Annotated in this window: 53 protein-coding genes and 2 pseudogenes (1 of these 55 running past the window's edge); 19 read left to right on the plus strand and 36 right to left on the minus strand. The window is 69.0% G+C overall.

Annotated features, from left to right (window positions below; genetic code table 11):
* Positions 1-224: 224 nt before the first annotated feature.
* From aspA to ACFOJE_RS00020, 4 genes are all read left to right on the plus strand, one after another.
* Entirely contained in the window at positions 225-1,649 is a 1,425-nt protein-coding gene (gene aspA, locus ACFOJE_RS00005) for an aspartate ammonia-lyase (RefSeq protein ID WP_377812169.1), read from the plus strand.
* Positions 1,650-2,419: 770 nt separating this feature from the next.
* A complete protein-coding gene (locus ACFOJE_RS00010; RefSeq protein WP_377812170.1) occupies positions 2,420-3,733 on the plus strand; it encodes an OprD family porin in 1,314 nt (437 codons plus the stop codon).
* 135 nt (positions 3,734-3,868) lie between these two features.
* Complete coding sequence (locus tag ACFOJE_RS00015; RefSeq protein WP_377812171.1) at positions 3,869-4,513, plus strand: MBL fold metallo-hydrolase; 645 nt, start codon at positions 3,869-3,871, stop codon at positions 4,511-4,513.
* Positions 4,514-4,597: 84 nt separating this feature from the next.
* Entirely contained in the window at positions 4,598-5,323 is a 726-nt protein-coding gene (locus ACFOJE_RS00020) for an OmpA family protein (protein WP_377812172.1), read from the plus strand.
* A 75-nt stretch (positions 5,324-5,398) separates the two neighbouring features.
* Here the strand turns inward: ACFOJE_RS00020 and pta are convergent, their stop codons facing one another.
* From pta to ACFOJE_RS00035, 3 genes are read right to left on the minus strand one after another with little or no spacing between them, the layout of a single operon-like run.
* Entirely contained in the window at positions 5,399-7,483 is a 2,085-nt protein-coding gene (gene pta, locus ACFOJE_RS00025) for a phosphate acetyltransferase (protein ID WP_377812173.1), read from the minus strand.
* Between the two features lie 13 nt (positions 7,484-7,496).
* On the minus strand, positions 7,497-8,693 hold the full coding sequence (locus ACFOJE_RS00030) for an acetate kinase (RefSeq protein ID WP_377812174.1): 1,197 nt from the start codon (positions 8,691-8,693) through the stop codon (positions 7,497-7,499).
* Positions 8,693-9,004 carry a DUF3565 domain-containing protein gene (locus ACFOJE_RS00035; protein WP_377812175.1) on the minus strand — a complete coding sequence of 104 codons (312 nt, stop codon included), beginning with the start codon at positions 9,002-9,004 and terminating at the stop codon, positions 8,693-8,695. The genes ACFOJE_RS00030 and ACFOJE_RS00035 overlap by 1 nt, the downstream gene beginning before the upstream one ends.
* 23 nt (positions 9,005-9,027) lie before the next feature.
* Here ACFOJE_RS00035 and ACFOJE_RS00040 point away from each other — a divergent pair, with 23 nt between their 5' ends.
* Positions 9,028-9,513, plus strand: coding sequence for an FKBP-type peptidyl-prolyl cis-trans isomerase (locus ACFOJE_RS00040; protein WP_377812176.1), 486 nt, complete (start codon positions 9,028-9,030; stop codon positions 9,511-9,513).
* Between the two features lie 85 nt (positions 9,514-9,598).
* On the plus strand, positions 9,599-10,081 hold the full coding sequence (locus ACFOJE_RS00045) for a glutathione peroxidase (protein WP_377812177.1): 483 nt from the start codon (positions 9,599-9,601) through the stop codon (positions 10,079-10,081).
* Between the two features lie 46 nt (positions 10,082-10,127).
* Here ACFOJE_RS00045 and mscL read toward each other — a convergent pair whose 3' ends face one another.
* Complete coding sequence (gene mscL / locus ACFOJE_RS00050) at positions 10,128-10,538, minus strand: large-conductance mechanosensitive channel protein MscL (RefSeq protein ID WP_377812178.1); 411 nt, start codon at positions 10,536-10,538, stop codon at positions 10,128-10,130.
* 134 nt (positions 10,539-10,672) lie between these two features.
* On the opposite strand from mscL, the gene ACFOJE_RS00055 reads away from it, so the two are divergent.
* The gene (locus tag ACFOJE_RS00055; protein WP_377812179.1) at positions 10,673-10,927 is read left to right on the plus strand and encodes a YdcH family protein; all 255 of its coding nucleotides are present in this window, start codon (positions 10,673-10,675) and stop codon (positions 10,925-10,927) included.
* A gap of 36 nt (positions 10,928-10,963) precedes the next feature.
* On the opposite strand, the gene ACFOJE_RS00060 is transcribed toward ACFOJE_RS00055, so the two are convergent.
* Positions 10,964-11,398 (minus strand): CopD family protein, encoded by a 435-nt coding sequence (locus ACFOJE_RS00060; RefSeq protein WP_377812180.1) that lies wholly within the window; start codon positions 11,396-11,398, stop codon positions 10,964-10,966.
* 148 nt (positions 11,399-11,546) lie between these two features.
* On the opposite strand from ACFOJE_RS00060, the gene radA reads away from it, so the two are divergent.
* Together radA and ACFOJE_RS00070 are read left to right on the plus strand one after the other, a co-directional pair.
* Positions 11,547-12,908, plus strand: coding sequence for a DNA repair protein RadA (gene radA / locus ACFOJE_RS00065; protein ID WP_377812181.1), 1,362 nt, complete (start codon positions 11,547-11,549; stop codon positions 12,906-12,908).
* Positions 12,909-13,011: 103 nt separating this feature from the next.
* Complete coding sequence (locus ACFOJE_RS00070; protein WP_377812182.1) at positions 13,012-13,536, plus strand: DUF3015 domain-containing protein; 525 nt, start codon at positions 13,012-13,014, stop codon at positions 13,534-13,536.
* Positions 13,537-13,549: 13 nt separating this feature from the next.
* Here the strand turns inward: ACFOJE_RS00070 and ACFOJE_RS00075 are convergent, their stop codons facing one another.
* Entirely contained in the window at positions 13,550-14,011 is a 462-nt protein-coding gene (locus ACFOJE_RS00075) for a methyltransferase family protein (protein ID WP_377812183.1), read from the minus strand.
* Positions 14,012-14,129: 118 nt separating this feature from the next.
* Here ACFOJE_RS00075 and ACFOJE_RS00080 point away from each other — a divergent pair, with 118 nt between their 5' ends.
* The 4 genes from ACFOJE_RS00080 to yjiA all read left to right on the plus strand — a co-directional run bounded on the left by ACFOJE_RS00080 (position 14,130) and on the right by yjiA (position 18,478).
* Positions 14,130-14,636, plus strand: a complete 507-nt coding sequence (locus ACFOJE_RS00080; RefSeq protein WP_377812184.1) for a DUF3015 domain-containing protein — start codon at positions 14,130-14,132, stop codon at positions 14,634-14,636.
* A 444-nt stretch (positions 14,637-15,080) separates the two neighbouring features.
* A complete protein-coding gene (locus tag ACFOJE_RS00085; RefSeq protein WP_377812185.1) occupies positions 15,081-17,147 on the plus strand; it encodes a carbon starvation CstA family protein in 2,067 nt (688 codons plus the stop codon).
* Positions 17,148-17,205: 58 nt separating this feature from the next.
* Entirely contained in the window at positions 17,206-17,409 is a 204-nt protein-coding gene (locus tag ACFOJE_RS00090) for a YbdD/YjiX family protein (protein ID WP_377812186.1), read from the plus strand.
* Positions 17,410-17,506: 97 nt separating this feature from the next.
* The gene (yjiA, locus tag ACFOJE_RS00095) at positions 17,507-18,478 is read left to right on the plus strand and encodes a GTPase (protein ID WP_377812187.1); all 972 of its coding nucleotides are present in this window, start codon (positions 17,507-17,509) and stop codon (positions 18,476-18,478) included.
* A gap of 38 nt (positions 18,479-18,516) precedes the next feature.
* On the opposite strand, the gene lnt is transcribed toward yjiA, so the two are convergent.
* The 6 genes and pseudogenes from lnt to ACFOJE_RS00125 all read right to left on the minus strand — a co-directional run.
* A complete protein-coding gene (gene lnt, locus ACFOJE_RS00100) occupies positions 18,517-20,037 on the minus strand; it encodes an apolipoprotein N-acyltransferase (RefSeq protein ID WP_377812188.1) in 1,521 nt (506 codons plus the stop codon).
* Between the two features lie 122 nt (positions 20,038-20,159).
* Entirely contained in the window at positions 20,160-20,993 is an 834-nt protein-coding gene (locus ACFOJE_RS00105) for an HlyC/CorC family transporter (protein WP_377812189.1), read from the minus strand.
* Positions 20,990-21,481: an rRNA maturation RNase YbeY gene (gene ybeY / locus ACFOJE_RS00110; protein WP_377812190.1), complete on the minus strand. Its 492-nt coding sequence runs from the start codon at positions 21,479-21,481 to the stop codon at positions 20,990-20,992. The genes ACFOJE_RS00105 and ybeY overlap by 4 nt, the downstream gene beginning before the upstream one ends.
* Positions 21,474-22,481, minus strand: a complete 1,008-nt coding sequence (locus ACFOJE_RS00115) for a PhoH family protein (RefSeq protein ID WP_377812191.1) — start codon at positions 22,479-22,481, stop codon at positions 21,474-21,476. Before ACFOJE_RS00115 ends, ybeY begins: the two co-directional genes overlap by 8 nt.
* Before the next feature lie 166 nt (positions 22,482-22,647).
* Positions 22,648-23,976 carry a tRNA (N6-isopentenyl adenosine(37)-C2)-methylthiotransferase MiaB gene (gene miaB / locus ACFOJE_RS00120; protein ID WP_377812192.1) on the minus strand — a complete coding sequence of 443 codons (1,329 nt, stop codon included), beginning with the start codon at positions 23,974-23,976 and terminating at the stop codon, positions 22,648-22,650.
* Between the two features lie 82 nt (positions 23,977-24,058).
* A pseudogene (locus ACFOJE_RS00125) lies at positions 24,059-24,367 on the minus strand (amidohydrolase); the annotation flags it as partial.
* Between ACFOJE_RS00125 and ACFOJE_RS00130 the strand changes: the two are divergent.
* Both ACFOJE_RS00130 and ACFOJE_RS00135 read left to right on the plus strand, forming a co-directional pair.
* Positions 24,341-24,634 (plus strand): annotated as a pseudogene (locus ACFOJE_RS00130) (nuclear transport factor 2 family protein); the annotation flags it as partial. The pseudogenes ACFOJE_RS00125 and ACFOJE_RS00130 overlap by 27 nt on opposite strands.
* 85 nt (positions 24,635-24,719) lie before the next feature.
* Positions 24,720-25,049, plus strand: coding sequence for a DUF1820 family protein (locus ACFOJE_RS00135; RefSeq protein WP_377812193.1), 330 nt, complete (start codon positions 24,720-24,722; stop codon positions 25,047-25,049).
* A 30-nt stretch (positions 25,050-25,079) separates the two neighbouring features.
* Here the strand turns inward: ACFOJE_RS00135 and ACFOJE_RS00140 are convergent, their stop codons facing one another.
* From ACFOJE_RS00140 to ACFOJE_RS00155, 4 genes are all read right to left on the minus strand, one after another.
* Entirely contained in the window at positions 25,080-25,628 is a 549-nt protein-coding gene (locus ACFOJE_RS00140; protein ID WP_377812194.1) for a tetratricopeptide repeat protein, read from the minus strand.
* A gap of 174 nt (positions 25,629-25,802) precedes the next feature.
* Positions 25,803-27,092: a glutamate-1-semialdehyde 2,1-aminomutase gene (hemL, locus tag ACFOJE_RS00145; protein WP_377812195.1), complete on the minus strand. Its 1,290-nt coding sequence runs from the start codon at positions 27,090-27,092 to the stop codon at positions 25,803-25,805.
* 59 nt (positions 27,093-27,151) lie between these two features.
* Positions 27,152-27,784: a thiamine phosphate synthase gene (gene thiE / locus ACFOJE_RS00150; protein ID WP_377812196.1), complete on the minus strand. Its 633-nt coding sequence runs from the start codon at positions 27,782-27,784 to the stop codon at positions 27,152-27,154.
* Positions 27,781-28,590, minus strand: coding sequence for a hydroxymethylpyrimidine/phosphomethylpyrimidine kinase (locus ACFOJE_RS00155; RefSeq protein WP_377812197.1), 810 nt, complete (start codon positions 28,588-28,590; stop codon positions 27,781-27,783). The genes thiE and ACFOJE_RS00155 overlap by 4 nt, the downstream gene beginning before the upstream one ends.
* A gap of 123 nt (positions 28,591-28,713) precedes the next feature.
* Between ACFOJE_RS00155 and ACFOJE_RS00160 the strand changes: the two genes are divergently transcribed.
* Complete coding sequence (locus ACFOJE_RS00160; RefSeq protein WP_377812198.1) at positions 28,714-30,363, plus strand: acyl-CoA dehydrogenase family protein; 1,650 nt, start codon at positions 28,714-28,716, stop codon at positions 30,361-30,363.
* Between the two features lie 7 nt (positions 30,364-30,370).
* On the opposite strand, the gene ACFOJE_RS00165 is transcribed toward ACFOJE_RS00160, so the two are convergent.
* From ACFOJE_RS00165 to ACFOJE_RS00195, 7 genes are all read right to left on the minus strand, one after another.
* On the minus strand, positions 30,371-31,555 hold the full coding sequence (locus tag ACFOJE_RS00165) for a type III PLP-dependent enzyme (protein WP_377812199.1): 1,185 nt from the start codon (positions 31,553-31,555) through the stop codon (positions 30,371-30,373).
* On the minus strand, positions 31,552-33,348 hold the full coding sequence (locus ACFOJE_RS00170; protein ID WP_377812200.1) for an IucA/IucC family protein: 1,797 nt from the start codon (positions 33,346-33,348) through the stop codon (positions 31,552-31,554). Before ACFOJE_RS00170 ends, ACFOJE_RS00165 begins: the two co-directional genes overlap by 4 nt.
* A complete protein-coding gene (locus ACFOJE_RS00175) occupies positions 33,345-34,487 on the minus strand; it encodes an MFS transporter (protein WP_377812201.1) in 1,143 nt (380 codons plus the stop codon). The genes ACFOJE_RS00170 and ACFOJE_RS00175 overlap by 4 nt, the downstream gene beginning before the upstream one ends.
* The gene (locus ACFOJE_RS00180; protein ID WP_377812202.1) at positions 34,472-36,253 is read right to left on the minus strand and encodes an IucA/IucC family protein; all 1,782 of its coding nucleotides are present in this window, start codon (positions 36,251-36,253) and stop codon (positions 34,472-34,474) included. The genes ACFOJE_RS00175 and ACFOJE_RS00180 overlap by 16 nt, the downstream gene beginning before the upstream one ends.
* A complete protein-coding gene (locus ACFOJE_RS00185) occupies positions 36,250-37,449 on the minus strand; it encodes an ATP-grasp domain-containing protein (RefSeq protein WP_377812203.1) in 1,200 nt (399 codons plus the stop codon). Before ACFOJE_RS00185 ends, ACFOJE_RS00180 begins: the two co-directional genes overlap by 4 nt.
* A gap of 80 nt (positions 37,450-37,529) precedes the next feature.
* Complete coding sequence (locus ACFOJE_RS00190) at positions 37,530-39,644, minus strand: TonB-dependent receptor family protein (protein WP_377812204.1); 2,115 nt, start codon at positions 39,642-39,644, stop codon at positions 37,530-37,532.
* Positions 39,645-39,657: 13 nt separating this feature from the next.
* Complete coding sequence (locus ACFOJE_RS00195; RefSeq protein ID WP_377812205.1) at positions 39,658-40,428, minus strand: HpcH/HpaI aldolase family protein; 771 nt, start codon at positions 40,426-40,428, stop codon at positions 39,658-39,660.
* Positions 40,429-40,639: 211 nt separating this feature from the next.
* Here ACFOJE_RS00195 and amn point away from each other — a divergent pair, with 211 nt between their 5' ends.
* The gene (gene amn, locus ACFOJE_RS00200) at positions 40,640-42,112 is read left to right on the plus strand and encodes an AMP nucleosidase (RefSeq protein WP_377812206.1); all 1,473 of its coding nucleotides are present in this window, start codon (positions 40,640-40,642) and stop codon (positions 42,110-42,112) included.
* Between the two features lie 30 nt (positions 42,113-42,142).
* On the opposite strand, the gene ACFOJE_RS00205 is transcribed toward amn, so the two are convergent.
* The 5 genes from ACFOJE_RS00205 to ACFOJE_RS00225 form a co-directional block, all read right to left on the minus strand.
* The gene (locus ACFOJE_RS00205; protein ID WP_377812207.1) at positions 42,143-42,715 is read right to left on the minus strand and encodes a HupE/UreJ family protein; all 573 of its coding nucleotides are present in this window, start codon (positions 42,713-42,715) and stop codon (positions 42,143-42,145) included.
* Between the two features lie 31 nt (positions 42,716-42,746).
* Positions 42,747-43,361 carry an urease accessory protein UreG gene (gene ureG, locus ACFOJE_RS00210; RefSeq protein ID WP_377812208.1) on the minus strand — a complete coding sequence of 205 codons (615 nt, stop codon included), beginning with the start codon at positions 43,359-43,361 and terminating at the stop codon, positions 42,747-42,749.
* 13 nt (positions 43,362-43,374) lie between these two features.
* The gene (locus tag ACFOJE_RS00215) at positions 43,375-44,049 is read right to left on the minus strand and encodes an urease accessory protein UreF (RefSeq protein WP_377812209.1); all 675 of its coding nucleotides are present in this window, start codon (positions 44,047-44,049) and stop codon (positions 43,375-43,377) included.
* Entirely contained in the window at positions 44,046-44,546 is a 501-nt protein-coding gene (gene ureE / locus ACFOJE_RS00220) for an urease accessory protein UreE (RefSeq protein WP_377812210.1), read from the minus strand. Before ureE ends, ACFOJE_RS00215 begins: the two co-directional genes overlap by 4 nt.
* Before the next feature lie 175 nt (positions 44,547-44,721).
* A complete protein-coding gene (locus tag ACFOJE_RS00225) occupies positions 44,722-45,441 on the minus strand; it encodes a TorF family putative porin (protein WP_377812211.1) in 720 nt (239 codons plus the stop codon).
* A gap of 224 nt (positions 45,442-45,665) precedes the next feature.
* On the opposite strand from ACFOJE_RS00225, the gene ACFOJE_RS00230 reads away from it, so the two are divergent.
* The gene (locus ACFOJE_RS00230; protein ID WP_377812212.1) at positions 45,666-46,670 is read left to right on the plus strand and encodes a DMT family transporter; all 1,005 of its coding nucleotides are present in this window, start codon (positions 45,666-45,668) and stop codon (positions 46,668-46,670) included.
* Here the strand turns inward: ACFOJE_RS00230 and ACFOJE_RS00235 are convergent.
* The gene (locus tag ACFOJE_RS00235; protein WP_377812213.1) at positions 46,569-48,878 is read right to left on the minus strand and encodes an ELM1/GtrOC1 family putative glycosyltransferase; all 2,310 of its coding nucleotides are present in this window, start codon (positions 48,876-48,878) and stop codon (positions 46,569-46,571) included. The genes ACFOJE_RS00230 and ACFOJE_RS00235 overlap by 102 nt on opposite strands.
* 302 nt (positions 48,879-49,180) lie before the next feature.
* On the opposite strand from ACFOJE_RS00235, the gene ACFOJE_RS00240 reads away from it, so the two are divergent.
* Positions 49,181-49,447 carry a DksA/TraR family C4-type zinc finger protein gene (locus tag ACFOJE_RS00240; RefSeq protein ID WP_377812214.1) on the plus strand — a complete coding sequence of 89 codons (267 nt, stop codon included), beginning with the start codon at positions 49,181-49,183 and terminating at the stop codon, positions 49,445-49,447.
* Between the two features lie 36 nt (positions 49,448-49,483).
* Here the strand turns inward: ACFOJE_RS00240 and ureC are convergent, their stop codons facing one another.
* The 7 genes from ureC to urtD all read right to left on the minus strand — a co-directional run.
* The gene (gene ureC, locus ACFOJE_RS00245; RefSeq protein WP_377812215.1) at positions 49,484-51,184 is read right to left on the minus strand and encodes an urease subunit alpha; all 1,701 of its coding nucleotides are present in this window, start codon (positions 51,182-51,184) and stop codon (positions 49,484-49,486) included.
* 99 nt (positions 51,185-51,283) lie between these two features.
* Positions 51,284-51,589, minus strand: a complete 306-nt coding sequence (locus tag ACFOJE_RS00250) for an urease subunit beta (RefSeq protein WP_377812216.1) — start codon at positions 51,587-51,589, stop codon at positions 51,284-51,286.
* The gene (locus ACFOJE_RS00255; protein ID WP_377812217.1) at positions 51,586-52,098 is read right to left on the minus strand and encodes a GNAT family N-acetyltransferase; all 513 of its coding nucleotides are present in this window, start codon (positions 52,096-52,098) and stop codon (positions 51,586-51,588) included. The genes ACFOJE_RS00250 and ACFOJE_RS00255 overlap by 4 nt, the downstream gene beginning before the upstream one ends.
* A 17-nt stretch (positions 52,099-52,115) precedes the next feature.
* Complete coding sequence (locus ACFOJE_RS00260; RefSeq protein WP_377812218.1) at positions 52,116-52,418, minus strand: urease subunit gamma; 303 nt, start codon at positions 52,416-52,418, stop codon at positions 52,116-52,118.
* On the minus strand, positions 52,418-53,251 hold the full coding sequence (locus ACFOJE_RS00265) for an urease accessory protein UreD (protein ID WP_377812219.1): 834 nt from the start codon (positions 53,249-53,251) through the stop codon (positions 52,418-52,420). The genes ACFOJE_RS00260 and ACFOJE_RS00265 overlap by 1 nt, the downstream gene beginning before the upstream one ends.
* The gene (gene urtE / locus ACFOJE_RS00270) at positions 53,248-53,946 is read right to left on the minus strand and encodes an urea ABC transporter ATP-binding subunit UrtE (protein ID WP_377812220.1); all 699 of its coding nucleotides are present in this window, start codon (positions 53,944-53,946) and stop codon (positions 53,248-53,250) included. Before urtE ends, ACFOJE_RS00265 begins: the two co-directional genes overlap by 4 nt.
* 40 nt (positions 53,947-53,986) lie before the next feature.
* On the minus strand, positions 53,987-54,188 hold the final stretch of the coding sequence (urtD, locus tag ACFOJE_RS00275; protein ID WP_377812221.1) for an urea ABC transporter ATP-binding protein UrtD. Its footprint extends 629 nt past the window's final position; only the last 202 of its 831 coding nucleotides appear in the window; the start codon falls outside the window, past its right edge; its stop codon occupies positions 53,987-53,989.

Here is a 54,188-nt window from a genome sequence, read left to right on the forward strand (position 1 = left end):
CCTACTACAACGTGCTGCGCATCCTGGTGCCGCTGACCGTGCCGGACGAACAGCTCGACCACGGCCTGGCCCTGCTCGCCGAGTGCTTCGACGAGCTGGACTGACGCCGGCCAGCCGGTAAGAGAGGAGGGCGGTCCGTCCCCGGGCGGCCTCCCTCCACCCAACAGCTGCGCGGCCCCGCGGGGCCGCCGGCTTGCCCAGCGTTTTCGGAGTCCGAATCCGTCATGTCGTCCGCAGTACCCTTCCGAATCGAAAAAGACCTGCTCGGCACCCTGGAGGTCCCGGCCAGCGCCTACTACGGCATCCAGACCCTGCGGGCGGTGAACAACTTCCGCCTGTCCGGCGTGCCGCTGGCCCACTACCCGAAACTGGTGATCGCCCTGGCCATGGTCAAGCAGGCCGCTGCCGACGCGAACCGCCAGCTGGGCCACCTGGGCGAGGACAAGCACGTGGCCATCAGCCAGGCCTGTGCGCGCCTCGTCCGCGGCGAGTGCCACGACCAGTTCGTGGTCGACGTGATCCAGGGCGGTGCCGGCACCTCGACCAACATGAACGCCAACGAGGTGATCGCCAACCTGGCGCTGGAAGCCATGGGCCACGCCAAGGGCGAGTACGGCTTCCTGCACCCGAACAACGACGTGAACATGGCGCAGTCGACCAACGACGCCTATCCCACGGCGATCCGCCTCGGTCTGCTGCTCGCCCACGATGCCCTGCTGGCCAGTCTGGACAGCCTGATCCAGGCCTTCGCGGCCAAGGGCGAGAAGTTCGCCGCGGTGCTGAAGATGGGGCGCACCCAGCTGCAGGATGCGGTGCCCATGACCCTCGGCCAGGAGTTCAACGCCTTCGCCAACACCCTCGTCGAGGACCTGGACCGCCTCAAGCGCCTGGTGCCCGAGCTGCTCACCGAGGTCAACCTCGGCGGCACCGCCATCGGCACCGGCATCAACGCCGACCCGCGCTACCAGAAGCTGGCGGTCGAGCGCCTCGCCACCATCAGCGGCCAGCCGCTCAAGCCCGCCGCCGACCTGATCGAGGCCACCAGCGACATGGGCGCCTTCGTTCTGCTCTCCGGCATGCTCAAGCGCACGGCGGTCAAGCTGTCGAAGATCTGCAACGATCTGCGCCTGCTCTCCAGCGGTCCGCGCACCGGTCTCAACGAGATCAACCTGCCGCCGCGCCAGCCGGGCAGCTCGATCATGCCGGGCAAGGTCAACCCGGTGATTCCCGAGGCGGTCAATCAGGTGGCCTTCGAGGTGATCGGCAACGACCTGGCCGTGACCCTGGCGGCCGAGGCCGGCCAGTTGCAGCTCAACGTCATGGAACCCCTGATCGCCTACAAGATGTTCGACTCCATCCGCCTGTTGCAGCGTGCCATCGACATGCTGCGCGAGCACTGCGTGGTGGGTATCACCGCCAACGCCGAGCATTGCAAGGCACTGGTCGAGCACTCCATCGGACTGGTCACCGCACTCAATCCCTATATCGGCTACGAGAATGCCACGCGTATCGCCAAACAGGCATTGGAGAGCGGGCGCGGAGTGCTGGAACTTGTACGGGAAGAGCAACTGCTCGACGAGAAGTTGCTCGCCGATATATTGCGGCCGGAAAACATGATCGCGCCGAGACTGGTGCCTTTGGCCGGCTGAGAGAATGGTTGTTCGAACGTTTCTCGATATGAAGTTGTTGGCTTCGATGTTGTTTGGCTCGAGTGGTTTTTAACTTTGACTGCTGGCTTCTTTTGGTTGGGGGAATTGCTCGTGGTTATGTCTTTCTTGCGTCGATGATAATCGGCTGAAGTTTACCGCTGGTATTTGTTCGCATGGCTTTGGCTTGATGTCGGGTTGTCGTGCTGCATCGGTATTGCCATAAACAATAAAATTGCAGGGGGCATCCTTCCGTTCCGGAAAGGCATGTCCCGAGATATTCGGCGATTGTACGGCGGGGCTGGTGCCAAGTCCCGTGTGGCGGCAGGTTGTGTCGCTGAAATCCTTGTATTTGCTGGGTTTAGTGCCTCTTTGCGTTCGGGTTTCGCCCTGCGGATATTCCCCGTGGAGTGTCCGTCGGTGGTTCCGTGCACGCTATTTTTTCGTCCCTTGATAAGAGCGGTGTGGCCGCCGCCTCATGTCTGACAGTCTAAGGATCGCCAACTTCTCCAAGTGGGCAGCCGGATTGCTTGGCCGCAGCTTCCGCTAAGTTCGCTGTTTATCGAGATGGATGATTAAAGTTTGGTGCATGAAATTGCGTGAGTGCTTTCTTTTAGGGCTGAAAGTTGTGCGTTTCCCTGTTTGGGTGGCTCTTTTTATATGGCATGGAAGATGCTTTTCAGGAAATGCATGAATCGGTGATTCCAAACTCTGTGCTCGTCGTGAATATCCGAAAAGTCTTCGCCAGCATCTCGATAGAAGGAGCGATGTGAATGAAAGCAATTAAGTGGAGTCTTTTTGCTGCGGCAATTGCTGGCGGCGACATACAAATAGCCATGGGGAGCCAACAGTCGGAAGCGAAGGGCTTTCTGGAAGACGGCCAGATCAAGCTGACCAACCGCAACTACTTCTTCAACCACGACAAGAAGGAGGGCCGCCAGGATGCGAGCGACTGGGCCCATGCGTTGATGCTCAACTACCAGTCCGGCTACACCCGCGGCCTGGTCGGCTTCGGCGTGGACGCCTTCGCCTACGGCGTCCTCAAGCTGCACGAGTACGGTCGCGGGGGCGGTAACGTGATGATCGACAACAAGGGCGATAGCCACTCCTTCAGCCACGTGGGCGGCGCCGCCAAGGTGCGCCTGTCCAACACCGTGCTGAAGTACGGCATCATGCAGCCGATCACCCCGGTGTTCGCCGCCGGCGGTCTGCGCATCCTGCCGGAGACGGCGCAGGGTTTCCTGCTGCAGAGCTCGGAACTCTCCGCCCTGTCGCTCCAGGCTGGCCATTTCACCGCCGCCACCGGCTGGCAGGACAACGGCAACCACGATCCGATCAAGACCGCCTACGGCGTGACGGAAGTGGACAGCGTCAGCTTCGTCGGCGGCGACTACACGGTCACCAAGAACCTGAGCGTCTCGCTCTACGCCTCGCGCTTCGAGGATGTCTGGCGCCAGTACTATGGGAGCGCCAGCTATATGCTGCCGATCAGCGGCAACCAGGCGCTGAAGTTCGGCTTCAACCTCTACCGTACCCTGGACGAGGGGCGGGCCAAGGCGGGACAGATCGACACCACCGCCTGGTCGCTGGCGGGCGCCTATACCCTGGGCGCGCACACCTTCAAACTGGCCTATCAGAAGGTCCACGGCGACGAGCCCTTCGACTACGCCGGCTTCGGCGACCATGCCAACTACGGCGACTCGATCTATCTATCGAACTCGGTGCAGTACTCCGACTTCAACGGCCCCGGCGAAAGGTCCCTCCAGGCCCGCTACGACCTGGACATGGGCACCTTCGGCTTCCCCGGTCTGAGCTTCATGGCCCGCTACCTGCACGGTACCGGCATCGACGGCACCCACGCCGACCCGCACGGCGCCTATGCCGGCGCCTACGGCAAGGGCGACCGGGAACGGGAAACCGACGTGGAGATGAAGTACGTGGTGCAGAGCGGCCCGGCCAAGGACCTGGCCTTCCGCGTGCGCCAGGCCTGGCACCGCGGCGACCGCTCCACCGGGGGCACCGTCAACCAGTTCCGTCTGATGGTCGAATACCCGTTCGATCCCTATGCGGCCATGGCGCGCCACTGAGGCGGCGCGCCCTGACATAACGACGTGAGGCGGCCGGCGTCGAAGGCGTCGCCGCTGGCGGGGCTTTCCTCCCGGGCGTTGCCATCTCGAGGGCGGCTGTGCCAACAATGGGCGACCGATTCCATTGGAGCCCTTATGGACGCCGCACGACCCGCCCTCATCCGCGAAACCTTCCCCGTCGGGCCTTTGCAGTGCAACTGCACCATCATCGGCGACCCCGTGAGCAAGAAGGCCATCGTCGTCGATCCGGGCGGCAATCCAGAGACGATCATGGCGCGCCTGGATAAGCACGGGCTGAAGGTGGTGAGCATCATCCACACCCATGCCCATCTCGATCATTTCCTCGCCGCGGGGAAGATGAAGGAGCTGACCGGCGCCACCCTGCACCTGCACCAGGACGACCAGTTCCTCTGGGACGGCCTGGAGATGCAGTGCCAGATGTTCGGCGTGCCCTACACGCCGGTGCCGGCGCCGGACCGCTGGCTGCAGGACGACGAGGAGCTGGCCTGCGGCTGCGGCGTGGCACTGCACACGCCGGGGCATACGCCGGGGTCGATGAGCTTCTGGTTCGCCGACGCCAAGCTGCTGATCGCCGGCGATACCCTGTTCCGCCGCGGCATCGGCCGCACCGATCTGTGGGGCGGCGACTATCCCACCATCGAGCGCTCGATCCGGCAGCGTCTCTACACCCTGGACGAGGAGGCCACCGTAATCACCGGTCACGGGCCGGAAACCCGTCTGGGCGACGAGATGCGGGAGAACCCTTTCGTTCGGGCCTAGAACGGCTCACGGAATCTTTTGGCGTTACCGTGGTCTAACCGACCCTAGCCCAGGGCTGAAGAATATTCCAAGGAGTAGTACCGAATGTTTATTCCCTCTCGCCTGTTGATCGCCGCGGCCGCCATGTCCCTGCTGGCCGGTTGCGCCACCAACAATCCCTATCAGGATCAGTCCGGGCAGACCGGCATGAGCCGTACCGCCAAGTACGGCGGTCTGGGTGCCCTGGCCGGCGCAGCCGTCGGCGCGATGATCCCCGGCGACCACCACGGCCGCAACGCGCTGATCGGCGCTGCGGTGGCGGGGACCGCCGCGGCCGGTTACGGCTACTACGCGGACAAGCAGGAGGCCCAGCTGCGCCAGCAGATGGCCGGCACCGGCGTCGAGGTACAGCGCCAGGGCGACAACATCACTCTGGTCATGCCCGGCAACATCACCTTCGCCACCGATTCGGCGGACATCTCCAGCGACTTCTACGCCCCGCTGAATAACCTGGCGACTTCCTTCAAGCAGTACGACCAGAACAGCATCGAAATCGTCGGTTATACCGACAGCACCGGCTCCCGCGATCACAACATCCTCCTGTCGCAGCGTCGTGCCCAGAGCGTGGCCAACTACCTGCTCTCCCAGGGCGTGAACGGTGCGCGGGTCACCACCCGCGGTGCCGGTCCGGATCAGCCGGTGGCGAGCAACGCCACCGAAGCCGGCCGCGCGCAGAACCGCCGCGTGGAGGTCAATCTGCGTCCGTTGCCGGGCGCCCAGGTCTCCCAGCCGACCACCCAGCCGACCACCCAGCCGCTCACCCCGCGCTGAGTCGCAGGTAGAGCCTGAGAAAAAGCCCGCCGTTCGGCGGGCTTTTTCGTTGGTGCGGGATGCCTGGCGGATCGGTCAGGGGGCGGCGTTTTCGGCAGCCGCGGCCTGGATCGCCGTCAGGGCGATGGTGAAGACGATGTCCTCGACCAGCGCGCCGCGCGACAGATCGTTCACCGGCTTGCGCAGCCCCTGCAGCATGGGGCCGACGCTGACGCAGTTGGCGCTGCGCTGCACCGCCTTGTAGGTGGTGTTGCCGGTGTTCAGGTCGGGGAACACGAACACCGTGGCGCGGCCGGCGACTGGGCTGTTCGGCGCCTTCTGCCGGCCGACGCTGGCGATGGCCGCGGCGTCGTACTGCAACGGGCCGTCGATGCACAGATCCGGCCGCGCTAGCCGGGCCAGGCGGGTGGCCTCGCGGACCTTCTCCACGTCGGCGCCGGTGCCGGAGTCGCCGGTGGAGTAGCTGATCAGGGCCACCCGCGGCGGGATACCGAAGGCTTCCGCCGAGGCGGCGCTCTGCAGGGCGATGTCGGCCAGCTCCTCGGCGCTGGGGTCGGGGTTAACTGCGCAATCGCCGTAGACCAGCACCTGATCCGGCAACAGCATGAAGAACACCGAGGACACCAGCTTGCAGCCCGGCGCGGTCTTGATCAGCTGCAGGGCCGGGCGCACGGTGTTGGCGGTGGTGTGCACGGCGCCGGAAACCAGCCCGTCCACCTCGTCCAGAGCCAGCATCATGGTACCCAGCACCACGTTGTCCTCCAGCTGCGAGCGGGCCATGGGCGCGGCCAGGCCCTTGTTCCGCCGCAGCTCGACCATGGGCTCGACGTAGCGTTCGCGAACCCGCTCCGGATCGAGGATTTCCAGCCCCGCCGGCAGCTCGATGTCTTGCGCGTGGGCCACCGCCTGCACCTCTTCGGGTCTGGCCAGCAGCACGCAGCGGGCGATGCCGCGCTGTGCGCAGATAGCGGCGGCCTGCACGGTGCGCGGTTCGCTGCCTTCCGGCAGGACGATGCGCCGGTTCGCCGCCTGGGCCCGGCTGACCAGTTGGTAGCGGAACGCTGCCGGCGACAGGCTCAGCTCCCGCGGCGTGCCGCAGCGCTGGAGGAGCCAGGTCTGGTCGAGGTGGGCGGCGACGAATTCGCTGATCTGCTCGGCTCGCTCCAGGTCGTCCAGGGGAATCTCGTGATCCAGGCGATCGAGCGCCTGCAGGGCCGCGTAGGGCTCTTCGGCCACGCTGAGCAGCGGCAGGCCGCCGTTCAGGGCCGGACGGCAGGCTTCGAGGACCTGCGGCTCCGGGATCGGGTCGCCGCACAGCAGCAGACCGGCCAGCGGCACGCCGTCGAGACTGACCAGGCCCGCGGCGAGGATCACGTCGTGGCGGTCGCCCGTGGTCACCAGCAGGGTGCCGGGCTTGAGCCTCGGCAGCAGGGCGGGCACGCCGCCGCTGCACAGCAGGCTGCGCTGGACCCGGCGCTGGCGGTAGTCGCCGGCGTTGAGCAGGTGCGCGCCGAGCAGGTCGGCGATGTCGCAGGTGCGCGGCGTGCCCAGTTCGTCGTGCCGGGGGATGCAGCCGAGCAGGCGCAGGGACTTGCCCAGCGCTTCGGCTCGGTTCAGGGATTCGGCCAGCGCTCCTGGCGGCACCTTGTTGAGGATCGCCCCGACCACCGGGGAGTCCGGGCCGGCGCCGAACAGGCGGGCCTGGATCTCCAGGCGGTCGCGCAGTTCCTCCAGGCATTCCTCGGTCGGGGTGGAGACCAGGATCACGTCGGCGTTCAGGCTGCGCGCCAGATGGCCGTTGAGCCGCGTCGCGTAGCCGACCTGGGCGCTCGGCACCAGGCCTTCGACGACCAGCACGTCGTGGTCGCTCTCCATCTGCTGGCGGCGGCTGACGATGTCCTCCAGCAGTTCGTCCAGCTGGCCCTTGCCGAGGCGCCGCTCCACCTGGGCGAGCGGCAGGGGCGAAGGCGGGTTCAGGTGGTGGGTGCGGGCGACCAGGGCGGTGGAGCGTTCCGGGCCCCGGTCGCCGGATTCCTGCTGGGCCACCGGCTTGAAGAAGCCGACCTTCAGGCCGTGGCTCTGTAGTGCATGGACCAGTCCGAGGCTGACGGAGGTGAGGCCGACGCCGTAGCCGCTGGGGGCGATCAGAAAGGTCTGCATGGGAATCCCTCGTTTAGTGGACACCTCGGTCGAGCAGGGCGAGGGTGTCCAGGGCGATCTGCTTTTCCTCGTCGGTGGGGATCACCAGGAGGCGCGGATGGCCGTGGGCGTTGATCGCCCCGCTGACGCCGGAGACGCAGCGGGCGTTGGCGATTTCGTCCACGGCCAGGCCGAGCAGCGGCAGGTAGCCGATGGTCTTGGCCCGCACCAGCGACGAGTTCTCGCCGATGCCGCCGGTGAAGACGATGCCGTCCAGACGGGGCAGGGCGCAGGCCATGCTGGCCAGCGACTTGGCCAGGCGGTAGCAGAACACCTCGATGGCCAGGGTCGCCTCGGGATGGCCGTTGACCCTGGCCTGTTCCAGGCTGCGCATGTCGTTGGACAGGCCGGATAGACCGAGCAGGCCGCTCTCCTTGTTCAGCATGCGGTCGATCCGTTCCAGACTCCAGCCGAGGGAGAGGGCCAGGTGGCTGTGCAGGTTGGGGTCGATGTCGCCGCTGCGGGTGCCCATCACCAGGCCCTCCAGCGGGGTCAGGCCCATGCTGGTGTCGCGGCTCTGGCCGTTGACGATGGCGCAGGTCGAGCAGCCGTTGCCCAGGTGCGCGCTCAGCCAGCTGCTGTCGCCGAGGTCCAGGCCGGTGAATTCCGCCGCACGCTGGCTGACGTAACGGTGGCTGGTGCCGTGGAAGCCGTAGCGGCGCACGCTGTGATCGCGATAGAGATAATGCGGAATGGCGTAGTGGAAGGCGTGCGCCGGCATGCTCTGGTGGAAGGCGGTGTCGAACACCGCGACCTGCGGCAGGCCGGGGAACAGCTGCATGGCCGTCTCGATGCCGAGCAGGTTCGCCGGATTGTGCAGCGGCGCCAGCGGTATGGTGGCGCGGATCGCCTCGATCGCCTGGGTGTCGATCAGGCAGGACTGGGTGAAGTGCTCGCCGCCGTGCACCACGCGGTGGCCGATGCCGTCGAGCTGGCCGCCGCAGGCTTCCTCCACCAGGGGCAACACGGCCTCGAGGGCGGCATGGTGTTCGGCGCCGGGCAGTTCGCGGTGTTGCTGAACGTCGCCATGCCACCAGCGCAGGGCCGCCTCGGGGCTGCCCAGGCGCTCGGCCTTGCCGCTGAGCAGGGGATAGGAATGCGCCTGGCTGATCAGGGCGAATTTGATCGACGAACTGCCACAGTTGATCACCAGGATATTGCGAGTGGCCATCAGTCCTCCTTGGGTTGTTGTTTTGGTGCAGACCGTCGCCGGTCTGCCGTTTCTTCGGCCTTCAGGCACCAGCCGCAGGGGAAGGGCCGGCCCAGCATCTGCCGGCGTCGCTCCGGGTCGAGTACCCAGGCGCGGTTCTGCCAGGGCGGCTGGTGGCGAAGATGCTGAGTATGGCCGCAGGACATGACCGCCACCCAGTTACCTTCTTCGTCTTGACGAAATTCCACCAGGCGGGACGGCCCGGCCCGCTCATCCACGCTTGGTTCGCTTTCCCGCAGCGGCGCGGTTAAACTCGGCTCTTCATTACTCATATTCTCGCAGAAGGTTCGCCCCCATGCTGATCGCCCCGAACAAGGCTGTCTCCATCGACTATACCCTGACCAATGATTCCGGTGAGGTGCTCGACAGCTCTGCCGGCGGTCAGCCGCTGGTCTATCTGCACGGTGCCAACAACATTATCGTCGGTCTGGAGAAGGCTCTGGAAGGCAAGCAGACCGGCGACGAGCTGAACGTCTCCGTCGAGCCGGCGGAAGCCTACGGCGAGTACAGCCCGGAACTGGTCGCCACCCTCAACCGCGCCATGTTCGAAGGCGTCGACGAACTGGCCGTGGGCATGCAGTTCCATGCCTCGGGCCCGGACGGCAGCATGCAGATCGTCACCATCCGCGATCTGGACGGCGACGACGTGATTGTCGACGGCAACCACCCGCTGGCCGGCCAGCGCCTGAACTTCAAGGTCAAGGTGGTCGACGTGCGCGATGCCAATCCGGAAGAGATCGCTCACGGTCACATCCACGGCGCCGGCGGTCATCACCATTGATGGCTAGCTGCTAAGCTGAGCGGGAAAATACGAAGAAAAGGCGCCGGTTGGCGCCTTTTTTGGTCTCAAACAGGGAGAGTCGCCCATGAGTGCTTTTCATGATCAGACGTTGTGCGGCCTGGACGGGCAGGATCTGCCGCTGGCACCGTTGAAGGGCAAGGTGGTTCTGGTGGTCAACGTCGCCTCCAAGTGCGGCCTGACGCCCCAGTACGCCGGACTGGAGAAGCTCTACCAGCAGTACAAGGACCGGGGCTTCAGCGTACTGGGCCTGCCGTGCAACCAGTTCGCCGGCCAGGAGCCGGGCAGCGAGGCGGAGATCCGCGAATTTTGCCGACTCAATTATGGCGTGACCTTCCCGCTCGCCAGCCGGATCGAGGTCAACGGTCCCGGCCGACACCCCCTTTACCGCCTGCTGGCGGGCGAGGGCGCCGAGTTTCCCGGCGACATCACCTGGAACTTCGAGAAGTTCCTGCTGGGCAAGGACGGACGCGTGCTGGCGCGCTTCTCACCGCGCACCGCGCCCGACGATCCGGCCCTGATCCAGGCCATCGAGAAGGCCCTGATCTGAATGGTTGCGGCCGGGCGGGGCGGCTGTCTGGCGCGTCCCCGTTCCCTCAGGGCCTGTTCCGGGCCTTGAGCAGGTCGCGGATCTCCTCCAGCAACTGCTGATCCCGGGTCGGCGCCGGCGGTGCGCTGGGCGCCTCGGCCTCCTTGCGCTTGAGCTGGTTGATCGCCTTGACGCCGATGAAGATCGCGAAGGCGACGATGAGGAAGTCGATCACCGTCTGGATGAACTTGCCATAGGCCAGCACCACCGCCGGCGCGTCGCCCTGGGCGTGCTTGAGGGTGATGGCGAGGTTGGAGAAGTCCACCCCGCCGATCAGCAGGCCGAGCGGCGGCATGATCACGTCGCCGACGAAGGACGAGACGATCTTGCCGAAAGCCGCGCCGATGATGATCCCCACGGCCATATCCACCACGTTGCCCTTCACCGCGAAGGCCTTGAACTCGTTCAGCATCCCCATGGCTGTCTCCTTGCTTCCCAGGTGATCCGTCAAGTGTAAGTCAATGCCGCCGGGCCGGCACTCCGCGGGGTGGGGCAGGGGCCGGCATGGGCTGCTATGGTGAAAGCAATCCGGATCTGAGAGGAGGGCCACCCATGTATGTCGCACCCCATTCCCTGACCAGAGACTTTCCGGAGCTGCAGGAACAGATGAAGCAGCTGCGCCAGACGGACGCCACCTTCGCCCGCCAGGTGGAGCAGTACGAGGACCTGGACAAGCGCATCAGCCGTATCGAGAGCGGCACCGAGAACCTGGACGACCTGGCGCTGCAGACCCTCAAGCACGAACGGGTGGCCCTGAAGGACAGCATTTCCGACAAGCTCAAGGCGGCCAGTGCCGGCGGCCGCTGAGGCCGCTCCCCCGGCGGGCTCATTTGCCCTGACGCCCTACAGCAGCCCCCCGTAGCGGAACCCGGTCCCGGCCCAGGCGAAGGCCACCGCGGTCAGGGTGATCAGCAGGATGTGCAGGCCGAGCCGCGGCAGGCTCTGTGCGTCCAGCCGGGGGATCAGCGCCAGCCGGGCGTGGACGCCGAGGGCGGCGGTGAAGGCCAGGAGCAGCAGCTTGGCCTGGATCACGCGGGCCAGCGGCAGGTCGGAGAACCAGAGGTCGTGGGGCAGCCACAGGCTCGCCAACCACAGTCCGCTGACGACCTGCAGCAGCAGGGCGGGGATGCCGATGCGCTCGAAGATGCCTTCGAAGGCGCGCACCGGTTGCGGATCGCGCTGGCGCAAGGCCTTCGGCAGCACGCCCAGCAGCAGCACCAGATGGCCGCCGACCCAGACGCTGGCGCCGAGCAGGTGCAGGAACAGCAGTATTCGCATGTCGTCTTCCTTCTTGTGGGGAGCGCCAGTGTGCACCGAATGGCGTGCCGCCGGGGCTGATCGGCATCAAGCCGCGGCTGCGCCTCGCGAATGGTGCTGTATATCCAGACAGCGGTTATCATGTGCTTTTCCCTCGAGCGGAGCTCCCATGGCCAAGGCCAAGCGCATGTACGGCTGCACCGAGTGCGGCGCCACTTTCCCTAAATGGGCCGGCCAGTGCGGCGAATGCGGCGCCTGGAACACCCTGGTGGAAACCCTCCTGGAAGGCGCGGCGACGCCGAGCGGTCGCGGCGGCTGGGCCGGACAGCAGGCCCAGGTGAAGACCCTGGCGGAAGTCAGCGTCGAGGAGGTGCCGCGCTTCTCCACCGCCTCCACCGAGCTCGACCGGGTGCTCGGCGGCGGCCTGGTGGACGGCTCCGTGGTGCTGATCGGCGGCGACCCCGGCATCGGCAAGTCGACCATCCTGCTGCAGACCCTGTGCAACATCGCCCAGCGCTTCCCGGCCCTCTACGTCACCGGCGAGGAGTCCCAGCAGCAGGTGGCGATGCGCGCCCGCCGGCTGGACCTGCCCCAGGACCGGCTCAAGGTGATGACCGAGACCTGCATCGAGGCGATCGTCGCCACCGCCCGCCAGGAGAAGCCCAAGGTGATGGTGATCGACTCGATCCAGACCATCTTCACCGAGCAGCTGCAGTCGGCCCCCGGCGGCGTGGCCCAGGTGCGCGAGAGCGCGGCACTGCTGGTGCGCTTCGCCAAGCAGAGCGGCACGGCGGTGTTCCTGGTCGGCCACGTCACCAAGGAAGGCGCCCTGGCCGGCCCCCGGGTGCTGGAGCACATGGTCGACACCGTGCTCTATTTCGAGGGCGAATCGGACGGCCGCCTGCGCCTGCTGCGGGCGGTGAAGAACCGTTTCGGCGCGGTCAACGAACTGGGCGTGTTCGGCATGACCGACAAGGGCCTCAAGGAGGTCTCTAACCCTTCGGCGATCTTCCTCACCCGCGCCCAGGAGTCGGTGCCGGGCAGCGTGGTTATGGCCACCTGGGAGGGTTCGCGGCCGATGCTGGTGGAGGTGCAGGCGCTGGTCGACACCAGCCATCTGGCCAACCCGCGGCGGGTCACCCTGGGGCTGGACCAGAACCGCCTGGCCATGCTGCTGGCCGTGCTGCACCGCCACGGCGGTATTCCCACCTATGATCAGGACGTGTTCCTCAACGTGGTCGGCGGGGTCAAGGTGCTGGAGACGGCCTCGGACCTGGCGCTGATGGCGGCGGTGATCTCCAGTCTGCGCAACCGGCCGCTGCCCCACGATCTGCTGGTATTCGGCGAGATCGGCCTGTCCGGCGAGATCCGTCCGGTGCCGAGCGGCCAGGAGCGCCTGAAGGAAGCCGCCAAGCACGGTTTCAAGCGCGCCATCGTGCCGCGCGGCAACGCGCCCAAGGAGGCGCCGGGGGATCTCCAGGTGATCCCGGTGACGCGCCTGGAGCAGGCGCTCGACGCGCTGTTCGAGTAGCGCAGGGCAGGACCGGACGGAAGGTCGCGAGCGGTTTTGACAGTGTCTGGGGTGGCGCCAATCCTTTACGGGTATCGCCATCCTTCTTTCAAGGAAAGGAAAAATGAACACTTCGATACCTGTCAAAGCGCTGGCCTTGGGCTTGCTCTGCACCACCGGCATGGCGGCGGTCGCCGCGACGCGCGAGGGGGACACGGGAACCGGAGGCGGCGGTTGCGGCTGGGGCAACATGGTCTGGGAAGGCAAGCACGGCCTGCCGCCCTACCTGCTGGCGAGCACCACCAACATGACCTCCGGCAACGCCACCTTCGGCATGACCTCCGGCACCAATGGCTGCGACACCAGCAAGACGATCCGCTACGGCGGCAAGTCCTGGCTCAATCTGGCCGGCATGCTCGACTCCATCGCCGAGGACATGGCCCAGGGGCAGGGCGAGGCTCTGGATGCCTACGCGACCTTGCTGGGCGTCGAACAGGTCGACCGGGCGCATTTCGCCAGAGTCACCCACGACAACTTCGGACGGATCTTCAGCCGGCAGGACGTGACCGGTGAGGAGGTCCTCGACGCCACGCTCCAGGTGATGCGCCAGGATCCCCGGCTGGCCCGCTACGCCGACCGGCCGGCATGACCGCCAGCCGGCCTCAGAGCCAGCGTCGTACCCGGGTCCGGTAGGCCTGGAACTGCTCGCCGAACATCTGGGCGAGCAGCGCTTCCTCGTGGCGGATCACGCAGCGGTTCATGCACAGGATCAGCGCCGGCAGCAGCAGCCAGGGCCAGGCGCTGGCCAGGAGCAGGGCGATGCCGCAGTAGACCAGGCTGTCGGCCAGGTAGATGGGGTTGCGCGACAGGCGGAACGGGCCGCTGACCACCAGTTTCTGCGGTCTGCCATAGGGGTTGACCGTGGTCCGCAGGGCGAACATCTGCAGGGCGGCCCAGAGCATCAGCAGGACGCCGCCGTCGATCAGGCCCCAGCCGGCCCAGCGCGTCCAGTCGTTGTCCGCCAGCGGCAGGGGATGCCAGCGCCCCAGGCCGTAGGCCGTGCCGACGAACAGCAGGTAGATCACCGGCGGGGGCAGGAAGATTCGGGTGGAGCGATCGGACATGGAGGGCCTCCCTTGGCAACGACCCGATTGTAGCGCCGCGGATCGCGGAAATTGACAGCTTCGGTGCCGTCGCTGATCCTTTCCGGCAGCCTTTCCATCATCACAGGGAGTGATTGACATGTACAAACGTCTGTTGGGCAAGGGACTGGTCCTGGGGCTGCTGAGCGCGGGCAGCATGGCGGCGCATGCCGATGCGGCCGGGGGCAAGGGCTGCGGCTGGGGCAACATGATCTGGGAGGGGCAGAACGGCAAGGCCTCCCACGTGCTGGCGATGACCACCAACGGCACCTCCGGCAACGCCACCTTCGGCGTCACCTCCGGAACCAACGGCTGCACCTCCCGCGCCCATCTCTCCTACGACGGGCGCTCGTTGCTGGCGATGAACGGCATGCTCGACTCCATCGCCGAGGACATGGCCCAAGGGCAGGGCGAGGCCCTGGATGCCTACGCCATCCTGCTGGGCGTCGAACAGGCCGACCGGGCCCATTTCGCCAGGGTCGCCCACGACAACTTCGCGCGGATATTCCCGAGCGCCGATGCCAGCGGCGAGCAAGTGCTGGCGGCCACCCTCGAGGTGATGCGCGGCGACGCCCGGCTGGCCCGCTACGTCAGACAGCCTGCCTGATCCCATCTCCTTCCGCTTCGCCGCCACTTCCCGGCCCGGGCCGCCGCCCGAGCCGGTACTTCGGCATTGCGTTCGCCACCGGGGAATACCGCTGGCCGACTGGCAAGCGGTCTGACCATTTCGTCTAGATGCGTTGTCCCGACGCTTGCCTATAATGCGCCGCCCCCGCCAGGCCATCTCCCGATCAATCCCGCCATCGTCCCCAGGCGCCGCTTCCGGCGCGAGGGATCGACAAAGCACGGATATTGGGTTTCCATGGCGAGGCTGAGCTCTATCAGTCTGTTGAGAAACTACCTGCGTTGCCGATGCTGCGTTAAAAACGTCTCGAAATGCTCATTTACGCACGTGAACTGCGCTTTTCGGCCGTTTTTGCCTCGCCTCGGCTGTCTCCCCGGCATTTTTCAACAGTCTGCTACCGTTTTTGCCCATCCGTTCGGAGTCCCTATGGACAATAAGAATAATCCTCTGCGCCATCTGCCCTGGGTAGTGCTGGCGCTGGTCGGCGCCAGCGCCCTGGGCGTCATCGCCCTGCGTCGCGGCGAGGCCGTCAATGCCTTGTGGATAGTCGTTGCGGCGGTAGCCACCTACCTGGTCGCCTACCGCTACTACAGCCTGTTCATCGCTACCAAGGTGATGCAACTGGATCCCCGGCGCGCCACGCCGGCCGTGCTCAACAACGACGGCCTGGATTTCGTGCCGACCAACAAGCACGTGCTGTTCGGGCATCACTTCGCCGCCATCGCCGGCGCCGGGCCATTGGTCGGACCAGTGCTCGCCGCGCAGATGGGCTACCTGCCCGGCACTCTGTGGCTGATCGCCGGTGTGGTGCTGGCCGGTGCGGTGCAGGACTTCATGGTGCTGTTCGTGTCCACCCGCCGCAACGCCCGCTCGCTGGGCGACATGGTGCGCGAGGAGATGGGCTCGGTTCCCGGCACCATTGCGCTGTTCGGCTGCTTCCTGATCATGATCATCATCCTCGCCGTGCTGGCGCTGATCGTGGTCAAGGCCCTGGCCCACAGTCCCTGGGGCATGTTCACGGTGATGGCGACCATCCCGATCGCCGTGTTCATGGGCGTCTACATGCGCTACATCCGTCCGGGCCGGATCGGCGAGATCTCGGTGATCGGCATCGCCCTGCTGCTCGGTTCCATCTGGCTCGGCGGGGCGATCTCCACCGACCCGTACTGGAGCGAGGTGTTCTCCTTCGACGGCGTGCAGATCACCTGGATGCTGATCGGCTACGGCTTCGTCGCCGCGGTGCTGCCGGTGTGGCTGATCCTGGCGCCGCGCGACTACCTGTCGACCTTCCTGAAGATCGGCACCATCGCCGCCCTGGCCCTCGGCATCCTGATCCTCAGCCCCGATCTGAAGATGCCGGCGCTGACCCAGTTCACCGACGGCACCGGCCCAGTGTGGAAGGGCGCGCTGTTCCCCTTCCTCTTCATCACCATCGCCTGCGGCGCGGTGTCCGGCTTCCATGCCCTGATCTCCTCCGGCACCACGCCGAAGCTGTTGGCCAACGAGAGCCACGCCCGCTACATCGGCTACGGCGGCATGCTGATGGAGTCCATGGTGGCGATCATGGCCATGGTCGCCGCCTCGGTGATCGAGCCCGGCGTGTACTTCGCCATGAACAGTCCGGCCGCGATCGTCGGTGCCGACGTCGCCAGCGTGGCCGCCAAGGTCAGCAGCTGGGGCTTCGTCATCACCCCCGAGGCCTTGGAAGGAGTGGCCCGCGACATCGGCGAGACCACCGTGCTGGCCCGCGCCGGCGGTGCGCCGACCCTGGCCGTGGGCATCGCGCAGATCCTCCATCAACTGATGCCGGGCATGAGCAGCATGGCCTTCTGGTATCACTTCGCCATTCTGTTCGAGGCGCTGTTCATCCTCACCGCGGTGGACGCCGGTACCCGCGCCGGCCGCTTCATGCTGCAGGACCTGCTCGGCAACTTCGTCCCGGCCCTGCGCCGCACCGACTCCTGGGCCGCCAACGTGATCGCCACCGCCGGCTGCGTGGCGCTCTGGGGCTACCTGCTGTACCAGGGTGTGATCGACCCGCTGGGCGGCATCAATACCCTGTGGCCGCTGTTCGGCATCTCCAACCAGATGCTCGCCGCCATCGCGCTGATGCTCTGCACCGTGGTGCTGATCAAGATGAAGCGCCAGCAGTATGCCTGGGTCACCCTGATGCCGGCCGTCTGGCTGCTGATCTGCACCACCGTCGCCAGCCTGATCAAGCTGTTCGACGCCGATCCGGCGGTGGGCTTCCTGGCCCTGGCGCACAAGTACGAGGCCGCCCTGGCCGCCGGTCAGGTGCTGGCCCCGGCCAAGGACCTCGGCCAGATGCAGAACGTGATCATGAACGCCTACACCAACGCCGGTCTCAGCGCGCTGTTCCTGCTGGTGGTGTTCAGCATCCTGTTCTATTCGCTGAAGGTCGCGTTCGCCGCCTCGGCCAAGGCCGAGCGGAGCGACCGGGAAACCCCGTTCCAGGCCATTCCCGGCGCCTGATCGGCCCATCCAGCCGGGCCCGTGCGCCGGGTCCGGCTCCAGACGAGGAGACGAGCGCGTGTTCAACGACCTCAGCCGCATGGGCAAATACCTCGGCAAGGCGGCCCGTATGCTGGTGGGCATGCCGGACTACGACACCTATGTCGAACACATGCGCAGCAAGCATCCCGACCAGCCGGTGATGAGCTACGAGGAGTTCTTCCGCGAGCGTCAGGACGCGCGCTACGGCGGCGGGAAGGGGCGGCCGATCCGCTGCTGCTGAGCCTGCCCGCGCCCCTCGGCGGGTAGGCCGCCGATCAATAGCTGTACCCGCGCGCCACGCTTAGCCGTGGCGCGTGTCATTTCGGAGGAAGCAGTCGATGTCCCAAACTCCCATCCCGGTCACCGTGCTGACCGGCTTTCTCGGCGCCGGCAAAACCACCCTGCTGCGTCATCTGCTCAAGGCGGAGCACGGCCTGCGAATCGCGGTGATCGAGAACGAATACAGCGAGACGCCCATCGACGGGCAGCTGCTGGGCGACCAGCCGGTGCAGCTGATGACCCTGGCCAACGGCTGCGTCTGCTGTTCCATCCACGTGGAACTGGAGAAGGCCCTGTTCCTGCTGCTGGAGCGCCTGGACAGCGGCGAGATCGCCTTCGACCGCCTGGTCATCGAGTGCACCGGCCTGGCCGATCCGGCGCCGGTGGCGCAGACCTTCTTCGCCGACGAGGAACTCTGCGACCGCTACGTGCTGGACGGCATCATCACCCTGGTGGATGCGGTCAACGCCGAGCGCCACCTGCAGGAGGCCATCGCCCAGGCCCAGGTGGGCTTCGCCGACCGCATCCTGCTGAGCAAGACCGACCTGGCCGCCGCCGAACAGGTCGAGGCCCTTTCCGAACGACTGCAGCGCATCAACCGCCGGGCGCCGATCCGCGTGGTGGAGCATGGTCGCATCGATCTCGCCGAACTGCTCGACGTGCGCGGCTTCAACCTGAACGCCGACTTCGGCCAGGCCCTGACCCTGCGGCCGGTGCTGCCCAGGAAGGACAAGGATCGCATCTCCACCCTGGTGCTGCGGGCGGACCGGGCGCTGGATCTCGAGCGGCTGAGCGCTTTCATGGAAGGGCTGCTGGAGCGCCACGGCAATTCCCTGTTGCGCTACAAGGGCGTGCTGGAGATCGCCGGGGAGCCGCGGCGCCTGGTGTTCCAGGGCGTGCTACGGCTCTACGGCTTCGACTGGGACGGCGAGTGGGGCGCGGACGAGGCGCGCGAGAGCGTGCTGGTGTTCATCGGCGACGACCTGCCGGAAGAGGAGATCCGCGCGGGATTCGCCGAGATTTGCGGGTAGGGGCGAAGGCTCGCCCCTGCCTCGGCGCGTGCCGGCGGTCAGGCCCTCTCGGCTTTCCTGCGCAGCGCGGCCCAGCCCAGCAGCAGGGCACAGAGCGTCGCCAGCGGCCAGGAGCGCCAGCGCAGATAGGGCGTCAGGCCCTGCATCGGCGTCACCTCGCCATGCAGGACGGCCTGCTCGAACGCCGGCACCCGTTCGGCGATGCGCCCCTGCGGGTCGATCAGCACGGTGACGCCGTTGTTGGTCGCGCGGATCATCCAGCGACCGGCCTCGAGGGCGCGCATCTGGGCCATCTGCAGGTGCTGCAGGGGGCCGATGGAAGTGCCGAACCAGGCGTCGTTGCTGATGGTCAGGAGGATCTCGCTCTGCGCGGCCAGTTCGGCGGCGAACTCGGGATAGACCACCTCGTAGCAGACGTAGGGCGCGATCCGGTAGCCCTTGGCCTGCAGCGGCGCCTGGTCGGCCGGGCCGCGGGCGAAGTCGGACATCGGCAGGTCGAAGAAGGCGATCAGACCGCGCAGCACTTCCTGCAGGGGCACGTACTCGCCGAACGGCACCAGCTTCTGCTTGAGGTAGTCGCCGTGGCCCTGGCCGACGACGGTGATGCCGTTGTAATAGCGCACCTCGCCCTGGGCGTTGCGCTGGCGGATCGGCACCCCGGTGATCAGCGCGGCGTCGCGTCTGACGCTGTAGCGATCAAGCCCGGCGAGGTAGTCCCGGGCGAACTCCTGGAGGATGGGGACGGCGGTTTCCGGCCAGACCACCAGGTCGGCGCCCTCGGTCCGCTCCAGGGTCAGATCGCGGTACAGCTCCAGCTGGGCGCTGAGCTGCTCCGGGTCCCACTTCATGTTCTGTTCCACGTTGCCCTGCACCGCGGCGACCCGCAGAGGGGCGCCGGCCGGCGTGGTCCAGGCGTGCCCCGCGAGCAGCGCGCCGAGCGCCCAGGGGGCGAGCAGCAGCGCCAGCGCCGCGGCCAGGGCCGGCTTGCGCGGCAACAGCCGCGGCAGGTTGACCAGCAGGGCGGCCGACAGGGCCAGCACCAGGGAGATCAGCCAGACTCCGCCCAGCGGCGCCAGCCCGGCGAGCGGCCCGGTCAGCTGGCTGTAGCCGGCGTAGAGCCAGGGGAAGCCGGTGAGGAACCAGCCGCGGAACGCCTCCATGGCCAGCCACAGGGCGGCGAACGCCAGGGCATCGGCGAGCGGCGAGTCGGCGCGGCGCAGCCAGCGGCTCCACAGCCAGCCGGGCAGGGCGAAGAAGAAGGCCAGTCCGGCGACCAGGCCGAAGGTGAGCAGGCCGGCCAGGGGCACCGAGGCCGCGCCGTAGTCGTGGATGCTGACATAGACCCAGCTGGTGCCGGCGGCGAACAGGCCGAAGCCGTAGCACCAGCTGCGCCACAGCGCCGGGCGCGGCGCCAGTTCGCGCAGGCTGAGGTAGAGCAGGGCGATGGACAGCAGGGCCAGGGGCCAGAGATCGAAGGGGGCCTGCGCCAGTGGAGTCAGGGCACCGGCGGCCAGGGCCAGCAGGTTGCCCGGCCAGCCGGGGCGGGTGATCCAGCGCATCGAGAAAGTCCTTGCTTGGGAGGGGGCGGCAAGCTTAACGGAGCGGGCGGCGGGCTGTCATGGCCGGCCGGCGAGGCGGCCGGGCGCCCGCGGTGCGGCCCGGCCGGTGCGAGCGCCGAAGGCTAGCGCGGCGGGGTCAGGCGCAGGAGATGGACGCGTCGGCTGTCGGCGTTGAGCACGCGGAAGCGGAAGTCGCCGATCTCGATGGTCTCGTTGCGCTTGGGCAGGTGGCCGAAGGCGTTGGTCACCAGGCCAGCCATGGTGTCGAACTCGTCGTCGGAGAGTTCGCAGTGGAAGAACTCGTTGAAATCCTCGACCGGCATCAGCGCCTTGATCACGAAGTCGCCGCTGGGCAGCGGCTTGACCCAGCTGTCCTCCTCGACGTCGTGCTCGTCCTCGATGTCGCCGACGATCTGTTCGAGCACGTCCTCGATGGTCACGAGGCCGGCGACGCCGCCGTACTCGTCGATGACGATGGCCATGTGGTTGTGGGTGCTGCGGAACTCCCGCAGCAGCACGTTGAGGCGCTTGGATTCCGGCACGAAGGTGGCCGGGCGCAGCATGTCCCTGAGGTTGAAGTCGTGAGTGCCTTCCTGCAGCAGCAGCGACAGCAGGTCCTTGGCCAGCAGGATGCCGACGATGTCGTCGAGGCTCTCGCCGATCACCGGATAACGCGAATGGGCCGCCTCGATGACCGTGGGCAGGAATTCCCGTACCGACTGGCAGGCCTTGACGGTGATCATCTGCGAGCGCGGCACCATGATGTCGCGGACCTGCAGATCGGCGACCTGGATGGCGCCTTCGACGATGGTCAGGGCTTCGCTGTCGAGCAGCTTGTTCAGGTGCGCTTCGTGGAGGACGTCCAGCAGTTCCTGACGGTTGCGGGGTTCGTGGGCAAAGGCCTGGGTGAGTCTGCTCAGCCAGGATTGCCCGTTGCTCAATCGATCTTCGCTCATGATTCCTTGCTCATAACGCCTGGGGACTCAGGCAGGTCATCGCCGGCATAGGGGTCCGGGTACCCCAGCTCAGCCAGCAATATACGTTCCAGGGCTTCCATTTCCTCGGCCTCGGCATCCTCGATGTGGTCGTAGCCCAGCAGATGCAGGCAGCCATGGATTACCAGGTGGGCCCAGTGGGCATCCAGTGCCTTGCCTTGTTCGGCCGCTTCGCGTTCGACCACCGGCACGCAGATCACCAGATCGCCGAGCAGCGGGATGTCCAGCAAGCCGTCCGGGATCTCGGCGGGGAAGGACAGCACGTTGGTGGCGTAGTCCTTGTGCCGGTAAGTCCGGTTCAGCTCGCGGCCTTCCGGCTCGTCGACCAGACGGATGGTCAGCTCGGAGTCGGCGCTCCGCTGGCGCAGGGCGAGCTCGCACCAGCGGCGAAAGTCGGTCTCGGCCGGTACCGGGGCGGTGCTGGCCTGCTGCAGATCCAGTTCAAGCATCGTGGTGACGTCCGTTCTCGTCCCGGGGGCGGGTCGGCTGGCGCTCCTCGAAGCGCTCGTAGGCTTCGACGATGCGCTGTACCAGCGGGTGGCGCACCACGTCCTTGGGCTGGAAGCGGGTGAAGCTGATGCCCGGGATGTCCTTGAGGACCTCCATCACGTGGGCCAGGCCGGACTTGGTGCCGCGCGGCAGGTCGACCTGGGTGATGTCGCCGGTGATCACCGCGGTGGAGCCGAAGCCGATGCGGGTGAGGAACATCTTCATCTGTTCCAGGGTGGTGTTCTGGCTCTCGTCGAGGATGATGAAGCTGTTGTTCAGCGTCCTGCCGCGCATGTAGGCCAGCGGCGCGATCTCGATCACCTGCTTCTCGATCAGCTTGGCCACCTGCTCGAAGCCGAGCATCTCGTAGAGGGCGTCGTACAGCGGGCGCAGGTAGGGGTCGATCTTCTGCGCCAGGTCGCCGGGCAGGAAGCCGAGCTTCTCGCCGGCCTCCACCGCCGGGCGGACCAGCAGGATGCGGCGCACCTGCTCGCGCTCCAGGGCGTCCACCGCGCAGGCCACCGCCAGGTAGGTCTTGCCGGTGCCGGCCGGGCCGATGCCGAAGTTGATGTCGTTGTCGAGGATCGCCTTGACGTACTTCTGCTGGTTGGCGCCGCGCGGGCGGATGGTGCCCTTGCGCGTGCGCAGGGAGACGCTCGGGGGGGCGCTCGGGTCTTCCAGCTCCTCCATGCCCGACTCCTGCAGGAACAGGTGGACCAGATCCGGCGTCAGGTCGACGCCGTGGGTCTCCTTGTACAGGCGCCGCAGCAGGCGTTCGGCAGAGCGGGTGTGGCGGGCGTCGCCGAGCAGTTCGAACTGGTTGCCGCGGTTGCGGATCTCCAGGCCGAGACGCTGTTCGATCAGCCGCAGGTGCTCGTCGAACTGTCCGCAGAGGTTGGCGAAGCGGCGAGCTTCGAAGGGTTCGAGGGTGAAACGATGGGGTTCTGTGGGTGCGTTCAAGGGCTTCTGTGGGTGGCCGTCGTTCGGCAGGATGATGGGATGAAGGATAGCGTCGTCATCGGCGGGGTGGAAGTCGACTCAGGTCGATGGCGACGGATGATGGTTGCGTGCCGGACGCGCTGGGTGGCAGGCGGCGGCGAACCGCCTGCGCGCCCCGCGCCGCCGCTCAGTCCAGCAGGGTGCCGCGCAGGGAGTGGGGTAGGGCGTCGTCGATGCGCACCAGGGCGAACTGGCCGATCAGCCGCGGATTGTCGCAGCGGAAATTGACGATGCGGTTGTTCTCGGTGCGGCCCTGGAGCATGCCCGGGTCCTTCTTCGAGTAGTCGCTGACCAGGATGCGCTGGGTGGTGCCGACCATCCGCCGGCTGATCTCGAAACCCTGCTGGTTGATGCGCGCCTGGAGGATCGACAGGCGCTGCTTCTTCACCTCTTCCGGGGTGTCGTCGGGCAGGTCGGCGGCCGGCGTGCCGGGGCGCGCGCTGTAGACGAAGGAGAAGGAGAAGTCGAAGCCGATCTCCTCGATCAGCTTCATGGTCTGGGCGAAGTCCTGCTCGGTCTCGCCGGGGAAGCCGACGATGAAGTCCGAGCTGAGGCACATCTCCGGCACCGCAGCCTTCAGCTTGCGGATGCGCGACTTGTATTCCAGCGCCGTGTGGTTGCGCTTCATCGCCGCCAGCACGCGGTCGGAGCCCGACTGCACCGGCAGGTGGACGAACTTCACCAGCTCCGGGATCTCGGCGTGGGCCTGGATCAGCGCATCGGAGAACTCCAGCGGGTGGCTGGTGGTGTAGCGGATGCGCTCGATGCCATCCACGGCGGCGACCAGGTAGAGCAGCTCGGCGAAGTCGGCGATGCCGCCGTCGCGGGTCGCGCCGCGGTAGCCGTTGACGTTCTGCCCGAGCAGGGTGACTTCGCGCACGCCGTTCTCGGCCAGGTGGATGATTTCGGCGAGCACGTCGTCCAGCGGCCGGCTGACTTCCTCGCCGCGGGTGTAGGGCACCACGCAGAAGCTGCAGTACTTGCTGCAGCCTTCCATCACCGAGACGAAGGCGCTGGGGCCGTCGACCCGCGGCTCGGGCAGGCGGTCGAACTTCTCGATCTCGGGGAAGGAGATGTCCACCTGGGGCGCGCGGGTGGTGCGCGCGGCGTCGATCATCTCCGGCAGGCGGTGCAGGGTCTGCGGACCGAATACCACGTCGACGTAGGGCGCGCGGTCGCGGATCGCCGCGCCTTCCTGGCTGGCCACGCAGCCGCCGACGCCGATCACCAACTCGGGATTGGCCTGCTTCAGCTCGCGCCAGCGGCCCAGCTGGGAAAAGACCTTCTCCTGGGCCTTCTCGCGGATCGAGCAGGTGTTGAGGAGGATGACGTCGGCCTCCGCCGGATTCTCGGTGAGCTCCAGAGCCTGGTGTTCGCCCAGCAGATCGGCCATGCGCGAGCTGTCGTACTCGTTCATCTGGCAGCCGTGGGTTTCGATGAAAAGCTTCTTGGCCATGGTATTCGGTCGGGTGATTCGAAGAACCGCACATTATAGGGCAGCGGTTCCCGGCAGACCACAGGGGGCCTGCCGGCGCCCGTCAGTCGCGGCGGAACACCCGCGCCGGGTCGAACTGTTCGGGCCAGTCGCGGCGGATGAACACCTGGCCCTCGGCGCGCACCCGGCGCACCTGGTCGAGGTCGGCGACCAGCCAGCGGCTCTGCGCCGGGCACAGCTCGGCGCTCTCGGCGAGCACCCCGCTGGGCGGCAGGCCGTAGTCGGACGGCACATAGAGGGCGGCGCGGCCGAGGTTCTCGTCGGGCGCCGGCGACCAGGGGGCGAGGCCGACGGTGGGCGACTGCAGCACGGCGATCTGGTTCTCCAGGGCGCGCGCCAGGTCGGCAAGGCGGCCTTCGTCGAGTTCATGGCCCAGATGAACCGCTGCTACCGGGAGCGGCTGACCGACCTGGTGATCATGACCAGCGCCGACGGCCGCCGCGCCGCCGCCGAGTTCGTGGTGCACGGCGAATATCTCGCCGACGACAAGGGCCTGCCGCCGGCCCGCGGCCAGACCTACGTCCTGCCGGCCGGCGCCTTCTTCGAGATCGAAGAGGGCAAGGTGGCGCGCATCAGCAACCATTACAACCTGAACGACTGGATCGCCCAGGTCTACTGAGGGGCGGGCAGGCCCCGCCCGTCATGCCGTCTTCCCCTTGTGCTATCCTTCGCGCCCCCTTTTTCCTGTGTATCCCGTTGTCCCCATGAGCAAGCGTGAAGCCCCGATCTACAAGGTGATCTTCCTGAACCAGGGCCAGGTCTACGAGATGTACGCCCGGCAGATCTTCCAGAGCGATCTGTGGGGGTTCCTGGAAATCGAGGAATTCGTCTTCGGCGAGCGCACCCAGGTGGTGGTCGACCCCAGCGAGGAGCGTCTCAAGTCCCAGTTCGAGGGCGTGCTGCGCAGCTTCGTGCCGATGCACTCGATCATCCGCATCGACGAGGTGGAGCGCCTGGGCACGCCGAAGATCAGCGAGGCCAAGGGCGGCGGCAACGTCATGCCGTTCCCCATGCCGATGCCGGGCAAGGACTGAGTCGGAGCGGGCCGGCGCCCGAGGCGGGCGCTACGGTAGCGGCGCGAACGGCGAGCGGCCTTCCAGGGCCTGCAGCTCCATGAGGTAGTTGCGGAAGATCTGCCCGAGCACCTGGGTGGCGATGCCCAGTTCGTCGCGGCTCATCTGCTCGGCGACCAGATCGGCGCTGTCCAGCGCCTCCTCGGAACCGTTCACCGCGGCCATCTTCAGGACGATGTAGGCCTGCACGTTGTTGGCCTGGACCCCTTCGCCGCGATAGAACATCAGCCCCAGACGGTGCTGCGCATCGGGGTGCCCACGCAGCGAGGCCTGCTCCAGCCAGTGCAGGGCCTTCTGCAGGTCGCGCGGGGTGCGCTTGCCCTCGTAGTAGAACTCGCCGAGCTCGTATTCCGCCTGGAGGTCGCCGTTCTGTGCCGCCTGTTCGCAACGCATCAGCGCCGCGGGGAGCGCGTCGGGAGGGCTGTCCAGCGTGCAGCTGCTGGGCGCCGGCACCAGCAGGGTGTTCTCCCCTGCCGATGCCAGCAGGGGGGAGACTAGCAACAGGCAACCCAGAGTCAGATTGCGTCCGGTGCGGATCATGGAATCTCTGTGCCTCGAATCGGAGCGGGTGACGGACCCGGCCGGCGGAAACTGACCGGCCGTCCCATTATGTATAAGCAGCGCCGGCCTTACAAAGTCTTTACAGTCTTTCCGTTCGTGCCGGGCGGACGAACAACGGATCTCGCCCGCCCGGCAGGTGGCCTGCGCCGGCCGTCAGGCCCGCTTCAGGGCGGCGAAGGCCCGCTCGGCGGCATCCAGGGTGATGGCGAGTTCCGTGTCGCCGTGGGCGATGGAGGTGAAGCCGGCCTCGTAGGCGGAGGGGGCCAGGTACACGCCGCCGTCCAGCATCAGGTGGAAGAAGCGCTTGAAGCGCTCGGCGTCGCTGGCCATCACGTCGGCGAAGGTGACGATCGAGTCGGCTCCGCTGAAGTACAGGCCGAACATGCCGCCGGCCTGGGTGCTGACGAAGGGGATGCCGGCGGCATCGGCGCGCTCCTGCAGGCCCTGCAGCATACGGGTGGTGTAGTCGGCCAGTTCCTGGTGGAAGCCCGGGCGGCTGATCAGGCCGAGGGTGGCCAGGCCGGCGGCCATGGCCAGCGGATTGCCGGACAGGGTGCCGGCCTGGTAGACCGGGCCGAGGGGGGCGATGCAGCTCATGATCTCGCGCTTGCCGCCGAAGCAGCCGACCGGCATGCCGCCGCCGATGATCTTGCCGAAGGTGGACAGGTCTGGGGTGACGCCGTAGTGGGCCTGGGCGCCGCCGAGGGCGACGCGGAAGCCGGTCATCACCTCGTCGAAGATCAGGATCACGCCGTGCTGGTTGCACAGCTGGCGCAGCCCCTGGAGGAAGCCTGGCGCCGGCGGCACGCAGTTCATGTTGCCGGCCACCGGCTCGACGATGATGCACGCCACTTCCTTGCCGACCGCGGCGAGGGTCTTCTCGACCGAGGCTAGGTCGTTGTAGGGCAGGGTCAGGGTGTGGCGGGCGAAGTTCGCCGGCACGCCGGCGGAGCTCGGCACGCCCTGGGTCAGGGCGCCGGAGCCGGCCTTCACCAGCAGGCTGTCGGAATGGCCGTGGTAGCAGCCCTCGAACTTGATGATGTTGTCCCGGCCGGTGCAGCCGCGGGCCAGGCGGATCGCGCTCATGGTCGCCTCGGTGCCCGAGTTGACCATGCGCACCATTTCCATGGAGGGCACCAGCTTGCAGACCAGATCGGCCATCTCGGTCTCCAGGGCGGTGGGCGCGCCGTAGGAGAGGCCGTGCTCCAGCTGCTGGCGCACCGCGTCGAGCACCTGCGGGTGGCCGTGGCCGAGGATCATCGGGCCCCAGGAGCCGACGTAGTCGACGTAGCGCTTGTCGTCCTCGTCGACGACGTAGGCGCCTTCGGCGTGCTTGAAGAACAGCGGGGTGCCGCCGACGCTCTTGAACGCGCGCACCGGCGAGTTGACGCCGCCGGGGATGTGTTTCTGGGCGTTGGCGAACAGGGTTTCCGAACGGGACATGACGGGCCTCTCAAGTCAGAAGTCAGCGCCGGGGCTAAGGGGTTCGCCCCGGCGGGTAATCAGGTGGCGAACAGCTGGGCGAAGGCGCGGGCGCGGCGCTCCACCTCGGCGGCGGAGTCGGCGGCGAACAGCGCGTGGATCACCGCGACCATGTCGGCGCCGCGACGGATCAGTCCGGGCGCGGTTTCCAGGGTCACGCCGCCGATGGCGACGATGGGCCGGGCGATGCGGGCGCGGGCCTGCTCCAGCAGCTCGGGCGTGGCGGCCGGGGCGCCGGGCTTGGTGTTGGAGTTGAAGAAGCGGCCGAAGGCGACGTAGCTGGCGCCCTCGGCGACCGCCCGCTCGGCCAGGTCGAGCCGGGCGTGGCAGGTGCCGCCGATGATCGCCGCTTCGCCCAGGCGGGCGCGGGCGGCGGCCAGCGAGCCGTCCTCCTGGCCCAGGTGCAGGCCGACCCCGAGGCGCGCGGCCAGTTCGAGGTCGTCGTTGACGATCAGCGCGGCGCCGTGACGGGCGCAGAGTTCCGCGAGCGCGCCCGCTTCGTCCAGACGGCGGGCGGCGTCGGCGGACTTGTCGCGGTACTGCAGCAGCCGGGTGCCGCCGGCCAGGGCCGCCGCCACGTAGGGAAGCAGCCGGCCGCCGGCGAGCAGCTGGCTGTCGGTGATGGCGTAGAGGCCGCGCAGGGGCTTGTTCATGAGCAGAAGTCCAGCGGCAGGCGGCGTGGCACGTACTGGCCGCGGCCCGGAGCCTCGGCGTCGCGCAGGGTGCGCCAAGTGTAGTCGAGGGCCGTGCGCACCGCGCTGTCCAGCGCTTCGCCCTGGGCCAGGCGTCCGGCCAGGGCGCTGGCCAGGGTGCAGCCGGAGCCGTGGTAGCTGCCCGGCAGGCGCACGCAGGTGAAGGTTTGGGGCGCGCCGTCGCGGGAGTAGAGGCGGTTGTGCACCTCGGCCTCGTCGCCGTGGCCGCCGGTGATCAGCAGGTGGCGGATATGGGCCAGCAGCTTCTCGGCGCACTGATCCGCCGTGCCCTCCGGCAGCCCGGCGAGGAGGCGTGCCTCCGGCAGGTTCGGGGTGGCGATATGGCAGATCGGCAGCAGGCGTTCGCGGATCGCGTAGCCGACGTCGTCCTTGCCCAGGGTGCCGCCGCCGCCGGCGCGCAGCACCGGGTCGCAGACCAGCGGTACGCCGGGCAGTCGCTGCATGATTTCGACCACCGTGTCGACCATCTCCACGGCGCCGAGCATGCCCAGCTTGACCGCGGCGACCGGCAGGTCGGCGATCACCGTGCTGGCCTGGGCCAGCACCCAGTCGCGCTCGAGCACGCGGAAACCGGAGACATTCGCCGTGTCCTGCACGGTCAGCGCGGTGACGGTCGGGGCGGCGTGGCAGCCCTGGGCCAGCAGGGCCTCGATGTCGGCCTGCAGGCCGGCGCCGCCGCTGGGGTCGTGGCCGGACAGGCAGAGAACGACGGGGCGGGACGTGGGCGGGAATGTAGGCGTTTTCATGGCGTGCGAGCTTATCACCAAAAGACGCGCCAGGCTGCAGGCCCGGCGTCCGGATCGGCCCGCGCTGGCTAGACTCAAGGCTGCTGTCCGTTCCCTTCCTGCCGTCCGCCGCGAGAGCCCGCCATGCCGACCGTCATCGCCGAAACCCATGAGGTGACCAACCAGGTGCCGCCGCTGGACGGCGCCAATCTCTACCGCATCGACTTGCCGCTGCAGGAGTGGGTCCGCCGCTTCCACGGCGACTGGGCCAGCGATCGGCTGGAGGCCTACGGCGAGCTGGCCGGCGGTCCGCTGATGGCGGCGGGCTTTCTCGCCAACCAGAACCGGCCGCTGCTGCGCACCCACGATCGCTTCGGCCATCGCATCGACCAGGTGGACTTCCATCCGGCCTATCACGAGCTGATGCGCGCGGCCGTCTCCCACGGCCTGCACTCGCTGCCCTGGAGCGAGCCGCGCGCCGGCGCCCATGTCGCCCGCGCCGCCCTGATGTACCTGCACAACCAGATCGAGGCCGGTACCGCCTGCCCGCTGACCATGACCTTCGCCTGCGTGCCGACCCTGAGCCGCCAGCCGGAGATCGCCGCCCGCTGGCTGCCGCGGGTCATGGCCACGGAGTACGACCCGCGCAACGTCCCCATGGAGAAGAAGGCCGGGGTCACCATCGGCATGGCCATGACCGAGAAGCAGGGCGGCACCGACCTGCGCGCCAACACCACCCGCGCCTCGGCGATCGGCGCGACCGGGCCGGGGCAGGCCTACGAGCTGCTCGGCCACAAGTGGTTCTGCTCGGCGCCGATGAGCGACGCCTTCCTCACCCTGGCCTACAGCGACGGCGGCCTGTCCTGCTTCCTGCTGCCGCGCCACCGTCCGGACGGCAGTCGCAACGCCCTCTACATCCAGCGCCTGAAGGACAAGCTGGGAAACTGGTCGAACGCCTCCGCCGAAGTGGAGTACCGCGGCGCCCTGGCCAAGATGGTCGGCGAGGAGGGACGCGGCCTGGCGGTGCTGATGGAGATGGTCGGCCTGACCCGCTTCGACTGCATGATCGGCTCCAGCGCCCTGATGCGCCAGGCGCTGACCCAGGCCCTGCACCACTGCGCGCACCGTCTGGTCGGCGGCCAGGTGCTCGGCGAATACCACCTGATGCAGAACGTGCTGGCCGACCTGGCCCTGGAGAGCGAGGCCGCGCTGGCCCTCACCCTGCGCCTGGCACGGGCGATGGACCGGGCCGGGGAGGACGAGGGCGAGCGACATTTCGCCCGGCTGGCCACCGCCATCGGCAAGTACTGGATCTGCAAGCGCGCGCCGACCCTGATCGGCGAGGCGGCCGAGTGCCTGGGTGGCGCAGGCTACGTGGAGGAGAGCATCCTGCCGCGGCTGTACCGCGAGGCGCCCGTCAACTCGATCTGGGAGGGCTCCGGCAACGTGCAGTGCCTGGATGTGCTGCGCGCCCTGGGCAAGGAACCGGCGACCCTCGATGCGTTGTTCGACGGGCTGGGCGACGGCGGCGGCGACCCGCGGCTGCGCGCGCGGATCGAGGCGCTCAAGGCAGAACTCGCCGACCCCGGCGAGGCACACTACCGCGCCCGCCGCCTGGTCGAGGAGCTGGCCCTGACGCTGCAGGCCCGCCTGCTCCTGGACAGCGGCAACGGCGCGGTGGCCGAAGCCTTCATCCGCAGCCGCCTGGGCGAGGGCGGGCGGGTGTTCGGCACCCTGCCGCGGGGGCTCGCGGTCGAGGTGCTGCTGGAACGCAGCGCGCCGCAGCTGGAATAGGCGGCGATCAGGCCCCGATGAAGACCATCTGCGGCGGCTCGTGCATCAGGAAGTGCTGGTGCGAGATGTTCCAGGCGTAGGCGCCGGCCAGGGTGAACACCAAGAGGTCGCCGACCGCCAGGGCCGCCACGGGCTGCTGGCGGGCCAGCACGTCCTTGGGCGTGCACAACTGGCCGACCAGGGTCACCGGCTGGTTCTCCAGCTCGGCCGGTCGTTCGCCGCGCACCACCACGAAGGGATGGTCGTGGCCCTGGGCCGCGGGGGTGCGGAAGTGGTGGGTGCCGCCGCGGGCCACGGCGAAGTACTGGCCGTGGTTGCGCTTGATGTCCAGCACTTCCATCAGGTAGTAGCCGCAGGCGGCGGCGAGGAAGCGGCCGATCTCGAAACGGATGCGCGTCCCGGCCATGCCTTCCTCTTCGATCAGCGCCGCCAGCCCCGCGCAGAAGCCCGGCCAGTCGAAGGAGCGGGCATGGTCCCGGTAGTCGATGCCCATGCCGCCGCCGACGTTGAGCAGCGAAAGGTCCAGGCCGTGGCGCGCGTTCAACTGGCGGAAGCAGCGGAAGTAGCTGCGCAGCAGCTGCAGGTGGGCGCTGGTGTCCAACTGATGGGAAAGTAGGTGGAAGTGCAGGCCCTCGAGTTTCAGCCAGGGCTCGTCGGCGAGCAGCGCCAGGGCCTCGTCCAGGGCCTCCTCGTCGAGACCGAAGGGCGTCGGTTTGCCGCCCATCACCAGGCGGCTGTCCGGCGCTTCGTCGAGCCTGAGGTTGAGCCGCAGCAGCACCGGTGCCGGGCGCCCGTGGGCCCTGGCGACGGCGGCCAGGCGGCGCAGTTCGCCGAGGCTCTCCACGTGGAAGGCGGAGATCCCGCAGTCCATGGCGGCGGCCAGCTCGCTGTCCAGCTTGCCCGGGCCACCGAAGATCAGCGGCTTGTCCGGATGGCGCTCGTGGAGCCAGCGCAGCTCGCCGCCGGAGGCCGCCTCGAAGCCGTCGACCCAGGGTGCCAGGGTGCGCAGGATCGGCGCCTCGGGGTTGGCCTTGGCGGCGTAGAACAGCTCGCAGCCGGCCGGCAGCGCCGCGCGCAGGGTGCGGGCGTGGCGCGCCAGCGCCGGCAGGTCGTAGAGATAGGCGCACAGCGGCTCGCGGCGGTCGCGGCGCAGCTCGGCGATGGCTTCGCGGACGGAAGCGGGCAGGTTCATCGGCAGTCTCCCCGGCAGGCAGCGGTCAGCGGGTTGGGCAGGGCGGTGTAGCCGGCCTCGCGGTCGGCCTTGCGCAGCAGGCGGGTCATGAAGTTCTCCTTGCTCGGCAGCGGCGCGCCGGCGCACAGCTCGCGCAGTGCCGGCGGGTCGCCGAGCGGTGCGCGCTGCGCTTCGAGGAGCTCGGCGATCTCCCTCCACAGACACTGCTCCAGCGCCGCGTCGCCGCCGGCCAGGTGGAACACCGCCTCGCCCAGGTTGTTGACCAGGGTGCAGTAGGCGACCCGCTTCCAGGCCTTGTCGGCGTCGTAGTGCAGCGAGGTGCGGGTGCGTTCGTCGAGGTGGGCGAGGCGCTCGGCCGGCCAGTGCTCGGGGACCAGCTTGGTGCCTTCCAGGTCGCGGATCCACACCCGGCAGGGCAGGCCCTGCGCGTCGAAGCCGAGCAGGGTGTTCTGCAGGTGCGGCTCCAGCACCACGCCGTGGCGGAACAGGCAGTGCAGCGAGCCGCCCAGCAGCAGTTCGGCGTAGGCGCGCAGCCAGCGCCGCGCGGCCTCGGCCGGGGCGACGCCGAGTCGGGCCGCGCACTGCGCGATCAGCGGCTGGCAGGCGCTGCCGCCGTCCAGGTTCCAGGTGAACAGGGCCATGGCCACCCGCGGCCGGTGGCGCGCGCGGCTGGCCGCGTCGAGGTTCTGCCGGTAGAGGATGCCGAAGCACTCGGTGACTTCGCGGGCCTCCTCTGCGCTGCCGTGGGCGGACAGGTCCAGGGTGCTGGCGGCCGGCTCGGGCATCAGCGCGAAGCCCGGCTGGCGCTCGTCCAGCTCGCGCATCAGCGGGTCGAGCAGGCGGGTCAGGGCCACCGCGCTGTCCAGTTCGTACCAGGCGTTCTTGCGCACGCAGTTGGTCAGCCGCACATGGATCGAGAACTTGAGGAAGTGGCTCAGTTCCGGGTGGTAGAGGGTGCGCACCGAGGAGGTCGGGTAGAGCGCCAGGCCCTGCGGGCCGAGGTATTCCAGCAGGCCGAGGTCGCGTACCCGGCGGACCAGCGGGTCGGCCAGCACCCGGGAAACCTCCCAGGGGTGGCAGGGGTAGAGGTCGTCGGCCCCGGCGATCCGCGCCAGCAGGCCGCGCGGGTCGTCGCCCTGGTGGCGGACCAGGGTCGGATCGACGCGGAACCAGTGCAGCGGGAACTGCGCGCCGACCTCCGGCGAGCAGGCCAGCAGGTCGGCCTCGGAGACGCCGTCGCGGCTCTTCGGCGTCGGGTGCAGGGCGTGGCCCCAGACCTGGCCCTGTTCGGAGAGCAAGAGGCTGTCCATCGGCTCATGGCTGTCCGTCGGCTCGCGGCTGCCGGCCGGCTCCTGGTTGGCGGCGCGGGCGTGGTGAAGGAAGGTACGGGTGACGCGCAGGCTGTTGTCGATCTGTTCGAGCAGTTCGCCGTGGCGCTCCGGGCCGTTCAGCGGGGCGAGCAGCAGGCGCGCCAGTTCGGTGGCGTCCAGCGGCCGCCAGCCCTGGCCGAGCCCCTTGAAGTAGGGCGCGCTGACGAAGCGGCAGCGGCCGAGCGCGCTGGTGCGGTCGGCGAGCAGCGCCAGGCGGCTGCCGTCGGCCAGCCGGATGTCGACGCAGCGGCCTTCGGCGTGGCGCAGGGTCATGGGCAGGTCTTGGGCCTGGCAGTCGAGGCAGGCCTCGCCGCGGGGCAGGGCGTACTCGCGCAGGTAGCAGTTGAGCAGGCAGTCGATGGCGTGGCGCTGGGCCTCGCCGTCGAGGCGGCGCTGCTGGGGAGAGCGGGCGACTGGGGTCATGGGGCGGTCTCCGGCGAACGGGTGAGGAGCGGATAGGTCACGGCCAGCGCGGCGAGCGCGGCCAGGCAGGCGATCAGGAAGGGCATGGCGACGCCGTAGCGCTGGCAGGCCAGTCCGGCGACCAGGCCGGCGGCGGTGCCGGCCCATTTGCCGCTGGCGTCGAACCAGCCGAACAGCCGTCCGGCGCCGCCGGCGCGGCGGCGTTCGGCCAGGCAGCGGTGCAGGCCGACGAAGGCCAGCAGCATGCCCAGTCCGGCGAGCAGGCGCAGGGCGAACAGCAGCTCGGCCGGCAGGCGCAGGAACTGCAGCAGGTTGCCCAGCGCCAGCAGGACGAGGCCGGCCGGCAGCAGCGGGCCGCCGAGGCGCTGGACCCAGGGCAGGGCGAGCAGGTAGACCAGGTGCGGCAGGCTGTAGAGCAGGCCGATCAGCGCGTCGTCGTTCAGCCCCAGGGCTTCGCCGTAGGGCATGAAGTAGGGAAAGGTCACCACCATGGCGAAGCTGAACAGGAACTGCACGGCGAGCAGGCGCAGCAGGTCCGCCGGCAGCTCGGTCGCGCCCGGCGTGCCGGCCGGGTGTCGCCGCGGCCGCGGCGCGTCGGCCGGCAGCGGCAGGACCAGCGCGAACGCCAGCAGCGGCAGCCAGGCCAGGTAGCGGTACAGCTCGATGCCCAGCCCGGCATCGGCCAGCAGGCCGACCAGCACCGGGCCGCTGAGCATCGCCAGGCGCGCCGAGTACTGGGTCAGGTTGAGGGCGCGGGACAGGCCTTCGCCCTGCAGCTGGGTCGCCAGGTAGGCGTTGGAGGCCGCCATGGCGCCGCCGAAGGTGCCCTGGACGACCAGCGCCAGGGCGAAGACCGCCAGGTTCGGGCTGAAGCCGGCGAGCAGGAAGCCGGCGGCCAGGCCGGCGTGGGCGCGCAGCAGCGACAGCCGGCAGCCGTGGCGGTCGGCCAGGCGGCCCCAGAGCGGTGCCGCCAGCGCGGTGCACAGGGTCGGCAGCACGTAGAGCGCGCCGATGCTCCAGGTCGGCACCGCGCTGCCGAGGTCGGCGAGGATGCGCGGCAGGAACAGCGGCACGCCGAGGGCGGTGAAGGCCGACAGGTAGTGGCCGAGCAGCACGCTGGCGGTCAGGCGCCGGGGCATGGGGCCGGCTCCTGGAGGAAGTTCGCCGCGCTGTAGCCGTAGAACTTGTTGATGTCGGCCGCGCCGGAGCGCTCCTTGCTGAACAGGCTGCCGGCGCTGAGCAGGTACTTCACCGGCAGTTTCGGGGCGGCGAGCAGGAAGCGGCGCGCCTCGGCGACCGCCACGCCCTCGTCCTCCAGCGCGTCGAGCGCGGCGCGCAGGCGTCGGCGCAGCACGGCGTAGAGCGCCTCGCGACCGGCCAGGCCAGCCTCGGCCATGGCTTCCAGCGGCGCGACGATGTTCAGCTGCAGGGTGATGGTGCAGAACATCTCCGCCAGCGGGCGGGCCTCGGCGACGCGGATCCGCTCGTCGCGCAGCTCGGTCAGGCGCGGCGCCAGGTCCGGGCAGGCGGCGGCGAAGCGCGCCGGCCAGAGCCGCGCGGCGTCGTTGTCCTTCATCAGCAGGCGCAGCGGCCGGCCGGCCTCGAACAGCAGCACGGCATTCTGCTGGTTGGCCTCCAGGGCGATGCCGTAGCGCAGCCACAGGCGCAGGTGCACGGCGAGCAGCAGGTCGAGGTAGTCCTGCCACCAGGCCATCAGATCGCCACTGCCGAAGCGCTCGACCAGCGCTTCGACCAGCAGCCGGCCGTCCGGCAGGCGGCTGGCCAGGGCGGCCACCGGCACCGGGGTGGCCCGCTCCAGGCCCTCCGGGTAGCGTCGCAGGATGTAGGCCAGATGGCGCTCGCCGGCGGCGTGGCCGCCGTGCCGCTCGTCGACGTGCACATAGCGCGCGCCGAGCTGGTCGTCGCGGGCGGCGAGGGCTTCGAGGACGGTCTGGAACCAGTGGCCGTCGTACAGGGTGCTCGGCTTGATCAGGCGCAGGTTGCGCGCGCCGAGAGTGCGTACCGAGAGCGGCAGCTTGAGGTGCCAGTGCGGCTCCCCGACGCACAGCACGGTGCGCACCGAGAGGGTCGGCTCCACTTCCAGGGCGCTCTCCGGCGCGCGTAGACAGCCCTCCGGCAGGCCGTGGGCGTCCAGTTCGGGCCAGGTCAGCGGGTGCACCGGCAGCAGCGCATGGCTCGCCTCCAGCGCCGGGTCCAGGCCGACCTCGGGAAAGCTCGGCCAGAACGCCGGCGGCGCGCCGGTCCGTTCGAGGATCGCCCTGGGTACCGCCAGCCAGTTGAGTCGGAAGCGCGGTGCGAATTCCGGGGCGTAGCCCTGCAGGGCCGCGGCGTCGAAGCCGCTCTTGGCCCGCGCGGTGGGGTAGAAGGGATGGTCCAGGTAGCTGGCCAGGCGGTCGATGCCGAGCAGGCGCCGGCCCCAGTCGGGCTCGTCGAGGACCGCGCCCAGCGCGCCGGCCCGGGCGGCGTAGGCCTCGCGGCACAGGCGACGGTGCTCGACCGCGCAGTCGGCCTCCGCCAGATAGTCGGCGAACAGCGCCAGGCTCTCGGCGTCGAGATCCGCGGCCAGGTGCTCCAGCCAGCGCCGGTAGCCCTGCTCCAGCTGCACGTGCTCGCCCTGGCGGCGCAGCCAACGGTCGCCGACCGCGCTCCAGTCCTGCAGCGGCGCGCCGCGGCGCACCGGCAGCCAGAGTTCGCCGCAGCCCAGGTGGTCGATGCACAGCCAGTCGGGTTCCGCCGGCTGCGGCCAGTGGGTGGCCAGCTCCGCCGGTAGGGCTGCGACGCGCGCCCGGCCGAGCAGGCCGCGGATGTCCTCGCGCAGGCAGCAGTCGAGGATGCGCTGGCCGATGGCCGCGCGGTCTTGTTGGTCGAGATTATCCGGGCTCATGCCAGCTCCCAGCGCAGGTCGCTGCGCGCGGCGGCGAAGCGCGCGGCGAGCGCGGCCTCGTCGGGGGCGATCAGGCGCAGTACGCCCAGGTAGTCCTTGTTCGAGTGGCTGAGGCGGATCTCCTCGCCGACCTCGCGCAGCGCGCAGTAGTCGACCCAGTGGCCGTCGTCCTCTTCCCGGAAGCTCGGGCTGGCTGCCAGCAGACGGCCGTCGCGCGGGGCGACCAGGTAGTGCACCAGGGCTTCGGCGCCGCTGCTTTCGCTCTCTTCCAGCGGCTCGCCCAGGTGCAGGGCGAGGATGCGCTCGAACCAGCCCTGCGGCAGCAGGCGGTCGAGGAGGAACTCGCGGCCATCGCCGATGCTGCGGTAGTTGATCTCCACCAGCACCGGGCCGTCGGCGGTGAGGATGAACTCGCTGTGGCAGACCCCGAAGTTGACGCCGAAGGCGGCCACCTGGGCCAGCGCCGCCTGGCGCGCGCCGCGGCTCAGCGGGCCGTTCCAGCGCGCCTCCAGCTCGACGAAGTGCGGCGGCGACGAGAGCGTCACGTCGAAGCCGCCGATGGCCTGCAGATTCTGGCCGTCGCCGAGGGTCTCCAGGGTGAACAGCGGCCCCTGCAGGTAGGCCTCCAGCAGCAGCGCGCGGTTCGGCTGGCGCTGCCAGAAGGCCTCGCAGTAGGCGGCCAGTTCGCCGGCGTTGCGGCACAGCTGCACGTCCAGGCTGGCGACGCCCTCGCGCGGCTTGGCCACCAGCGGGAAGGGGGCATCGCTCGGCAGCGCCGCGCCGGGAGTGAGCACCCGGAACCAGGGGCCGGGCAGGCCGAGGCGCTGCAGGCGCTCGCGCATCTCCGCCTTGTTCTTCGCCGCGTGGCAGATCCGCCAGTCCTTGCCGGGGCAGTCGAAGGCCTCGGCCACCAGCGCGCAGCTGGTCTGCAGGTGGTCGCTGTTGGAGAACACCGCCCGCGGGCGCAGGCCCTGGGCGTGCAGCAGTTCGATCACCGCCAGCGGGTTGAACACGTCGCACTCGAGGATCTCCAGCGCGTCGATCTCGATTTCGGCGTCGGCCAGGTGGCGCCAGTGGCCCTGGGCGTGGTCGGTGACGAGCAGCAGCGGGTGTCCGCGCCGCCGGGCGGCGGGCAGGAAGCCCTCGCAGACGGCGTGGGTGGCGACGTGACTGAGGATGACGATGGGCCTTGGCATGGCGTTCTCCGGGCAGGGGCCGTCCGGCCGTGAGGCTGGACGGCGATGCCTGCAGATGGATGCGGGTTGGGGAGGGTGGATCAGAAGCGGTAGTTGGCGGCGACCGTGACGGTGCGGCCGGGCGCGGACTGGCGGCCCCAGGGGCTGGTGTCCATGCCGCGGAAGTAGTAGCGGTTGTCGAACAGGTTGCTGATGCCGATCGAGGTGGTCAGCTCGTCGCCGCTGAAGCGGAACCTGCGCTCCAGGGAGGTGTTCCAGACCCAGTAGGAGGGCAGCTGGCCGACCGAGGCGATGGCGTTCTCGTCCTTGGTGTTGGCGGTGTCGGTGAAGGCCTTGCTGACGAAGAGTCCGTCCAGGGCGTAGGTCCAGTCCTGGTTCAGGCGATAGCGGCCGTCGACGTTGAACTGGTGCTTGGAGGAGAAGGGCACTTCGTTGCCGCGGTACTGGCCGGCGCGCTGCTCGGCGTCCAGATAGGCGTAGCCGACGTGCAGGTCGAGCTTTTCCACCGGGGTCCAGAACATCTCGGTCTCGAAGCCCTGGTGGCGGGTCTTGCCGATGTTCTGGTAGGTGTCGGTGGTGCGGTTGTATTCGATCTGGTTGTCGAAGTCGATGCGGTACAGGTTGAAGTCGAAGCGCAGGTTGGCCAGCGGGGTGTAGCGGAAGCCGGCCTCGTAGTTCCAGGCCACTTCGGAGCCGACGTCGCCGTCCTTGACGATCGAGGTGATCTGCGGCACGCGCAGCGAGCGCTGGGCGTCGGCGAAGAGGAACCAGTGGTCGGTGAGCTGGAAGCCGGCGTTGATCCCGGGCAGCCACTCGTCGCTGGTGTTGGCCGTGCTCTTGCGGCTGACGGCGTCGGAATAGTTCATCTCCACGTGCTCGTGGCGCACGCCGGGGGTGATGGTCAGGCGGCCGTCGAGCAGGCTGATGGCGTCGCTGACGAAGAAGGCCCCGCCGTCGGTGTTGAAGCTCCAGTCGCGGACCACGCTGGTCGCGCCGGTGGACAGGCTGGTCTTGTTGACGTCGAACTGGGTGTCCTCGCTGACGTAGCGGCCGCCGACCAGCCAGGTCTGGTCCACCACGTCGCCGTAGAAGCTGAAGCTCACCTTCGGCTCGATGCCCCAGACCTTGAAGTTGCGCGGGGCGCTCTGCCGGTAGGCCGGCGTGGCGTCCGGGGTGAACTGCGACTTGGAATCCAGGCCGACGATGAAGTTGCGGTCGCTGTCGTGGGCGAAGCCGGTGAGGCTGAACTCCATGTCCTCCAGCGGGCCGTGGGAGCCGAGGAACTGGGTGTAGGTGCCCCAGACCCGGTCGGTGTTGCCCTTGAAGCGGTCGAGGTCGCGGGTCGAGTCGCGCCAGTCGTGCTTGTAGTCTTTCACGCTGAGGGCGCCGGCCAGCTCCATGTCGGCCTCGTAGTGCTGCAGGCCGAAGCTCAGGCTGCGCACGTCGTCGATGTCCCACTGGCCGCGCAGGCGGACGTTGTCCACGTCGGTGTTGGAGTGGTCGCGGTCGTAGTGGCCGCTCTTGTTGTTGTACTCCAGCATCAGGCCGAAGTTGTCGGTCAGGTGGCCGCCGGTGCTCAGGTAGGTGTCGTACAGCTGGTGGCCGCCGGGGGAGAAGGTGAGGCGCTCGCCGATGTTGTTTTCCCATTTCTTCGGGATCGGCTTGCTGATGAAGTTGATCACCCCGCCGACGTTGTTCGGGCCGTACTGGACGGCGGCGCCGCCGCGCACGATGTCGATCCGGTCGACGGTCTGCAGGGTCTGCGGGAACAGCGACAGGCTGGTCTGGCCGTAGGGCGCGAGCGACAGCGGAATCCCGTCGGAGAGCACCTGGACCCGGCCGCTGCGGCTCTCGTAGAGGCCGCGCACGGAAATCTGCGGCAGCACGCCGGTGCCGGTCTCGTCGAACACCTTCACCCCCGGCACGCGCTGCAGGGCGTCGTCCAGGCCGCGCACGCTGGCCTTCTTCAGATCCTCGGACTTGACCACGCTGCGGCTGCCGGCGTAGGTGCGGACCTCCTCGTCGCTGCCGTGACCGAGGACGTCGCCCTTGATCACCTGGGAGGCGAGCGAGAGCTTCTCCTCCTTGGTCTTTTCCTCGTCCTTGACGTCTTCGGCGGCTGCGGCGGCCTGGGCCAGCGCCAGGGTGAGCAGACTGAGAGACCAGCGGATGTGGCGTGCGGCCTTGTACTTCATGGCTTCTTGCTCCTTAGTTCTTCTGTTGCAGGTCGTGCAGGCGGTTCTTCAGGGCGGCGAGCAGCAGGCCGCGGTCCTCGCCGGCGAGGAAGCAGCGGATGCCGCGCTCTCGCCAGTGATCGAGCTGTTCGGGGGTGCGCGGGTTGGCGCAGAAGGGCACGCCGGCTTCGGCGCAGGCCTCGGCGATGCGCTGCAGCGCCCGCCAGACCTGCGGGTGGGCCGGCTGCGGGCCGAGTCCCAGGTCGAGGGCCAGGTCCAGCGCGCCTTCCAGGACCATGGCGACGCCGGGCTGGGCGAGGATCGCCGGCAGGGCCTCGAGGCCGGCGGCGCTCTCGATCATCGGCACGATGCGCGGCTCGCCGTTGACCCGGGCGATGTAGTCGGGCAGCGCCAGGGCGCCGAAGCCGGTGACGCGCCCGCCGCTGATGCCGCGCCGACCCTGCGGCGGAAACCAGGCGGCGGCGACGGCCCGGGCGACCTCGTCGGCGCTTTCCACCCGGGGCAGGACGATGGTTTCGAAGCCGGCGTCCAGGGCGCGGCCGATCTGTTTGGCGTCCACCTCCGGCAGGCGCAGCCAGGCGGCGATGCCGGCGGCCTCGCAGGCGCGCAGGCAGTGCATCAGTTCTTCCTCGCCGCGCAGCAGGTGCTCCCGGTCGAGGATCAGGAAGTCGTAGCCGGCGGCGGCGACCATCTCGCAGAGCAGCGGCGAGGGCACCGAGCCGAGCAGACCGTGGATGGCTTCGCCGTGGCCGAGGCGGGCGAGGACGGATGATTCGCTGAGCATGTCGATCCTTGTGACGTCTTAGCATTCGCCATTGATATTAATTCTCATTAATGGTGATGCGCAAGACCCAGCGTTGCGTTTTCCGTGCGTCGGGGGCCCGTACTAGAGGCCCGTCACCGTCTCCGGAGGCCGCCGTCCGGCCCGGCGGCTATCGCCCGGCGCCGGAAAGCGGGCAAGATAGGTTCGAGAAAACAAGACAGAGAGCCGGAACGTGAACATCGACTCAGGAGCTTTCATCACCGCCGCCACCGCCGAGGAGGCGGTGGACCTTCTCGCCGGTCTGCACCAGCGTGCGGCCACGGCGCTGCACCAGGCGCTCAAGCGCTATCTGAAGGACCGGGTCGAGCCGGACGCCGGGCAGCGCAGCCTGTTCCGCTATCCGCAGCTGCGCCTGACCTACCACTGCCATGGCGAGGTGCCATCCACCGTGCGCGCCTATGCCCGGGTGCAGGTGCCCGGCACCTACAGCGTCACCGTGACCCAGCCGGCGGCCTTCCGCGGTTACCTGCTCGACCAGCTGCGCCCGCTGATGCGCGACTTCACGGTGCAGGTGGAGGTCGGCGTCAGCCAGCAGAACATTCCCTATCCCTACGTGGTGGAGCAGGGCGACGAACTGGCCGGATCGGGGGTGACCGCCGCCGAGCTGGCGCGGGTGTTCCCCAGCACCGACCTGTCGGCAGCCACCGACCGCATCGCCGACGGCCTCTACGAATGGGACAAGGCCGAAGCCTTCCCGCTGGCGCTGTTCGACGCGGCGCGGGTGGACTTCTCCCTGCGCCGCCTGGTGCACTACACCGGCAGCGATTGGCGCCACGTGCAGCCGTGGGTTCTGCTGACCAACTACCACCGCTACGTCGACCAGTTCATCCGCTACGGGCTCGACCAGCTGCGCGAAGACACGCGCTTCGTGCGCCTGGTGCTGCCGGGCAACGTGGTGCTGGAGCGGGGCATGGAAGAAGGGGCGATGCAGGCGATGATCGACTCGGTGCTCTGGCACCGCTACCAGATGCCGGCCTACCACCTGGTGGCCGAGGACGGCCACGGCGTCACCCTGGTGAACATCGGCGTCGGTCCCTCCAACGCCAAGAACATCACCGACCACCTGGCCGTGCTGCGCCCGCACTGTTGGCTGATGATCGGCCACTGCGGCGGCCTGCGGCAGTCGCAGACCATCGGCGACTACGTGCTGGCCCACGCCTACATGCGCCGCGACGGCATCCTCGACCGCGTGCTGCCGCCGCACATCCCGCTGCCGGCGCTTGCCGAGGTGCAGCAGGCGCTGCAGGAGGCCGCCGCGCTGGTCACCGGCGAACGCGGCGACGCCCTCAAGCGGCGCCTGCGCACCGGCACCGTGCTGACCTACGACGACCGCAACTGGGAGCTGCGCTGGGCCCAGGAGCGGCCGCTGATCAACCTGTCGCGGGCGGTGGCTGTGGACATGGAGAGCGGCACCATCGCCGCCCAGGGCTATCGCCTGCGGGTGCCCTACGGCACCCTCCTGTGCGTGTCGGACAAGCCGCTGCACAGCGAGATCAAGCTACCCGGCGCGGCCAACGCCTTCTACGAGCGGGCGGTGACCCAGCACCTGCGGATCGGCCTGGCCGCCCTCGACCTCCTGCGCAGCCAGCTCGACTCGCTGCACTCGCGCAAGCTGCGCAGCTTCGACGAGCCGCCGTTCCGCTGACGGGGCGGCGCCCGCCGTATCGCCCGGCTATCAGGTAGCCAGCAGCCAGCCGCCGGCGAGCGCGGTGAGGCCGCCGGCAATGCGTACCAGCGGCGCCACGGCCTGCGGCAGACGGCGCGCCAGTCGGTAGCCGAGGCCGTGCAGGGCGGCGGTGGCGACGACGAAGCCGGCGGCGTAGTCCCAGGGGCTGGCCAGGGTCGGCAGCTCCAGACCGTGGGCGACGCCGTGGCCGAGGGCGAACAGGGCGGTCAGGCCGAGTGCCGCGGCCAGCGGCGGGCGCGCCGCCAGGGCGACCAGCAGGCCGAGGGCGAGGACCGAGCCGGCGATGCCGTTTTCCAGCAGCGGCAGGGCGTGGCCGGCGAAACCGAGCAAGCCGCCGGCCAGCACGGCGGCCACGAAGGTCAGCGGCAGCGCCCAGCGTGCCGAACCTTTCTGCTGGGCGGCCCAGAGGCCGACGGCGAGCATCGCCAGCAGGTGGTCGAGGCCGCCGATCGGGTGGGCCAGGCCGGCGAGCAGGCCGGCGTGGTCGTGGCCGTCGTGGGCGAAAGCGAGCGCCGGGCTGAGCAGCAGGGCGCCGACGGCGAGGGTTTGACGCAGGTTCATGGACGATCTCCCGAAGTGGAATGGGGGCGGCTCAGGCGGTGCCGAGCATGCCCTGTTGCTCGATGAAGGCGATGATCTCGGCCAGGCCCTGGCCGGTCTTCTGGTTGCTGAATACGAAGGGACGCTCGCCGCGCATCTTGCGCGCGTCGCGCTCCATCACCTCCAGCGAGGCGCCGACCATGGGCGCCAGGTCGATCTTGTTGATCACCAAGAGGTCCGACTTGCAGATGCCGGGGCCGCCCTTGCGCGGCAGCTTGTCGCCGGCGGACACGTCGATCACGTACAGGGTCAGGTCGGACAGCTCCGGACTGAAGGTGGCGGACAGGTTGTCGCCGCCGGATTCCACCAGGATCAGGTCGAGGCCGGGGAAGCGGCGGTTGAGTTGGTCCACCGCCTCCAGGTTGATCGAGGCGTCCTCGCGGATCGCCGTGTGCGGGCAGCCGCCGGTTTCCACGCCGATGATCCGCTCCGGCGCCAGGGCTTCGTTGCGCACCAGGAACTGGGCGTCCTCCTGGGTGTAGATGTCGTTGGTCACCACGGCGAGGTTGTAACGCTCGCGCAGGGCCTGGCACAGGGCCAGGGTCAGGGCGGTCTTGCCGGAACCGACCGGACCGCCGATGCCGACGCGCAGGGGTTGGCTGTTCATGTGTGTTCTCCAATCAGGAACGGAAGAGACGGCTGTACTGGCGCTCGTGGGCCATGCTCGCCAGGGCCAGGCCGAAGGCGGCGCTGCCCCAGCGTTCGGGATCGAGGTCGGCGGCCGCGGCCTGCGCCTCCGAGAGCACCGGCAGCAGCGCGGAGGTCAGACGCTGGGCGGCCTGCTGGCCGAGCGGCAGGGTCTTCATCAGCACCGCCAGCTGGTTCTCCAGCCAGCCCCAGAGCCAGGCGGACAGCGCGTCCGCCGGGGCGATTCGCCAGGTGCGGGCGGCCAGCGCCCAGGCCAGGGCCAGGCCGGGTTCCCCGATGCCGGCGAGCAGGGCGCGGGACGGCTCGTCCAGCTCCGGCAGGCCCTCCAGCAACTGCTGCAGGGAGTAGCCCATCTGCCGGCTCTCCTGGCGCAGCTCGCGGGTCTCGCGGCTGGCGCCGTGGCGCTCGGCGAGCGTGCGCAGGCGATCCCAGTCGTCGGCCGCCGCGGCCTGGCAATGGGCCAGCAGCAGCGGCGCCTCGAAGCGGGCGAGGTTGAGCCGCAGCTGGTCCTCCAGCCAGCGCCGGGCGCTGGCTGGGTCGTGCACCAGCCCCCGCTCGACGGCCAGCTCCAGGCCCTGGGAATAGCTGTAGCCGCCGATCGGCAGCTGCGGACTGGCCAGGCGCAGCAGCGCCCAGGTCCCGCTCATGGGCGCACGCCGAACTGGTGCAGACGCGGGGCGTAGCTGAATTCGGCGTCGCCGGCGTGGGAATGGTGGTGGCCGCCGCCGTAGGCGCCGTGCTCGGGCTGGAAGGGCGCCTCGACGGCCTCCACTGTGGCGCCGAGCTGCAGCAGCATGTCCCTGAGCACGTAGTCGTCGAGCAGGCGCAGCCAGCCGTCGCCGATCTGCAGGGCGACGTGGCGGTTGCCCAGGTGATAGGCGGCGCGGGTCAGTTCCAGGGCGTCGGCGCAGGTGACGTGCAGCAACGGCTCCGGCCGGGCGCGCACGCGCACGATGCGGCCGTCCTGCGCTTCGAGGAACTCGCCGTCGCGCAGCGGCGGCTGGCCGCGTTCGAGGAACAGGCCGACCTCCTCGCCGCTGCCGGCGAAGCAGCGCAGGCGGCTTTTGCTGCGGGCGTCGAAGGTCAGTTCCAGTTCGGCGTCCCAGTCGGGACGCGCGGCAGTGCGTCGGTGGATCACCAGCATGGGGCAGTTTCCGCATCGATCGATGCCGGACTTCGAGCAAGGGGCTTGCCAAGGCCGTAGGAGTCCGGCGGGCCGCGGGATGCGGCGGGGTGGCGCCTGATTATGGGGCTTTATGGTGCGCTATTTTAGTGCGGTCGATGGGCGCGTGCGCCGAAACGGGCTGAATTGTTGCCTGTCAGTACAGGGGATGCTCCATCTTGAGCAGCAGGAAGTCGTTGCACTGGGCGTTCTGCCCGGAGTAGACCGCGCAGCCGCCGCGGTTGTCTAGGTCCGAGCCGCTGTAGGAGAGGTCGAAGCGGATTCCCAGCCAGGGTCGCGACAGGTTCAGCGACCAGTCGTTGTAGTTGCGCACGCTGCGGCCGTTGGCCAGCGACACCGGGTTGTTCAGGCTGTGGCTGGCGTACTTGAGGGTCACGTCCAGGTTCAGCGGCGAACGCTGCCCGAGGTCGACCAGCAGGGTGTTGTCGGCGCGGTCGTTGGCCCGGCTCAGGGCCGCGCCGAGGCGGCTGCCGAGCAGGGTCAGGCCGGCGTAGACCTCGTGCCGGTCGGCGTTCTTCAGGTAGGGATAGGCGTAGCGGATCACGCCGATCTCGTAGCCCGGGCCGTTGCCGCGTGTGCCGGCGTAGCCCACGTAGGAGTCCATTTCCAGCTGGGAGCCCGGGGTGATGCCCACGCTCGGCGACCACTGGCCGAAATACCAGCCGTTGGCGTGGGTCAGGTCCAGGCCGCCGTGGAAGTTGCCGCTGCGGGCCGGCTGGATCAGGCCCTGGGCCATGTTGCGGGTGGGGGTGGTGGCCAGTTTCAGTTCGAAGTCGCCCAGTTCGCGCTGCATGACCTGGGCGTAGGCGCCGCTCCCGAAGAGCAGGGCCGGGAACAGGAGCATTCTGAGGAACATGGAGTGTCCTTCCGGTCGGAGGGTCTTCTTCGGCGGCTGCGCGTCTCTGCGGCAGCCGACCGCGGAAGCCCCTCAGCATACTGTTTCCGTACACGTCAGAATGACCTTCCGTCGATTTTCCCGGAACGGAGTGCCGGTTTCGGACGAGCGCCCGCCGACCCTGCCGGAAGGAGGCGTTTGGGAGTAACTTAGTCGGTCTTTCCTGTTCGGGCTCCGGGGGCTTCTTGACCAGCGATTCCAACCGTCCGTTCTGCGGCATTCTGTTGATCCTCGGCGCCTGCCTGGTGCTGTCCTGTCACGACGCCATCTCCAAGCACCTGTCCCAGCTCTATCCGCTGATCATGGTGGTCTGGGCCCGCTACCTGTCGCAGAGCGTGCTGATGCTGCTGCTGTTCGGCCCGCGCCGGGGGCTGGGCCTGGTCCGTACCCGGCGCCCGCGGCTGCAGCTGGCGCGCGGGCTGAGCCTGGTCGGGATCAGCCTGCTGTTCATGTCGGGGCTGCGCTTCATGCCCCTGGGCGAGGCCACCGCGGTGCTGTTCCTCGCGCCGCTGTTCGTCACCGCCCTGTCGGCGACCGTGCTCAAGGAACGGATCAGCCCCGGGCAGTGGCTGGTCCTGTTCTGCGGCCTGCTCGGCGTGCTGGTGATCGTGCGGCCGGGCGGAGAGCTGGCCACCCCGGCGGCCCTGCTGCCGCTGTGCGCCGCCTTCTGCTTCGCCGTCTACCAGCTGCTCACCCGGCGCCTCAGCGGCACCGACGATCCGATCACCAGCAACTTCCTCACCAGCCTGGTGGGCAGCCTGCTGATGAGCCTGCTGGTGCCGTTCTTCTGGACCGTTCCGGTCGGCTACGACGCCTGGATGATCGCCGTGCTGGGCGGCATCGCCATGTTCGGCCACCTGCTGCTGAGCCATGCCTATCGCTTCGCCACCGCGGCCACCCTGGCGCCCTTCACCAATGCCCAGATCGTCTGCGCCGCGCTGGTCGGCTTCGTTGCCTTCGACCACGTGCCGGACGCCGGCGCCCTGCTGGGCATGGCCATCGTCATCGGCAGCGGGCTGCTGTCGGTCTGGGTGCAGCGGCGGCAGGCCGCGCCGGCCCCGGCGGACGGGGCGGGCGCGGCACAGGGCTCAGAGGGTGGCGATCAGCCGTTCGGCCGTCAGCACCGAGCGGATCTCCCGCAGGGCGCGGGCGCGGGAGGAGGCGAGCAGCTCGGGCGAAAGCTCGGGTAGCCGATCCAGCCCTTCCGGCAGGGCGGACACGCCGAGGGCCAGGTGCACCTCCTCCATGCGCCGCTCGCGGTTGAACCAGCCGGCCTCGATCACCCGGTCGTACAGCCGGCCGAGGATGTGCTGCTGGCGCGGTACGCCGCGGCTGCCCGCGGCCCGGTCGACGACCCCCAGGCGCTTCTCCACGGCGTGGAGCAGCTTGAACGGCAGAGGGCGGCGCACCGGCAGGGGGTAGAGGGCCACCGGCCGGCCGGTCAGGCTCGCCTCGGTCAGCATGGAGATGCTTTCCCCGGTGACGATGAAGGCGTCGGCCAGTTCCAGCAGCACGCGGTAGGGATTGTCCTCGCCGCTGCTGAAGCTGTAGCCCCAGACCGGCACGTCGATGGCGGCCAGCAACGCATCGGACGCCGCCTCGCTGGTGCGCGGACTGGTGGTGACCAGCAGCGAGCCGCCGCGGGCCTTGGCCGCGGCGCTGGCCTGCAGGCCCAGCTGCTCGGCCGCGGCGGCGTCCAGCCGATAGGACTCGCTGGTGCCGCCCACCAGCAGGGCGATCCAGGGCCGCGGCAGATGGGCGAAGCGCTGCTTCCAGGCCGCCAGCTCGCGGGATTCGGGCTGGCGCTGGGTGACGAAGGGCGCCGGCAGGTCGACCACGTTGTCGCGCAGCGGCAGGCCGTATTGCGGGGTCGTCACCACCAGGTCGAACTGCGACAGCGGCGCGCAGGGCCGGCCCAGCACCACCAGACGGCTAAACCCGCTGGAGCGCTGGCGGATCGCCCGCGACAGCGACGCCGTGCGCTTGCCGGCGCTCAGCACCAGATCCGGCCAGGGCGCGCTGAGCTGCCTGACGCGGGTGCCGAAGGGTTTGATCTCGTAGGGCCAGCCCAGGGAATCGGCGGCCTGCAGCAGCTGGGCGTTGTCGCCGGGATGCTTGCCTGCCAGCACCCAGACCCGCGGCTGCAGCCGCTCATCCTCGCGGCGCCGGGCGTAGTCGGCCCGGTAGATCAGGAGCTTGCCTTCCCGGTCGCGGCAGTCGAGCTGCCAGCTGTGTCCCGGGTAGCGCAGGGCGATGCGCCGCAGCAGGGCCCGCCAGCCGTCCGGGCTGCCGATCATCGAGCCCTGCGGGCCCAGCTCGGCCTTGACGAACACCGTGCGCCGGGAGAGACGGAACAGCCGCTCCAGCACCCAGGGCAGATCCTCCACCGGCAGGCGCTCCAGGCCGCAGGCGGCGACCGCATCCTGCGGCGCCAGTCCGTCGCTCCGGAGCTGCTCGGGATGCCAGCGGACCAGGTCCAGCTCGGGGTTCTCCGGCTCGTGCCAGGGACCGAGCAGGGCCAGGCTCTCGGCGCCGAGCCCGCGGGCCTGCAGGCAGACGGCCTCGGCCAGAACCGCGGCCTTTTCCGCCTGCGGCGCGCAGGCCGCGGCGAAGCCGGGGGTCGGCTGTACGGCGCTGTAGATCTCGTAGCCCTCGGCGTCGGCGGCCTGCTCCAGACTGAGGAAATGCTCGGCGTTCGGGTTGATGTGGTAGGAGTACTGGCCGGGCGTCGGCCGCCATGGCTGCAGGTGCAGCGCCGTGTAGTGCAGCAGCTTGGACCGGCCGTGGCGGTACTCCAGGTCCCGGGCGTGCCAGGCCGGATCGAGGGCGCCCCAGCGTCCCGGCTCGGCGGCGGCCTCGGCGCAGAGGGCCTTCTTGCTCTTACGGCAGGCCTTGGCGAAGGTCCAGCAGCGGGCCATGCGCTCGCAGTCGAGCAGCATCACCGCGGTGTCCTGGGGCGACAGCGCCAGGTAGCCGTGTTCCCGCATGGGCTGATCGAACAGCTCGGCGGGGTCGGCGGTGAAGATCTGGTCGACGTCGGTGTAGATCGCCTTGCCGTGGCAGCCGGCGAGATAGGGAATGGCGAAGCGGTAGTTGGTGAAGCGGGTACGCCAGCCGCGCTGCCTGAAGCCGGGCAGGCCGGTCATGCGATAGACCTCGTAGCGCCGCTCGGGGTCGCGCACCCGCTGCAGGGAGTAGAAGAAGATCCGCTCGGCGCGGTACTGCTCCGGCTGGGTGCCGAGGAAGATGCGTACGGCGGGCGCCTGGGGCGCGCCGGGGCGGGCATCGAGGACCACGGGGACGATCTGCGGTACCGGCGGTTCGGCCGGACGGCCGCGCGTGGGGTTGGCGACCGGCTGGTTCGGGGCCCACGACAGACGGGCATTGAAGAAACTCATGCTTCCTCTCGAGCGGTGATGGTCGATGCGCAGCGAGCGGGAATTCCCGGTCCGCTGCATCGCGAAAGCGGAACGCTTCCGAGCCCGGTTCGACGCTTGGGGGATCGGGCTGGGACGGAAGTCTAACTTTTTAACGAAATTTTCACAAACTTTCGACGAGCATCCGCAAGGAAGTGGTGGCCCTTTCCGACCGGCTGCCGAATAGCGGGAGAAGGTCCGATCCTTGCTAAGTTTTCTTTGGTCGAGGCGAGAGCGCTTCGGCGATTATCCACTGAGCATGACGTTTGAGCGGGAGGTCGATCATGGCCGGAGGCTGGACCAGCGACGGCGCGGTACAGGAGCAGATCGAGAGCAGCATCGAGGATGCCGTGCAGCGGGCGCGCAGCCAGCTGACCACGGGCGAGAGCCTGAGCCATTGCGAGGAGTGCGGCGAGCCGATCCCCCAGGCCCGCCGCGAGGCGCTGGCGGGCGTGCGGCTGTGCATCGCCTGCCAGAGCGAGCGCGACAAGCAGCAGGCGGCGTTCAGCGGCTACAACCGGCGGGGCAGCAAGGACAGCCAGCTGCGCTGAGGCCGCGGCGGCTTCCCCACCACGGCGGGCGCTGTTTCAGAAGAGGAAATAGCGCTGCGCCATCGGCAGCACCTCGGCCGGCTCGCACCAGAGCAGCTGGCCATCGGCCCTGACCTGGTAGTTCTGCGGGTCGACCTCGATGTCGGGCGTCGCGCCGTTGTGGATCAGGTCCTGCTTCTTCAGCTCGCGGCAGTTCTTCGCCACGGCGATACGCTTCTTCAGGCCCAGCTTCTCCGGCACCCCGGCAGCCAGTGCCGCCTGGCTGACGAAGGTCAGGCTGGTGGCGTGGCGGCTGCCGCCGTAGCTGGCGAACATCGGCCGGTAGTGCACCGGCTGCGGGGTGGGGATGGAGGCGTTGGCGTCGCCCATCAGGCTGGCGGCGATGGCCCCGCCCTTGAGGATCAGCGAGGGCTTCACGCCGAAGAAGGCCGGGCGCCAGAGCACCAGGTCGGCCCACTTGCCCACCTCGACGGAGCCCACCTCGTGGCTGATGCCGTGGGTGATCGCCGGGTTGATGGTGTACTTGGCGATGTAGCGCTTGGCGCGGAAGTTGTCGTTGCCGGCGCCGTCCTCGGGCAGCGGGCCGCGCTGCTTCTTCATCTTGTCGGCGGTCTGCCAGGTGCGGACGATCACCTCGCCGACCCGGCCCATGGCCTGGCTGTCCGAGGAGATCATCGAGAAGGCGCCGAGGTCGTGGAGGATGTCCTCGGCGGCGATGGTCTCGCGGCGGATGCGCGACTCGGCGAAGGCCACGTCCTCGGCGATGCTCGGGTCGAGGTGATGGCAAACCATCAGCATGTCCAGGTGCTCGTCGATGGTGTTGCGGGTGAACGGCCGGGTCGGGTTGGTCGAGCTGGGCAGCACGTTGGCGAAGGCGCAGGCCCGGATGATGTCCGGGGCGTGACCGCCGCCGGCGCCTTCGGTGTGGTAGGTGTGGATGGTGCGGCCCTTGAAGGCGGCGAGTGTGGTCTCGACGAAGCCGGACTCGTTGAGGGTGTCGGTGTGGATCGCCACCTGCACGTCGTACTGGTCGGCGACCGTCAGGCAGTTGTCGATGGCCGCCGGGGTGGTGCCCCAGTCCTCGTGCAGCTTGAGGCCGATGACGCCGGCCTCGATCTGCTCGATCAGCGGATCGGGCAGCGAGGCGTTGCCCTTGCCGGTGAAGCCGATGTTCATCGGGAAGGCGTCGGCGGCCTGCAGCATGCGGGCGATGTGCCAGGGGCCGGGGGTGACCGTGGTGGCGTTGGTGCCGGTGGCAGGTCCGGTGCCGCCGCCGATCATGGTGGTGACGCCGCTCATCAGCGCCTCCTCGATCTGCTGCGGGCAGATGAAGTGGATGTGGCTGTCGATGCCGCCGGCGGTGAGGATCAGGCCCTCGCCGGCGATGATCTCGGTGGCGGCGCCGACGGCGATGGTCACGTCCGGCTGGATGTCCGGGTTGCCGGCCTTGCCGATGGCGGCGATGCGCCCGTCCTTGAGGCCCACGTCGGCCTTGACGATGCCCCAGTGGTCGAGGATCAGGGCGTTGGTGATCAGGGTGTCGACCACGTCGGCGGAGCACAGCTGGCCCTGGCCCATGCCGTCGCGGATCACCTTGCCGCCGCCGAACTTCACTTCCTCGCCGTAGGTGGTGAAGTCCCGCTCCACCTCGATCCACAGGTCGGTGTCGGCCAGGCGCACGCGGTCGCCGACGGTGGGGCCGAACATGTCGGCGTAGGCTTGTCGGGAAATCTTCATCGGTATCGTCTCGCGCAGGGTGGATGGCCGAAGCCATCCACCGATCCTGGTCACGGCGGAAAAGCCTGCGGCGTTTTCCACCCTACGAATAGGTTCGGGTCAGAGCTCGCCCATCACCCGGCCGGCGAAGCCGAACACCCGGCGGTGGCCGGCCAGCTCGACCAGCTCGACCTCGCGGCTCTGTCCCGGCTCGAAGCGCACGGCGGTGCCGGCGGGGATGTTCAGGCGCATGCCGCGGGTCTGGGCGCGGTCGAACAGCAGGGCGTCGTTGGTCTCGAAGAAGTGGTAGTGGGAGCCGACCTGGATCGGCCGGTCGCCGCTGTTGGCCACGCTCAGGGTCAGGGTGCGGCGGCCGGCGTTCAGCTCGATCTCGCCGTCCCGGATCTGGTATTCGCCGGGGATCATGGTGTCTTGCGCTCCGGGGTGAGGATCAGTTGCATGTAGGTGAGGTCGAGCCAGCGGCCGAACTTGCAGCCCACCTGGCGCATCTGGCCGACGTGGATGAAGCCGAGCTGCTGGTGCATGTGGACGGAGGCACGGTTCTCGCTCTCGATGGCGCCGACCATGGCGTGCTTGCCGGCCTGGCGGGCGCGCTCGATCAGCCGGCGCATCAGCGCCTGGCCGATGCCGGCGCCGCGCTGGTCGTCACGCACGTAGACCGAGTGCTCCACCGTGTGGCGGAAGCCGTCGTGGGGGCGCCAGGAGCCGTAGGTGGCGTAGCCGAGCACCCGCTCCTGGGCGTCCACCGCCACCAGCACCGGGAAGCCCTGGCTCTGGCGCTCGGCCAGCCAGGCGCGGCGGTTGTCCAGATCCACCGGGGCGTCGTTCCAGATGGCGGTGCCGTGCAGTACGGCATCGTTGTAGATCTGCAGGATGCCCGGGAGATCGGCATCGGCGGCATCGCGGATTTGCATGGCCATTTCTCGTCAATTCAGGGAATCGGTTGATGCACGGTGACCAGCTTGGTTCCGTCGGGAAAGGTGGCTTCGATCTGGATCTCCGGGATCATCTCCGGCACGCCCTCCATCACCTGCTCGCGGCTCAGCAGCGTGGTGCCGTAGTGCATCAGTTCGGCCACCGTGCGGCCGTCGCGGGCGCCCTCGAGCAGGGCGGCGGAAATGTAGGCCACGGCCTCCGGGTGGTTGAGCTTCAGGCCCCGGGCCAGGCGGCGCTCGGCGACCAGGCCGGCGGTGAAAATCAGCAGCTTGTCTTTCTCGCGGGGGGTGAGGTCCATCAGGTACTCCAGATGCGGGGGGGAACGGCGGCGCGCCCGAGCAGGGCGGGGCGCAGCAGACGCCAGAGTTCGATCAGCCAGGCACGGGCGTGCAGCGCCTCCATGGCCAGACAACGGCCGACCAGCAGGCCGGGCAGCTGGGTCAGGTCGCCGCGCACCCGGCCGGGGAGGTCGCGGCAGCGCTCCAGCAGGTCGGCGTCGATCTCGCCGCTGGCGATCAGGGTGGCGAACACCGGCCGGCCGTCCAGGCCGATCGGCGAGTCGAGCAGGCCGTCGCCGCCCTCCACGCGCTGGCGTTCGTGCCAGAGCAGGCGGCCGTCGCGGCGGATGTCCAGGGCGGCGCGGAAGTGGCCGGCGTCGAAGCGCTCGCCGCTGGCCGGGCGGCCGAGGGCGACCATGTCCCAGTAGAACAGCCGGGCGTCGCCGTGCAGCTCGATGCGGGTGGCCAGTTCGGCCCGGGCGGCGGAATAGACGATGGTTTCCTGGGGCAGCCATTCCAGGGTGGCGCCGGACGCGACGCGCAGCTCCAGATTCTGGCTGGCCGGGCCGGCGGCGCGGTACCACTTGGCGGCGCCGGGGCTGGTCAGCTGGGCCCACGCGCCGGCGCCGACCTCCGCGCGGATGTCCAGGCGGTCGCCGCCGGCGATGCCGCCCGGCGGATGCACGAGGATGTGCTGGCAGACCTCTGGGCCTTCGGCATACAGGTGCTTCAGCACCCGCAGGGGGCCGGCATGGCGCCGGCGCACCGGGCGGGTGGCGGCGCCGTCGCGGGCGTAGGCGAGGTCCAGTTCGGCGTGCCAGGTCGGGGCGAAGGCGCTCTGCACCACGGTCATATCGCCACCAGCGCGCGCACGCCTTCGGCTTCCATGTCCGCGCCGCGGCCGCGCTGGACGATCTCGCCGCGGCTCATCACCAGATAGCGGTCGGCCAGCTCGGCGGCGAAGTCGTAGAACTGCTCGACCAGCAGGATGGCCATGTCGCCCCGGGCCGCGAGGCGGCGGATCACTGCGCCGATCTCCTTAATCACCGAGGGCTGGATGCCTTCGGTGGGTTCGTCGAGGATCAGCAGGCGCGGGCGGCTGGCCAGGGCGCGGCCGATGGCCAGTTGCTGCTGCTGGCCGCCGGAGAGGTCGCCGCCGCGGCGCTGCTTCATCTCCTGCAGGACCGGGAAGAGTTCGTAGACGAAGGGCGGTACGGCCTTCGCCTCCCGGGCGGGAAAGCGGGACAGGCCCATCAGCAGGTTCTCCTCCACCGAGAGGCGCGGGAAGATCTCGCGGCCCTGGGGCACGTAGGCGATGCCGGCGCGCACCCGCTGGTGCGGCTTGAGCGCGGTGATCGGCGCACCTTCCCAGCTCACCGCCCCTTGGCGGGCCGGGAGCAGGCCCATCAGGCACCTGAGCAGGGTGGTCTTGCCCACGCCGTTGCGTCCGAGCAGGCAGGTGACCTCGCCGACCCTGGCCTCGAAGGACAGGCCGCGGAGGATGTGGCTGCCGCCGTAGTACTGGTGAAGCTCGCTGACCTGCAGCATCTGTCTGTCCTTGTCGCCTGTGTCCGGTGGATGGCCCGCCTCAACGCCCCAGATAGACCTCGATCACCCGCTCGTCCGCCTGCACCTGGGCCAGCGAGCCTTCGGCCAGCACCCGGCCCTGGTGTAGCACCGTGACCCGGTCGGCGATGGTCTCGACGAAGCCCATGTCGTGTTCGACCACCATCAGCGAGTGCCGGCGGGCCAGGCCGCGGAACAGCTCGGCGGTGAACTCGGTCTCGGCG

This window comes from Azotobacter bryophylli, assembly GCF_042643485.1.
In the GTDB taxonomy this organism is placed as follows: domain Bacteria; phylum Pseudomonadota; class Gammaproteobacteria; order Pseudomonadales; family Pseudomonadaceae; genus Azotobacter; species Azotobacter bryophylli.

Coding starts and splice junctions, on each gene's coding strand:
- aspA (WP_377812169.1), top strand. CDS start 225: ATGTCGTCCGCAGTACCCTTCCGAATCGAAAAAGACCTGCTCGGCACC.
- ACFOJE_RS00010 (WP_377812170.1), top strand. CDS start 2,420: ATGAAAGCAATTAAGTGGAGTCTTTTTGCTGCGGCAATTGCTGGCGGC.
- ACFOJE_RS00015 (WP_377812171.1), top strand. CDS start 3,869: ATGGACGCCGCACGACCCGCCCTCATCCGCGAAACCTTCCCCGTCGGG.
- ACFOJE_RS00020 (WP_377812172.1), top strand. CDS start 4,598: ATGTTTATTCCCTCTCGCCTGTTGATCGCCGCGGCCGCCATGTCCCTG.
- pta (WP_377812173.1), bottom strand. CDS start 7,483: ATGCAGACCTTTCTGATCGCCCCCAGCGGCTACGGCGTCGGCCTCACC.
- ACFOJE_RS00030 (WP_377812174.1), bottom strand. CDS start 8,693: ATGGCCACTCGCAATATCCTGGTGATCAACTGTGGCAGTTCGTCGATC.
- ACFOJE_RS00035 (WP_377812175.1), bottom strand. CDS start 9,004: ATGAGTAATGAAGAGCCGAGTTTAACCGCGCCGCTGCGGGAAAGCGAA.
- ACFOJE_RS00040 (WP_377812176.1), top strand. CDS start 9,028: ATGCTGATCGCCCCGAACAAGGCTGTCTCCATCGACTATACCCTGACC.
- ACFOJE_RS00045 (WP_377812177.1), top strand. CDS start 9,599: ATGAGTGCTTTTCATGATCAGACGTTGTGCGGCCTGGACGGGCAGGAT.
- mscL (WP_377812178.1), bottom strand. CDS start 10,538: ATGGGGATGCTGAACGAGTTCAAGGCCTTCGCGGTGAAGGGCAACGTG.
- ACFOJE_RS00055 (WP_377812179.1), top strand. CDS start 10,673: ATGTATGTCGCACCCCATTCCCTGACCAGAGACTTTCCGGAGCTGCAG.
- ACFOJE_RS00060 (WP_377812180.1), bottom strand. CDS start 11,398: ATGCGAATACTGCTGTTCCTGCACCTGCTCGGCGCCAGCGTCTGGGTC.
- radA (WP_377812181.1), top strand. CDS start 11,547: ATGGCCAAGGCCAAGCGCATGTACGGCTGCACCGAGTGCGGCGCCACT.
- ACFOJE_RS00070 (WP_377812182.1), top strand. CDS start 13,012: ATGAACACTTCGATACCTGTCAAAGCGCTGGCCTTGGGCTTGCTCTGC.
- ACFOJE_RS00075 (WP_377812183.1), bottom strand. CDS start 14,011: ATGTCCGATCGCTCCACCCGAATCTTCCTGCCCCCGCCGGTGATCTAC.
- ACFOJE_RS00080 (WP_377812184.1), top strand. CDS start 14,130: ATGTACAAACGTCTGTTGGGCAAGGGACTGGTCCTGGGGCTGCTGAGC.
- ACFOJE_RS00085 (WP_377812185.1), top strand. CDS start 15,081: ATGGACAATAAGAATAATCCTCTGCGCCATCTGCCCTGGGTAGTGCTG.
- yjiA (WP_377812187.1), top strand. CDS start 17,507: ATGTCCCAAACTCCCATCCCGGTCACCGTGCTGACCGGCTTTCTCGGC.
- lnt (WP_377812188.1), bottom strand. CDS start 20,037: ATGCGCTGGATCACCCGCCCCGGCTGGCCGGGCAACCTGCTGGCCCTG.
- ACFOJE_RS00105 (WP_377812189.1), bottom strand. CDS start 20,993: ATGAGCGAAGATCGATTGAGCAACGGGCAATCCTGGCTGAGCAGACTC.
- ybeY (WP_377812190.1), bottom strand. CDS start 21,481: ATGCTTGAACTGGATCTGCAGCAGGCCAGCACCGCCCCGGTACCGGCC.
- miaB (WP_377812192.1), bottom strand. CDS start 23,976: ATGGCCAAGAAGCTTTTCATCGAAACCCACGGCTGCCAGATGAACGAG.
- ACFOJE_RS00135 (WP_377812193.1), top strand. CDS start 24,720: ATGAGCAAGCGTGAAGCCCCGATCTACAAGGTGATCTTCCTGAACCAG.
- ACFOJE_RS00140 (WP_377812194.1), bottom strand. CDS start 25,628: ATGATCCGCACCGGACGCAATCTGACTCTGGGTTGCCTGTTGCTAGTC.
- hemL (WP_377812195.1), bottom strand. CDS start 27,092: ATGTCCCGTTCGGAAACCCTGTTCGCCAACGCCCAGAAACACATCCCC.
- thiE (WP_377812196.1), bottom strand. CDS start 27,784: ATGAACAAGCCCCTGCGCGGCCTCTACGCCATCACCGACAGCCAGCTG.
- ACFOJE_RS00155 (WP_377812197.1), bottom strand. CDS start 28,590: ATGAAAACGCCTACATTCCCGCCCACGTCCCGCCCCGTCGTTCTCTGC.
- ACFOJE_RS00160 (WP_377812198.1), top strand. CDS start 28,714: ATGCCGACCGTCATCGCCGAAACCCATGAGGTGACCAACCAGGTGCCG.
- ACFOJE_RS00165 (WP_377812199.1), bottom strand. CDS start 31,555: ATGAACCTGCCCGCTTCCGTCCGCGAAGCCATCGCCGAGCTGCGCCGC.
- ACFOJE_RS00170 (WP_377812200.1), bottom strand. CDS start 33,348: ATGACCCCAGTCGCCCGCTCTCCCCAGCAGCGCCGCCTCGACGGCGAG.
- ACFOJE_RS00175 (WP_377812201.1), bottom strand. CDS start 34,487: ATGCCCCGGCGCCTGACCGCCAGCGTGCTGCTCGGCCACTACCTGTCG.
- ACFOJE_RS00180 (WP_377812202.1), bottom strand. CDS start 36,253: ATGAGCCCGGATAATCTCGACCAACAAGACCGCGCGGCCATCGGCCAG.
- ACFOJE_RS00185 (WP_377812203.1), bottom strand. CDS start 37,449: ATGCCAAGGCCCATCGTCATCCTCAGTCACGTCGCCACCCACGCCGTC.
- ACFOJE_RS00190 (WP_377812204.1), bottom strand. CDS start 39,644: ATGAAGTACAAGGCCGCACGCCACATCCGCTGGTCTCTCAGTCTGCTC.
- ACFOJE_RS00195 (WP_377812205.1), bottom strand. CDS start 40,428: ATGCTCAGCGAATCATCCGTCCTCGCCCGCCTCGGCCACGGCGAAGCC.
- ACFOJE_RS00205 (WP_377812207.1), bottom strand. CDS start 42,715: ATGAACCTGCGTCAAACCCTCGCCGTCGGCGCCCTGCTGCTCAGCCCG.
- ureG (WP_377812208.1), bottom strand. CDS start 43,361: ATGAACAGCCAACCCCTGCGCGTCGGCATCGGCGGTCCGGTCGGTTCC.
- ACFOJE_RS00215 (WP_377812209.1), bottom strand. CDS start 44,049: ATGAGCGGGACCTGGGCGCTGCTGCGCCTGGCCAGTCCGCAGCTGCCG.
- ureE (WP_377812210.1), bottom strand. CDS start 44,546: ATGCTGGTGATCCACCGACGCACTGCCGCGCGTCCCGACTGGGACGCC.
- ACFOJE_RS00225 (WP_377812211.1), bottom strand. CDS start 45,441: ATGTTCCTCAGAATGCTCCTGTTCCCGGCCCTGCTCTTCGGGAGCGGC.
- ACFOJE_RS00235 (WP_377812213.1), bottom strand. CDS start 48,878: ATGAGTTTCTTCAATGCCCGTCTGTCGTGGGCCCCGAACCAGCCGGTC.
- ACFOJE_RS00240 (WP_377812214.1), top strand. CDS start 49,181: ATGGCCGGAGGCTGGACCAGCGACGGCGCGGTACAGGAGCAGATCGAG.
- ureC (WP_377812215.1), bottom strand. CDS start 51,184: ATGAAGATTTCCCGACAAGCCTACGCCGACATGTTCGGCCCCACCGTC.
- ACFOJE_RS00250 (WP_377812216.1), bottom strand. CDS start 51,589: ATGATCCCCGGCGAATACCAGATCCGGGACGGCGAGATCGAGCTGAAC.
- ACFOJE_RS00255 (WP_377812217.1), bottom strand. CDS start 52,098: ATGCAAATCCGCGATGCCGCCGATGCCGATCTCCCGGGCATCCTGCAG.
- ACFOJE_RS00260 (WP_377812218.1), bottom strand. CDS start 52,418: ATGGACCTCACCCCCCGCGAGAAAGACAAGCTGCTGATTTTCACCGCC.
- ACFOJE_RS00265 (WP_377812219.1), bottom strand. CDS start 53,251: ATGACCGTGGTGCAGAGCGCCTTCGCCCCGACCTGGCACGCCGAACTG.
- urtE (WP_377812220.1), bottom strand. CDS start 53,946: ATGCTGCAGGTCAGCGAGCTTCACCAGTACTACGGCGGCAGCCACATC.